Genomic DNA, 57,671 nt, shown 5'->3' with positions numbered 1-57,671 from the left:
ACATTACATGGCTAAACAACAAATGAAAATGATTGATATGTATGAAGCATTACGAGACGAAGGGTATAACATCGGCTATACAACGGTTAGAAATTATGTGAATGAAGAAACGGAGAAGAAGAGAGAAGTGTTTATTCGCAAGTATTGTGAACCAGGTGCAGAGGTTGAATTTGATTGGGGAGAAGTGAAATTAGAGATAGATGGAAAGATAGGAAGTTATTCGCTAGCTGTTTTTACGTTGCCATATAGTAATTATCGGTTTGCGAGATTATATGAATCGGAAACTCAAATATGTGTATTGGACGTACATGCGAAACTGATCGAACACTTGGATTTTATACCAGCAGTCTTTACTTACGACAACATGCGAACAGTGGTGAAATCATTTATTGGTAACGCAAAAACGATCACGGACCCAATGATCCAGATCTCGAACTATTATCAATTTCGTATCCGATTATGTGAAGCGAGAAAAGGAAATGAAAAAGGGCATGTAGAACGAAGTGTCGAGTTTATACGGCGGAAGGCATTTTCATCCATATACAAGTTCGAAAACATAACAGAAGCTAATCAACATTTAATTACTGTATTACAAACATTGAACCAGCGACTGCATCATGAATATAAGGAAAAGCATATCGACCTGTTGAAAAAAGAGAAAAAGACAGTGAAAAAGAATACAATTCACCCATTTGACGCAGCAGAATTGGTTGAATGCCGAGTAGATAAATACAGTACCATTGTGATTAAACAAAATCACTATTCTGTCCCTGAGGGACATGTGGGGAAATATATCCGTGCCAAGGTAGGGGCAGAGCATATTCGAATATTTATTGATGGTGAATTTGTGGCGGCCCATCCTCGAAATTGGGGGATTCATCAGTGGGAAATGGATATCTATCACTATTTGAAAACATTTGAAAAGAAAAAAGGTGCCCTGAATCAAAGTCAATGTATGAAGCAGGCACCAACCCATATTAAAAATATCTATCAACAGTATTATATCGGAAAAGAGAAAGATTTTCTAGAGCTACTCCATTTTATAAAGGAAAAAGATAATCTTGAGGAAGTATTAAAGGCCATTGAGCAATTGAAACAAGTCCGATTCGATTATATTTCAACAGAGCGAATTCAGTTTATATGTGAGCAATCAGACGGATCTCCAATGATCGAAGAAAATGATGATATAGCAAAACAAGCTGAATCGAATCTACGAGCTTATCAGGATCTTTTTTATACAACAGAAGGAGTAGTGTGAAATGGAACAACAAACAAAGCTAATTGAGTTATGTAAGGATTTAAGACTACCAAGCATTCGAAAAATGGTTCAGGATTCTAGCAATTTTAAACATCCAGAACGGGCATATGATGTATTACTTCAAGTATTAACACAGGAAAAAGCAGATCGATTAATTCGCGCAAAGCAAAACCGAATTAGGGCTGCGAATTTTCCACAAAAGAAATTGTTAGATGAATTAGTAGAAGAAGCATTACCAAAGCCAGCGCAACAAAAACTACCAGACCTAAAAACCCTATCCTTTATTAAAGAGGGCCGGAATGTCATTTTGACAGGCCCTCCTGGAACCGGTAAAACGCATCTAGCTATTGGGTTAGGAATGGAAGCATGTTTAGCCGGATATCGTGTTTTCTTTGCGACAGTGCCTTCTTTTATTAATCAATTGAAGGAACATCGCTCGGAACGCACATTACGATCATTTGAATTAAAATTTGAAAAGTATGATCTCGTAATATTGGATGAATTAGGATATATCTCATTTGATAAAGAAGGAGCTGAATTACTGTTTTCCCATCTATCCTTAAGGGCAGATCGAAAGTCAACGATCATCACCAGTAATTTGTCATTTTTAAAGTGGCAAGAGATCTTCCACGATGCCGTATTAACAGCAGCATTAACGGATCGTTTAACTCATAAGTCACACGTTTTAAATATGAATGGTACTTCTTATCGAATGAGAGAAACAGAAGATTGGATTAAAAATAACTAAAAAGTAAGTGGCTCAAAATTAAATTGCGATGTGGCTCAATTTTCACTTGCGAAATACAGTTGTTGAATTAGATCACTTAATCGCAACAGTTACAAGTCAACATGCAAGAAATGAATTTGATGTTGCAGTAGAATACTGGGAAGAAGCGGGCTTAGACAAACCGTCCGTTGTCAGATGCTCCAAACTAAATACTGTGCATTTTAAAGAGTTGCTATTTAAAATAGGAAAGCTACATGAACATGATTTGAAGAGAGTTTTGACAACAATACGAAACTACTTTTAAATATTGTATGTATGATGTAGAGAACGGCCCACCGGTATTTTAGGTAAAAACGAGTTTATTTTAAAACACTCGCAAATGTTGATACACATCAATATTTGTGAGTGTTATTGGTTTTTAGGACGCAGGGGCAAATGAGGAGTTGGATTTGTTTGACAAAGGGTTCCCACCTTGCTTTAACAACTTCCATGTTAACCAATATTATGCAATGGATCGCGTTTTCCTTTTCCGCTATCCGCAAATAATCAAATAGTTTCCTTCACTCATCGAAATTACCATTTACCCAAATTACTTCATATATTTACCCACCAACTTTTGCATCCCTATAAATTTCCCGCCCTACCATCGATCCCACCAAGATCCGTTTATATGGCAAGAAAATATTCTTCATGATAAATTTATAGAAGAAGATTAACGACCGGTTATACAGAAAGGAGGCTACCCCATGGAAATCAAACTTAATCAAAAAATCATCAAAGATCGGTGTGGGGCTGCCTCCTTTAAACGAGGGGAAGCCTTTTATCGTAATGGAAAAGTAACAGTAGAAGAAGTAACTCCCAATTCCTTACATGCTGCAGTCAAAGGAGCGGAGGATTTTCATGTACACCTCGAGAAACATTCTAAAGGATTCAAGGCGCATTGCAGCTGTCCGTCGCTTTCGTCTGTTCAAAAGGACTGCCAACATGTTGCTGCAGTATTGATTGCGTGGCAACATTACCAGCCAGAGAAGAACCCGGATGAGTGGGCCTTTGACCAAACGGAGGGAGAGCTGTCGGAAGGGTTGTTGCGATTATTTGAGTCGGGATCAACTCCTAGAAGTGGCCAGCAAATCCATTTTGAAAATCGAGAAGTCTTGGATACGACGTTTTTCTGTAAGGGTGTTACTGCCAGAGGGAATGAGCGGTTCGGTATCGAAATTTCCATCGCATCAAACAGAATAGCGGATATCCGTGAATTTTTGGAGAGCGTTAAGGAAGGCAGAATTCATGCCCTATCAGATGAATTCCGATACGATCCAACCAAGTATTGTTTTGACAGTGTGACGGATGACATTGTGCAGCAGCTCATTCTTGTGATGGAAGATGAAAAAATGTATCGTCGAGCAATACCCGGGAAGTCTCATTGGGACAAAGGGATGTTGCTTGTTCCAGCATCCTTCTGGAAGAGAGTCGAACCTTTATTGGCACGTGCACCAAAAGTGATCTTACAATACGCTGGGAAAAGCTATCATCATTTTCATGTATCCGATGAACCGTTACCTTTAACATTTGAATTTACTGGTACAGAGGAAAGCGGATATCAACTGATTATTAACGGGTTAAGCGAAATGATGATTTTAAAAGAATATGACACGGTTCTATCGGCTGGGAAGGTTGTTGTCGTAAAAAGCGAGGAAGCCCAGCGTCTCTATGAATTAAAGCGGATGCTGGAGCGTTCCCAATCGAATGAAATTACCATACCGGCTCATCAATTGAAATATTTTATGGAACAGCTATTGCCACATTTACGAAAAATAGGGGAGGTCCATTTATCTGGAGAGATTACCGACCAGCTGCATAAAACACCCCTTCAGGCGAAGCTTTTTGTAGATCGCGTGAACAATCGACTGCTCGCTGGACTGGAATTCCATTATGAAGGAGTGGTCATCAATCCGCTTGATTATCGGCAACCGAAAGTAGGTTCAATGATTATTCGGGATATGGAGAAGGAAGAAACGATTCTTCAGTTGATGGAAGAGAGCGAGTTTACCCAAACAGAGAGTGGCTATTACCTGCAAAATGAGGAATTAGAATATAATTTTTTGTACCATGAATTGCCGAAATTGCAGAAATTGGTTCAAGTGTATGCGACAACTGCTGTACGCCTGCGAATTTTACCAAAAACAACAATCCCGAAAATCAAGGTGAGGCATTATAAGGAGCGGACAAATTGGCTTGAGTTTACGTTTACGATGGATGGTATTCCAGAGACGGAGATCAAAGAACTGCTAGCAGCATTAGAAGAGAAGCGGAAGTATTACCGGCTGCAGGATGGTGCGTTGCTATCCTTGGAGACGAGGGAAATGGAAGAGATCAGGCGTTTCTTGCATGCTGCTCCTGTTCAAGATGAGGAGTGGGAAACGCGTTTTAAAGTCCCTGTTGTCGAAGGGCTAAGGCTCATCAATTATTTTGAGGATCGTGATGCCGTTTCAATGGAGGCATCATTCCGTGCGTTTTTAGAGAAGCTTCAACATCCAGAACGCTTACAGTTTGAAATTCCAGCACAGATAGAAGGAGTGTTGCGAAACTATCAAAAAGAGGGATATAACTGGATGAAAACCCTTGCTAGTTATGGGTTTGGAGGCATTTTAGCGGACGATATGGGACTTGGAAAAACCATTCAAAGCATTGCATTTATTTTATCCGAACTTCCTATTATTCGTGAAAAAGGACAGCCGGCATTGATTGTGTGTCCTTCATCTGTTACGTATAACTGGCAAAGTGAAATCATGAAATTCGCACCAGAGATTCAAGCAATGATCTTAGATGGAAACAAGTCAGAGCGGATGCAGTTGCAAAAGGATAAAGCAGATATGGACGTCATCATCACGAGCTATCCATTACTACGCAGTGATTTGCGCTGGTATGAGAAACAGGAATTTCATGTCGTATTTTTCGATGAAGCACAGATGTTTAAAAATGCCCTCACCCAAACTGCCCGAGCGGTGAAACAATTGCAGGCAACCCACCGTTTTGCTTTAACAGGTACACCAATGGAAAATGCGCTAGAGGAGCTCTGGTCAATCTTTCATGTCGTGTTTCCTGAATTATTCTTAGGGTTAAGAGAGTACAGTGAGTTAACGAATAAACAGATCGCCCGGAGGATTCATCCATTTATGCTGCGCAGGGTCAAGAAGGATGTGCTTGGTGAATTACCAGAGAAAAGGGAAGTAATCGAAGCGACTGAATTACTGCCAGAGCAGAAGACACTCTATGCCAGTTATTTGGCCAAGTTGCGCCATAAAACCCTCAAGCATTTGGACCAGGAAACAATACGAGAAAATCGCATTAAAATTCTAGCCGGAATAACTCGGCTGCGTCAAATATGTTGTCATCCAGGATTATTTGTCGATGGATATGAAGGGTCTTCGGCAAAATTTGAACAGCTGATGCGGATTATCGAAGAAGCGAGGCAAACTGGACGACGCGTGTTGATTTTTTCCCAATTTACCAAGATGCTGCAGCTTATTGGGCAGAAAATCGCTTTTCAAGGAATCCCATATTATTACTTGGATGGACAGACGCCGGCAGCGGAAAGAGTGGCATTATGTAACAGTTATAATGCCGGTCAACGGGATATCTTTCTAATTTCCTTAAAAGCGGGTGGGACTGGGCTTAATTTAACTGGGGCAGACACCGTTATTTTTTATGATAGCTGGTGGAATCCTGCCGTCGAAGAGCAAGCAGCTGACCGCGCCCATCGTATCGGTCAAAAGCAAGCGGTTCAGGTTATCAAGTTGGTAGCCAAAGGGACAATTGAGGAAAAGATGAATGAATTACAAGAAAGGAAGCGGCATTTGATCGAGCAAGTCATCGATCCAAAAGACGAACGACTCAACCGGTTAACGGAAGAGGATATACGGGATTTGTTGGGGTGAGGGGCAGAACTAGGAGGCAGTCCCTTTTTAGAAAAAGAGTCAGTCTCTTCCTACACTAAATGCCCCCATAATTGATGGGCTAATTGTTTAAAATAGAGAGGAGAAAAGATTAATGAAAAAGGTCATTCTTAATGCCAAGGTCATCACAAAGAATGAAATCATATCAGGTGCTGTGTGGATAGAAGATGGACAAATTCAAAAGATTGATAGTCACATGAATTCAGAGATTCCAGAAGATTATCAAGTAATAGATGCGCAAGGGCAAACGTTAATACCAGGAATGATTGATGTTCATATTCATGGTGCGCATGGTGCTGATATGATGGACGGTACTGTAGAAAGTATTCTTGAGGTCTCTAAAACCTGCGCAAAGACAGGTTGCACATCTTTTCTTGTTACATCTGTAACCTCGTCAACAGAAGATTTAATGGATATGATTCAGAACGTTAAAAAAGCGATTGGTAGTGAGTCAGGTGCCAAAATTGAAGGTATTCATCTAGAAGGCCCGTACCTAAACGTGAAACGAAAAGGGATGCAAAATGAGTTGTATCTGCGGCATCCAAATATAGAAGAAATGGAAGAGGTTCTAAAAGAGACAGGTTCACTCGTCAAGATGGTTACAATCGCGCCTGAGCTGCCAGGTGGAATGGAGATGGTCGAGTTTTTAAAAGAAAGGGGAATCATCGTTTCTATTGCCCATTCTGATGCTACATATGAAGAAGCAAAGGAAGCTTTTTCTAAAGGAGCGAGCCATGTCACCCATTGTTTTAATGGGATGCGACCAATTCATCATCGGGATCCTGGAATTGTAGTTGCTGCATTTGAAGAATCTCATGTGAGCCTCCAAGCCATTGTCGATCATATTCACTTACACCCTGCCATCGTTCGGCTCATGCATCGAATTAAGGGTGCGGAGGGAGTTGTTTTGATTACCGATGCATTACAAGCCATGTACATGGGAGATGGTGATTATGAATTTGGCGGACACCAAGTGACAGTTCGTAATGGAGAGGCCCGTTTGGCAGATGGTACACTAGCATCAAGTACAGTTACGATGAATGAGGCCTTACGAAAAGCGGTTGATAGCGGAATACCATTAGCAGAAGCAGTATATATGGCATCTACAGCGCCTGCGAATATTCTTGGGCTTCAAAGGAAAGGTAGAATATCACCTCAAGCAGATGCCGATCTAGTATTGATAGATTCTGAATGTAATGTACTGTGGACGATGATAGAGGGTCAAATCATACATTGAAATGGACAATGATACCAGGGCCTTGTACAGACTTATGAAGAAGAGCTTGCGATAGGCTCTTTTTCATAAGTAAATTAGGAACTGTATTCTACTATTGAGGTAGGGGGAGGAATCGTGAAAATCATCGGCTTAATAGGCGGAATGAGCTGGGAATCATCGGAAAAATATTATCGAATCATTAATGAAGAAGTAAAATATAGATTAGGCGGTTTGCATTCCGCAGCGTGCATTTTATATAGTGTCGACTTTGCGGAAATTGAACGATATCAATCAACGGGTGATTGGGAAAGTGCTGGAAAAATAGTGGGCGATGCTGCCGAGGCATTGGAAAGAGCTGGAGCAAGCATTATCGTAATAGGTACAAATACGATGCACAAAGTTGTTGGGCATGTAGAAAATAGGGTTGATTTACCCGTTATTCATATTGCTGATGCAGTAGCAAAACAAATTAAAAAGTCAAAAATTAGTACGGTAGGTTTCCTTGGAACTAAATATACGATGGAACAGGACTTTTATAGATCACGGTTGAAGTCCAATGGTACAAGGGTTATCGTACCCAAAAGCATTGATCGTGAAGCTATAAACAAAGTGATTTTTGATGAACTATGTTTAGGGAAAACTTTGCAAACATCAAGGAATTATTTTAAAAAGGTAATCAAAAGCTTAATAGATGACGGAGCTGAAGGTATCATTTTAGGTTGTACGGAGATTGGATTATTGGTAAAACCGGGGGATTCAGAGGTTCCGGTATTTGATACAACTATAATCCATGCGATTGAAGCGGTTAGTTTGGCGTTAGAAAGATAATTATGTTGATGGCTATAGTGTCAGTTCCAATCCATAACAAAACCAGGATTTAATCCATTACGGCCCATTTTGATTGAACGTTAATCAACAATAGACCAAGCTAAAAAATTTATGCAAGCTGAACTAAAAATATCCCGTATCATGATAAAAGTGATACGGGATATTTTTAAAACCTACATAATAGAGATAAAAGGGAACATTTTTAAAGAAGAGACTTTTATATGGTGCTTGGGACTCTTATCCACTATATATCAAAGTAAATTGGCTTTTATGAAGTTTGTAAATAGAACAAAAGCACAGTAACATTATCCTTGTTTGTATTTAGTAGAAAGAGGAGTGAAATGTTAACATTATGTTGAAGAAATTTCATTTAATTGGTTCAGTTGTTGTCGTAATGTTCTTTATTATCTTATCTGCTTGTGGAAGCGGTGCAGACAATAGTTCCACAAGCAGTGCGGATAGTAAAACAGATACTGAACTTGGCAAAAAAGAACTAACTATGCCCTATGTTTCCTGGGCTTCAGCGGTTGCCGGGGTTAATGTCGTGAAAGCTGTTCTTGAAGACGTAGGGTATAACATTGAATTAAAACAGGTATCACCTGGGGTTGTGTTCGCCAGTCTTGCTGATCAATCAGCGGATATTTCAGTTGGTACTGTCACGCTTCCAAACACACATGCTGACTATTGGAAAAAATATAAAGATCAAATTGTAGATCTCAGTACATCAATTAAAAATGAAGTTACAATCGGTTTGGCGGTTCCTTCTTATGTAAATATCGATTCAATTGAAGATCTAAAAAAGAATACGAATGATATTGGTGACAAACTTGATTGGACAATCACTGGAATTGATCCTGGGGCAGGACAAATGAAAATTACAAAGAATAACGTGATGCCCAACTATGGATTAAACAAGTGGAATCTGCAAGCCAGTTCCGGCCCGGCAATGACTGCTGCGCTAAAAAAAGCAATCGATTCTCATGATCCTATTGTTGTAACGCTTTGGGAACCGCATTGGGCCTTCTTGGAATGGGATTTAAAATATTTAAAAGACCCCAATAATCTATTCGGTGAACCGGACAGTTTACATGCTGTGGCTCGTCAAGGCTTGAAAAAGGATGCACCCGCAGCAAATAAGATTTTGAAACAGTTTCATTGGACAGCTAAAGATATGGGTGAAGTCATGGTTATGATTCAAGATGGGATGGATCCTTATGAAGCAGGGAAAAAGTGGGTCAAAAATCATCCGGATAAAGTAAGTAAATGGACGAAAGGTGTAAAATAAGCCGAGTGTTCACCGTTTGTGTAGTACACTAAAATGGCTATTACAAAGAAGGGTGACTGTACTCATTCCGATTTCCTTTTAAGGCCGCTTAAAAGGAAAAAATGTAATCCTTCCATATATTTATATAATAAAAAAATAGTTCTTTTAAATAAAGTTAGAGTTCTCATAAATGTGTATACACCAACGTTTGTGGGAACTTTTTTGAATTCCGAGAAAAAGATTGAAAAAGAGGCAGTTTCCTACTATACCAAGTAATAATTTTTTCAACGCTCATCTCTTAAAATACTGTTCAGCAACATATTGCCAGTCCTCGATAAACAGAGACCACAAATTAGGTCGCCTTCTAACTGCTAAAGGATGATATGCCACTGTTGTTTTGATACCTCTTACATCGTACATTTTGCCTCGTAATGATTTTACATCCGTTTCTTCATCTTGAAAAAGGATTGGACGGCTACATTTCCAAGACAAAGGATAAATGTAGGTTTTTTATTTTGTAGTTGTTGATTCAAGTGCATCATGCAGGTTTCTCTAGTCATTTCTTTATCGTATGCGCGGGTTGGTTTTCGTTTTAAAATATAGATCGTTAGCATTTAATCCAACGGTTGTCGTGGCTTTTTGTAATGTCTGTCTTGTACCGCAAACGAATGGATCACTATTACGATTTTCACGTGCACCTGGGTTGTCTAGGATGACCATAATCGGAGCGGTTGGATTCCCTTCTCCCCAAATCATACGTGACCCATGTTCGATTAGACCGCACTCACCGCAATTTTTAACTGTACTAGGAGTTGGTTCTTCCGGCCATATACTTGGACAAAAATCGGACATTAATCCTGTCATCTCCCTTAAAAAATAGTTGTCTTATTGTTTCACAAATCCGATTTTTTATAGCTAATAGAAAATGAAAGCAGTGCAAAAGCGTATGAGAGTTGGCGGGAAAATGATTTGTTAAACGGACTTGCCATTCGGATTAAGTTTAATTATGTACAAACAGACTCTTTAAAAGCTGTCTTTAATTGTTTGTAGGTTTCCGATTTTTATATGCTAAAATAAATATGGATTCATTTTTATGGCAGGCACCCCGTAAAATGGTAAATAGAATTACTTATATGGAAAGGAAGTTTTCTTAATTGACTACAAGAACAAACATAGGAACCATCTCGCCAACCAATGATCCGTGGGAAGCATATATGGATGTTGAGGAACATGGGGAAATGACGTTATCAAATGTTGAATTTACGACTACGACAATGTGCAATATGCGCTGTGCACATTGTGCTGTCGGTTATACCCTTCAACCAGTGGATCCCGATTCATTGCCAATGGATCTTATATTGGAAAGACTGGATGAAATACCGCATCTCCGCACCATAAGCATTACTGGTGGGGAGCCAATGATGAATAAAAAGTCCATTCGCAATCATGTGCTTCCACTATTGAAATATGCACACAGCCGTGGTGTAAAAACACAGATGAATTCAAATTTAACATTGCCTTATGATAGATATGAATCTATTATTCCATTTTTAGATGTATTACATATTTCCCATAATTGGGGAACCGTTGAAGAATTTACGGAAATCGGTTTTGCTAATATGGAGCGGAAGCCTTCTGAAGATAATCGTAAAAAGTTTTTTGACCGTATGATAGAAAATTCACAGCGGCTTGCCAAGGAGGGTGTAATGGTTTCAGCGGAAACGATGCTGAACAAACGTACTTTTCCATATTTGGAGAGCATATTCATGATCAGGTACGCGAAATGGGCTGTGCACGGCATGAGATTCATCCTATGTACCCAGTAGATTTTGCGAGCGAATTAGAAACGCTGGAATTGGATGATATTCGTATTGCGATTAACAGGCTGCTTGATCATCAACACGAAGATTTGTGGATGATGTTTGGAACGTTGCCTTTTTATCCGTGCAGTTCTTCACAGGAAGATTTAGATTTATTAAAAAGGCTATATAGTAAGGACAATGTGAGTGTGCGGAATGACCCAGATGGCCGTTCCCGATTGAATGTTAATATCTTTACAGGTGACATTATCGTAACCGATTTTGGAGACGAATCAACACTTGGAAATATACAGGATACGTCACTTCCTGATGCATATTCAAAATGGATAGATACACCAACAGCCAAAAGCCTGAATTGTCATTGTCCGGCAGTTAAGTGTCTCGGACCGAACCTGCTTGTAAAGAACACCTATTATTCGGATGTTGATTTCAAAAAAAGGAAAGCACGAATCAATATTTAATTTTATGATGGAAGGTAAGTCTTCTATCTTTATATAATAAAAATATGGTTCAATTAAGTAAAGTAGAGTTCTCACAAATGTAATGCCAACGTTTGTGGGAATTTTTACGGCTTTTGAGAAAAAATGTGAGGAACTATTTCATTCTAACGTGGCAGTTGTGTTTAAGTAAGAAGTTTTGTTTTTATGCTGAAATCTTAAATTTAAAAGAGGGGATGTATTTTTGAACTTTTGGGTTTGGGTTGCGATATTTATTGCCTTGTTTGGTGGGGTTTTAGATTCCAATTTTAAAAAGAAGAAAAAGAAAAATAGCATTAAGGAAAATGACGATAAATAATTAAAAGTAATGAAGGTTATAGTTATTACTATCTTCATTGAGACGGAGTGAAAATTATATATTACGATAAAAAACGCTCAAATTTCTGAGCGTTTCTGCTTGTTATTTACATTGTTGTTAGCATTTTCTCTGCCAAAACTGAACCCGTTACCCAAAAAGCATAACGCCGTTTGGGACAGCCTTTTTTGTTAAAAAACATTATTTAAAACGCGGCAGTCCATCCGCCATCAGCAGTAACAACAGTACCGTTTACAAAGCTTGAATCGTCTGAAGCTAGGAATAACGCTACTCGTGCGATCTCCTCGGGTTGCCCGACTCTTGGCATCACACTCTGTACTGCTTTAGTGCGCTCCATACCAAATTCACTAACATTTTTCATGGAAGATGCGATATTTGTTGCGACACCACCTGGCGCAATGGCATTACAACGGATACCTTTCTGTGCATACATATAACCGGTATTTTTCGTGAGGCCGATGACCGCATGTTTGGATGCTCCGTATATTGCCCCCGCATGAGCTCCATTCAATCCGCCAGTCGAGGCAGTATTAATGATTACGCCATTTTCTTTTTCTAAGAAAATAGGCATTGCTTTGCGCATTGCTCTCATAACGCCTTTTGTATTAACATCAAAAAGTAAGTCCCAGCGCTCGTCAAGAATATCTCCGACAGGTTCAAATCCATCCATAATTCCAGCATTATTAACCAGAATATCTAACGTTCCATATTCATTTACTGCTGTATCAATCATGTTATCAATGTCCGCTTGTTTTGCAACATTTACTTGAACAGCTTTTGCCAACCCATTATTTTCCGTGATTTCTTTAACTACTGCTTCGGCACCTTCTAGGTTAAGGTCAGCAACAATCACTTTTGCACCTTCCTTAGCATACAATTTTGCGATTTCATTGCCCATACCTGAAGCAGAACCAGTAACAATAGCCACTTTGTCTTTTAGTTTCATTATCTTCCCCTCCAAATTAATCAATAAAAATATTGAACACCTGTACATTAACTATTATAATGGACAAGAAAATTAAGCACAAACAACGGAAAACACACTTCATGTTGAGTAATCGACACTTAGTTAAAACAGTGTTCAATAAGGGGTGAAAAATGTGAAAAAAGATTTACGAATTATTAAAACACAAGAAAGTTTACGCCATGCATTATTAACCTTGCTAAAATCGAAACCTTTGGAATCAATTACAATTGCTGAGCTGTGTCGCATGGCAAAAATTAACCGTGGAACGTTCTATTTGCACTATAAAGATGTTCATGAGGTTTTAAAACATTACTTAGAAGTTATTGTGGAAGATTTAAGACGATCATATGAGGAGCCTTATTATAAAACGAACTTCATTGTTCAGAATATCGAAGCGGACATGATTAAGATATTTCATCATGTGAAAAACTATCAAGATTTTTATCAAATTATCTTTGATGAACGGATTCCGATGATGTACTATTATTTACTTTTTGACACAATACGTTCGTTTATGAAGGATTCCGTGGATGAAGGATTCTTGGAAGTTGAGCGTGACATAAATTTGGACTATCTGATTAGCTATCAGACAAATGCTATCCTAGGAATTTTGATTGAATGGCATCGGCAAGGATATGAGACGTCAACCCAAGAATTGAATCATCAGCTTATAGCAATTTTATCTATCAATAGTCCATTTCGGAAGGTGTGATAAAGCGGCTACATAAATCCATTGTATGATTGTCAACTGGGGGACCATGTGATACTTCATTATTTCGAGAAAATGTTATTGTATAATTAGATAAAATGAATAATGGTGAAATCAAATTACTCAATAAGTTATTTAATCGTTATTTTGATAATAGTAGCCCCCCTAAACCCGAATGCGAGAACCATCGGCGCCAAATATAGAACATCGTCCCGAACGTGAAGAACATCGGCGCCAAATATAGAACATCGTCCCGAACGCGAGAACCATCGGCGCCAAATATAGAATATCGTCCCGAACGCGAAGAACATCAGCGCCAAATATAGAACATCGTCCCGAATGCGAGAACCAACGGAGCCAAATATAGAACATCGTCCCGAACGCGAAGAACATCAGCGCCAAATATAGAACATCGTCCCGAATGCGAGAACCAACGGAGCCAAATATAGAACATCGTCCCGAACGTGAAGAACATCGGCGCCGGAAGAAATTTTCTGGGGAAAGGAAGGTAAGTAGAATGGAGAAAATGCAAAAGTTAAACATAGCGAACCTTAGTACACCAATACAAAAGCTAGAAAAAACGAGTCATAAACTCGGAAAGAATATTTTTATAAAACGTGATGATTTTACTGGAACCGAAATTTCCGGAAATAAAGTCAGAAAGCTGGAGTATTCCATAAAAGATGCACTTGATAAGGGCTATGATACGGTCATTACAACTGGAGGAGTTCAATCAAATCATGCTAGAGCAACTGCTGCTGTTTGTGCAATGGAGAATTTAGAATGTCATTTAGTTCTAAGAGGCGAAGTAAAGGAATTTGAAGGCAATCTATTTTTGGATCACATGCTTGGCGCCGAAGTCCACATGATTGGTGATGGCCATTCACGTGAAGCCGCGATGGAAGAACTGAAAATTGAATTAGAACGTCAAGGTAAAAAGGTATATGTCATCCCGGTAGGTGCTTCTAACGCAATTGGCTCATATGGTTATATTAATTGTTATGATGAGATAAAAAAACAAGAAGAAGACATGAACATTCATTTTGATTCCATTAATATTGCAGTTGGTTCTGGCGGGACGTATGCGGGGCTTTGGTATGGGAATAAGCAAGATGATTCAAAAAAGAAAATCCTTGGCTATTCTGTTGATGATTCAAAAGAAGTATTTACAGAAAGCATTATCCATATTTTGAGAGACATTGATAAAGATATAGATAACTTTGACGATATATTTATTAATGATGAATACGTTGGAATTGGATATGCAAAGGCCACTGATGAGGAGCTGGCATTTTATATCGATTTTGCAAAGAGCGAAGGAATTGTTTTAGATCCTGCATATACAGGGAAAGCTTTCAGAGGAATGGTGGACGAAATTAAGCAAGGGAATTATGATGATCAGAAAAATGTCCTCTTTATTCATACTGGCGGACTTCAAGGATATACGAAGGAAATGCGGGACAGAATTAATGATATAATTAGTAGTGAATAAGGCGAAAAATATGCTCCCCCTTCAGGTAAGCGAATTATACTTGTTTACCTGAAGGGGGAGTTTTGTGTTTAGAAATAAATTGTTGAAAGTGGGACAACTAACCTGTCCCCATGTCCCGCTTATGCTTCTTGTTCTACTCGTTTGATAAAGAAGGATAGGATTAAACTGATAATCCCAAAGATAAAAATAGTTAAATACGCGTCGTTAATTCCTTGGATGGAGGCTTCCATGACCATATGTGCTTGTGTTTGGCCATTTGATCCACCATGTGTCGCGAGATCTTCTAGATGTGTGTTGGTTCTGGTTGTCATGATCGTCACAAGCAGTGAAGTACCGATTGCACCTGCTACTTGTCTAGCGGTGTTCGAGATAGCCGTACCATGCGCATGAAGGCTGGATGGTAATTGGTTAAGCCCTGCAGTTTGGACCGGCATTAGAAATAACGCCATTCCGATGCGTCGTCCTGCATACAGCAAAATCAAAAACGTATAGCCGGTAGCGTCTGTCAAATCGGTAAAAGTATAAGTTGTAGCTAAGATGATCGCTGTTCCAATAATCGACAGCCATTTTGCGCCGTAGCGATCAAAGAGTTTTCCAACAGCTGGACTCAATAACCCCATTAAAAGTGCACCAGGTAACATCAATACTCCGGCCTCTAAAGCAGTAAATCCACGGGCATTTTGCAAGTAAAGCGGCAGCAAAATCATATCTGCATACATGACCATCGTAATCACACAATTAATGATCGTAGTCAAGGTAAACATGTTATATTTAAAGGCTTTAAGGTCGAGAAATGGCTGTTTAGAAATCAACTGTCGCCATGTAAACAACCCGATTGCAATGACGCCGACTGTGAGAGCGACGATTACCTCTATGTTGGACCAACCCTTATTGCCGGCCTCACTGAATCCGTAAAGAAGTCCACCAAATCCTATTGTAGAAAGAACTAAACTGATCATATCAATTTTGCTCTGGGATGTTTCCGAAACATTTTTTAGAAAAATAAAGGCACAGATAATAATAATAACGATAAAAGGAATCATGCCGTAAAACAAGACTTGCCAAGGAAAAGCATCCAAAATATAGCCAGTAAGTGTTGGTCCTATTGCAGGAGCAAAAATGATCGCAAGTCCAACAGTACCCATCGCAGTTCCCCGTTTATGTGGAGGGAAAAGCGACAAAACGACATTCATCAGTAATGGCATCATAATTCCAGTGGACGCTGCTTGAATTAGCCGTCCAGCGAGCAGTACCGAAAAGTTAGGTGCGATGGCCGATACTATCGTTCCAGTAAGGAAAACAAACATCGCGCTCAAGAATAACTGACGTGTCGTAAATCGTTTCATTAAAAAACCCGTAACCGGAATCAACACGCCATTTACCAGCATATATCCCGTTGTAAGCCATTGCCCTGTTGAAGCTTCAATGTTAAAGTACTCCATTAACTTCGGAAGGGCAACAGTCATCGTCGTTTGATTAAATATCGTAAAAAAAGCACCCAAAATCATAATGGTTAAGATAGGGATCTTTTTTATAGAGCTGCTTTCAGTTGCTGCACTTTCTGTCAATCCAAACATCCTTTCAAAACTAATTTACAATGTGTTGTATAATTAAAAACATAAGTTCAATTATAGGTTTAAGAAACAATGATTTCAAGATACAATAATTTATAGAGTGTCTATTAGTTTACATTTATTTAATTTGTGTAGTTTAATTTGGTTCGCAGAAGGGTCAATTAGTTATAGAAAGGCGGAATTATAGGATGAGTAAAAACAAGGACAAGCTAGATCCACGCATTATTCGAACACGTCAATTGCTTAGAAATGCCTTTATTGAGTTGCTTCAGGAAATGGATATTGAAAAAATATCTGTAAATAGCCTCACAAAACGTGCAGGCGTCAATCGTGTTACCTTCTATCTGCATTATCAAGACATAACCGATATGATGGAAAAGCTAGCAGATGATATGATTGTGGATATTTCCAATGTGCTGGATCAAGCAACGATTATCCAACAACCCACGGAAAAACTAGATTGGGAAAAAATGATGGCGGAGTTTCTTGAACATATAGCCGAAGATGCGAATTTTTATAAAACCATCCTTTCGACTAAAGGAATACCAATCTTTAGAAATCGCCTATTAATGTTGCTAGAAGATAGGATTATTTACGGGGTAGAGAGAAGGGGCAGTGATTCCCGCATTCATAAAGCCGGTATCCAGAAAGATATTCTAATTTGGTATGATTCCGCTGCTCTAATCGGCGTGATTATTGCTTGGCTTAGGAATGACATGCCATATACACCGCTGTATTTAGCTAAACAATTTTATTTGATTCATAACAGAAAATGAAAGTTTCAGTCACCATGTGGTTTTTATTCTGTTGGTCGCTCGTAGTTGGCAACATTTATAATGATAGTTTTGTCTTATTGTCTCACGAATCCAACTTTTTATTTCAAAAATCCCCAGAATAGTTCTCCGTTGACAAATTATTGCATTAATTTCAAAATAATAATAAACTTATTAATTTGATATGATGTCAAATAGTTACTTTATAGGTAATAAGAATAGATCACTTCTTGCTAGATGAAAAAGGATAATTTGTTACAATTAAACTAGAGTTAATAGATTGTTAGGGAGGAGTATTATGGCTTTTTCGTTTATACATGCAGCAGATATTCACTTGGATAGTCCGTTAAGAGGTCTAGAAAAGTATGAAGGTGCTCCAGTTGAAGAAATTCGTAATGCAACAAGGGAAGCGTTGATAAATTTAGTTAATAAAGCGATTGAGCAACAGGTTTCCTTTCTTATTATTGCGGGCGATCTTTATGATGGTGATTGGAAGGATTATAATACAGGATTATTTTTTGTCAGCCAAATGACGCGCTTACAAAAAGAGAATATAAAAGTGTATTTGATTCGAGGAAATCATGACGCGCAAAGTTTAATTACAAAAGAATTAAAGTTACCTGATAATGTCGTGGCATTTCCTGTGGATCAAGCAACAACGGAAGTGGATGAGGAATTAAAAGTAGCTATCCATGGACAAGGGTTTGCCTCAAGGTCGGTAACGGACAACCTAGCAAAAGAATATCCTGGGAAGCTTGATGGATACGTAAACATCGGTATTTTACACACGAGTGCGACTGGCCGGGAGGGACATGAGAATTATGCGCCATGTTCTGTCGAGGAACTCGTAGCCAAGGGTTATGACTATTGGGCATTAGGACATATTCACCTACGCGAGGTATTGCATGAGCAAAATCCTGCCATTTTATTTCCGGGTAACATTCAAGGAAGACATATTCGGGAGACTGGCGATAAAGGCTGTACAATTGTCCATGTGAAAGACGGACATATTGATTCTTATGAACATCAATCATTAGATGTACTAAGGTGGGAGGTTTGCGAAGTTGATGCATCCATGTCAGAAACGATCGATGACGTCATCGAGGCAGCAAGAACTCACTTAGAACAATTGCAACAACAGGCCGATGGGAGATTTTTGGCTGTGCGTTTTCATATCACAGGTTCTAGTCCTGCACACCAACAATTAATCGTTCAGAAGGACCATGTAATCAATAACCTCAGGTCGCTAGCTTTAGAAATGGGAGACATCTGGATCGAAAAAGTAAAGATAAAAACTACTCGTTTACTTAATATGGATGAACTACAAGAACAGCACACCCCTATTGCAACCATCTTAGAATTTCTAGAAAACGTAAAGTATGATGATGATGCGTTACAATTGCTACTAGAGGAATTGACTGACATTCACAATGCATTGCCATATGAATTGAAGAATGGTGAGGACGCATTGGATTTTTCAGACACGTCTACGGTCAAGGATCGGTTAAAAGAAGTAGAGGATTTAATTTTGTATCATATCCAAACGAAGGCAGGTGTGTAGGAAATGAGGTTTGACTATTTACACTTAGAAGCATTCGGACATTTTACGGATTATAAGTTATTGTTTGATGACAATAAGAGCTTTCATATTCTTTATGGACCAAATGAAGCAGGGAAAAGTACCATACTACGTTCAGTGTCCAACTTTTTATATGGATTTCCACAACAAACAGATGACTCGTTTCTCCATAGCAATCAGAAACTAAGGATCGGCGGTCAGTTGAAAAATAAGCAAGGGGAAACATTGCCATTCATCCGTCGTAAAGGTCGCAAAAATACGGTATTGGATATGGATGGACAGCCATTGGACGAAAATATTGTACAAATGTTTCTAAATGGGATGACGGAGTCTCAGTTCCTTAATATGTTTGCTCTTGATCATGTTCGCTTGCGTGAGGGTGGCGAAAGTTTGCTTCAAAGTGATGGAAATGTTGGGGAGAGTTTATTTTCCGCAGCATCAGGTATCAGTGTGCTTCGGAATGTGTTGGAAGAGTTAGAAAACTCGTCTCGTAGCCTTTATTTAAAAAGTGGATCAAAGCCAACAATTAATCAAGCGATAAAAGAGGAAAAAGACCTCAGTAAACAAATTTCTGAAAATCAACTGAAGGTACAAGCATGGAAAGATCTGGAACAAAGATACCTGGACGGGGAAAAGAAAATTGAAGCGTTGAGACAGGAAGTTCAAACAATAGCTACGGAAGAAATGAAGTATCGGCGCCTAAAACAAACATTGCCCAAAATAGCACTACGCCAAGAAATGATCGATAAACGTAATGAACTAGAACATGTTCCAGATCTGTCTGAACGTGCGGAAGAGACCAGGAAAGAATATCTGGAACGGTTAGAATCGGCCCAAACCAAGAAGAAAAATGCGGTGGACAACATCGAGGAGGTTGAAAAAGATCTAGAAAATCTATCAATCCCAGAGGGGCTCATCGAACAAGAGGCTAAAATTGAAGCATTAAATCGGGAAGTAGATGGCTACCAAAAGGATTGCAAGCAGCTTCCAACTTTACAAGGGGAACAGAGACAACTAGAGCAACGTGTTCTTGCTGCTTTAAAAGAAATTGATGCAACGAATGATAGCATGGATCGTATTGATCAATATCGTATTTCTGCAGTAAAAAAGAAATCGATCCAAGAGCTAAGTGATAACTATCCACTACTAGAACAAGAACGGAAAAACGTTGAGTCGGATGTTGCTACAATTAACAAAGACCTCAACAAGCAAACAACTGCATTAGCTGAACTCGGTGATGCCGTTGATGTGGATGCATTGGAACAGGCAATTAATCGCGTGAAGAATGAAGGGAAATTGGAAGAACAACTAAACGAAAAACAGATCCAACTGAAACATTTGCATCAAGAAATCAATGAATCTATTCGTCGGCTTTCTTTATGGAATGGAACAAGTGAAGAAATTACGCAATTAAAGGTTCCTAGTTTAACAAATACTGTAAAGAAATATGGGAAGAAACAACAGGAGTTAGCCCAAGATCTTAAACAATTGAAGGATAAGATCTTTGCGGAAAAACAAAAAATTAAAGTAAATGAGGCGCGGATTCGCGAACTTGAATCACTTGCAGATATTCCAACCGAAGATGTTTTGCAACAATTACGAAACCATCGTGATGCTGGGTGGTTAGTCATCCGAAACAAATTGAACGATGATACGATCGATGATGAAAAGCTCGTGGCATTTACTAACGGACTCCCACTCGATTTAGCGTTTGAAAAAAGCATGGGTGAATCAGATGATACTGCCGACATGATGCGCAGAGAAGCGGAAAAGCTTGGGGAGAAAAATAAACTCATTTCTGATATCGATGGAAGTAAGAAGACGCTAGCTACATTAGAAACGGATTATGCTCATGTTGAAGCAACATTACAGACATGGAATGAAGACTGGAAGAACGAATGGCGTCCGGCTAACATTGAACCATTAACACCAGAAGAAATGACAGAATGGCTGGAGAAACATGAGCACATCCTGTCACTCATAACTGAATTTAAAAAGGGACAGGAAGAAGTCAACAGACTAGAAGAGAAGCGAGATGAGTTAAAAGCTTCATTAAGAGCGACACTAGCCGAACTTGAAGTGGTTTCTGATGATTCAACACTTACAGAGCTTGTTAACCAGGCTGAAAAAACGAGAAAAGATTTAACAGAAAAAAAGAGTCGCAGAAGCCATTTACAAGACTCCATTAATGACTTAGAGAATAAGCTAGAATATGCAATCGACCGAAAAAATGAGGCAATCAAGCAAATCGAACAATGGGAGCAGGCATGGGAAAACGCATTACGTGGACTCACGCTTTCTGTTGATACTTCCCCAACTGTTGTAAAGGAATTATTAGAGACGTATGATGCTTGTGTTCGTAGTTTTGATGAAATGAAACGGGTTGAAAAAGAAATTAAATCAACAAAAGTGCGGATGAATCTATTTAAAGAAAAGGTAAACAGTCTCGATCATTCCCTTATACAAGCATCAGATGATATGGCAATGGATGTGATCGTAACAAACGTATACAAGGCATTGAACCAAGCCAAAGAAGATAATTTGCAGCTTAAACATTTACAACAGCAAGCACAACAACATGAACAGGATAAACAAGCAGCCGAAAACGAAATAAAAGAGGCAAATACGAAACTAAACAATTTGATGGAGCAAGCAAATTGTGACACATTAGAAGAACTGGAAAAGGTAGAAGCAGCCTTTAAACAGAAAAAGTTGTATTCGGAAAAAATCGTGCAATTAGAAGAACAATTGCTCGAAGTGGGAAACGGCCTAACGTTGGATAAATTACTAGAAGAGGCCAAGAGTGCAAATAATGACTTAATTGATAATGAGTTAGAAGAGCTTAGTCGAAAACGAGATGACTTAGACAATAATAGATCGGTTATCGAACAAGAGCATGGTGTCGTAAAAAAGGAATACGAAGATAAAATTGAAGGAGCAAACTTTGCATCAGTTCAAGCAGCTGAAGAAAAGCAAAGTGTATTAGCAAAAATTACACACTACACCGACCAATATGTAAACTATAAATTAGCCTCCTTGTTACTTAAAAAAGGTATTGAGTTTTATCGTGAACAAAATCAGAGTCCAATCATGAATCGTGCGAGTCAAATTTTTCAACGTCTTACATTACATTCATTTGACGGCATTACGGTTGATTTTGACGAAAAGGATCAACCTGTTATCATGGGGATTCGCAACGGCAATGATAAAGTGAAAGTGTCTGGTATGAGTGACGGAACGACCGATCAACTATACCTAGCACTAAGAATAGCAAGCATTGAAAAATCCGTAATAGAAAATGAACCCATTCCACTAATCGTCGATGATATACTTGTTCATTTTGATGACGAAAGGTCAAAAGAAACGTTGAAAATTTTACTAGAGCTATCGAAACAAACGCAAGTTATCTTCTTTACCCACCACGCTCGACTTATTGAGTTAATGAAAGAAGTGACGGTGGAAGATAGTTTTCAGCAAGAGGAAATAGAGAGTGCTGGGGATTATGTGATGAATTGATGTGGAGTGGTTATGATTTGGTGTCAGTTCCTACTAATTTAGGGACTGATACTTTTTGGGTTGAACGAATTTAATTCAAGCAAGCACCAGGGGAAACATTCGGTAATGATATAGGATGCATCTATGATAAAATATATAGACAAAGAAAACAAGTTGATAACCGACTTAGGAGTGGAACGAGATTGAATAAAACAGACATAGCCGATATTCGAAAACAATTCAAATTAAATAATGATCTATTAAAAATCAATGAAATCTTTAATGTGTACATCATGAAAGAGTCGAGTGAGATTTATCATCATGAAAGTTTACCTTTTGACATGCTGGAAGAGGAGCAGAAAGAGTTATTTATGAACAACTTTAAAAAAGTGCTAACAGGCCAACTGGACGAAAAATTATTTGAATTTAAATTTCAACGTGATGTAGAGGATAGCAGTCAGCTCATTCTTCATCAAGGTCTGCTAAGTAACGACACAGAAGAGTGGAAAGGTCATATGCTTCGTCTTGTAGAAAAAATGCTAAAAGATAAGCAGTATGAAATGGATATTGTCGTAACCTTTATTCGGGGAGAATATATGAAACCGATGAAGGCCCGCAATGAAGAGGCTGAGGAAAGTGAACGAGATACCGTTTATTCCCATTCTTTTATTCTTTGCAGTATGAATAAAACGCAAGATCCGAAAAAGGAATTACTGTTTGACTATGTTGAAAAGGAGTTTAAGTACAATATTGTCGTTGATCCAATTATCAATCTGAAAGCTCCAGTATCCGGATTTCTATTCCCTTGTTTCACGGAAAATGCTGCAGATGTTAACCATGTCCTTTATTCGGCGGGAAAAAAGTATGAACTGAATTATCATTTTATCGAGGAAGTATTAAATGCAGAAGAAACGATGACTGCTGCAGAGGATAAAATTGTATTTGAGGAAATTGTGAAGCATGTTGCAGGTGACCAAATCAATACATCCACCCTTTCGAATGTGTATGATGAAATTCATCGTGTCGTGGAGGAGAATGAAGAGGAAGAGGTACCGAAATTAGACTACAAAGATGTGGAAAAAGTTTTAAAAGTGAGTGGGGTAGAAGATGTCGATACAGAAAAGGTTGAATCTGCTTTTAAAACGGTGATTGATGATGAATCATATGAATTAAAAGCAAGTAACGTCGTACCGAAATATACGTCAAAGTCTATCAAAATCGAGACGAAAGCAGCGAATGTTTCCATTAGCCCACAAGACTTAAGATATGTACGCCAGGTTCATTTCAACGGAAAACGTTTCTTAATGATTGAAGTGGAAGAAAATACAGTGATTGAGGGATTCGAAATGATACCGGAAGCTTTGTTTCAAAAAGCGGAAGACGAGGAAGACTGATTGGTGTAAATAGTAGGATAGGAAGTTTGGAAAAGGAACCTGTCTCTTTGTAGTTATGGTTTGAAGCTAGTTAGTGGCTACTTATACTTGCTAAAATGCTAATCAAATGATTTGGACAAAGTAAATTTTTAGATTGGAGATAAGAATATGAATGATCCCATTATAATTGTTGGGGCTGGCTTAAGCGGCCTTCGTGCGGCATCTATGCTTATATCAAAGGGCATCGATTGTAAAGTTCTTGAGGCGCGAGGGCGAATCGGAGGTAGGGTTTTAAGTAAGACTGCAGATGAAAGACCTGACTTCGGCAAGTATGATCTGGGACCAACATGGTTCTGGCCGCAACATGAGCCTGTTATCTCTAGCCTTATTAGCGAACTCGGATTACAGACATTCGTGCAGCATACGAAAGGAGCAATGCTTCTTGAACAATCCCCAAATGCCCCCATACAGCGGCATATTCTTCCAGAAGGTGCTATGGAGAAATCGGTTCGGCTCGCCGGTGGGGTTCAGTCCCTCATCGACGCCGTATCAGCAACACTTCCTACTGGGACAGTGGAATTGGATACACGTGTAACAGCAATTCGGATGAATGAAGATGGAACGATCACCCTTGAAGCAGACATCAAGGATGGAACGAAGAAAAGTGTACTTGCTGGAACTGTTATCTTAGCACTGCCACCTCGAATAGTGGCACATCACATAGCATTTTCGCCTTCTCTTCCTTCCAAACTTATGACGAGCTTGGTAAATAAGCCCACATGGATGGCGGGACAGGCCAAGGCAGTTGCGGTTTATAATCGTCCCTTTTGGCGAGAAGATGGACTTTCTGGCCAAGTAACTAGTTGGTGTGGTCCTTTGCAAGAGATCCATGATGCATCACCAGATACAGGTAATGGTGCACTCTTTGGTTTTTTCGGAATCCCTGCAAAGATACGCCATGAGCTGGGGGAGGAAAAGGTTCTCAAACTTGTCATTGACCAATTAACTCGTCTCTTTGGTCCAACCGCTGAAAAACCGATTTCCCTTCTATACAAGGATTGGTCCTGCGATCCCGAAACTGCGGTTGACGATGATTGCAAACCACTTAACGATTTTCCAAACTATGGTCTACCGGCAAATACTGGTGCGTGGGAAAAGAAGATTATTTTTGCTGGTACAGAAACATCTTCTGGTCATGGAGGACACCTTGAAGGGGCGCTTCGGTCAGCAGAGCGCGCGGCTTTAGAAGTTATCGAACTATACAAAACACATTTATGATAGCCCGATATGACAATATACGCCTATGAAAAAACACATGTCGATGAGTGTGAAAGCATTTATCAAAATGTTAGATACAAAAAAGGGAAGTCAGCAGTTTTTAACTGGACTTCCCTTTTTTGTGATCTGTCATTCATTATTACGAGAGTTTGATGTACCCGTCTCCATGGTTCACATCAAGACTCTGTATTTCTTGCATTAGATTTTCCCTTGTTTCTTCTGTGTTCATCGGATCTTTTAGCCTTATTATTCTTTTTCTTTGGAGCATATGAATCTTTAACCACATTATTCCCTCCAGTATACATTTTGACACATTAAATTGTTGCTAAATAGATTAAAGTAAGGATATTGGGTAAACATAAGTTAAATACCTTTTTCCCATACAACAATTTCATTTTTTAAAGTAACCATAATGCGTTAAATTATTCATAATGCTGGAGGGCTAGTCCTAACATGTTATCTTTGACTTACTTTACTGCTGTGCCTGCTTCCGCTGGGTGCACTCGATGACGGTAGTAATCCATATACTCCGGCTTCATCGGTTTTTGTTCACGGATGATGTCTGCTGCTTTTTCTGCCAGCATCAATACCGGTGCATGGATATTTCCATTGGTCGTATGTGGCATAGCAGAAGCATCAACTACCCGTACGTTGTCTAGTCCATGAACCTTCATGGTTAGCGGATCTACGACAGCCATTGGATCTGAAGCAGGGCCCATTTTTGCCGTGCAGGACGGATGGAGTGCAGTTTCAGCATCATTCGCTACCCACTCCAAAATTTCCTCATCCGTTTGAACAGAAGGACCAGGTGAAATTTCGCCTGTGCTGTAGGGCGCTAACGCCGACTGCGAAAGGATTTTTCTGGAAACGTGTATTGCTTCAATCCACTCCTGGCGATCTTTCTCGGTAGACAGATAGTTAAATACGATACTTGGGTGCTGAAAAGGATCACGTGAACGAATCTTCAGGCTTCCTCTAGAGTTGGAATACATTGGTCCAACGTGCACCTGAAATCCATGTTCCGTGTCCGCCTTTTGTCCGTCATATCGAACCGCAAGCGGAAGGAAATGGAACATCAGATTCGGATAATCAACATCATCATTCGAACGGGCAAAACCGCCACCTTCAAAATGGTTAGATGCTGCTGGGCCAGTACGTCCGAGTAGCCATTGTAAGCCGATCCAAGGCATTTTTGCTTTATTTAGGCTAGGCTGTTCTGAAACAGGCTGCGGACAAGCGTGCTGAATATATACTTCAAGATGATCCTCGAGATTTTCACCTACACCAGGAAGGTCAACGACTGGTTCGATGCCAAGAGAGCGCAGATGGTCAGCGTCTCCCACACCCGACAACTGAAGGAGTTGTGGCGTGTTGAACGCACCACCAGAAAGGATAACTTCTCCTGCTCGAACATGATATGTTTTCCCATTTTTTTGGTATGTCACACCATTTGCTCGGGTGCCATCAAAGTCGATACTGGTAACAGAAGCACGTGTTTCCACTGTAAGGTTTTTGCGTCGCATTGCAGGACGCAAATATGCACGTGAAGCGGAGACTCGTCTGCCATTATGCACTTGACTATCAAATGGTCCGAATCCTTCTTGACGAAAACCATTCACATCGGGTGTTCTTGAGTAACCAGCCTCTACAGCAGCATCAAAAAAGGCTTGAAATAGAGGGTTCGTGGCAGGTCCGCGCTTTAGTTTAATTGGACCGTGGTGACCACGATACTCATCAGATGAATCTGCTCCAAAAGTGGATTCTAGTCGTTTAAAATATGGCAGGCAATGGGCATAGTCCCACGTTTCCATACCTGGAACAGATCCCCATCGTTCATAGTCCATTGGGTTACCGCGCTGGTAAATCATCCCGTTAATGGAACTCGATCCTCCGAGTACTTTCCCCCGAGCATGAGCGACACGTCGTCCATTCATGTAAGGTTCAGGATCACTAGCGTAAATCCAGTCATAGAAACGATTGCCTGACGGGAACATCAAAGCTGCTGGCATTTGAATAAACAGATCCCATGGATAATCACTGCGCCCTGCTTCCAAGACAAGAACACTGCTCGATTTATCTGCACTTAGACGGTTGCCGAGTACAGACCCTGCACTACCGCCACCAACGATTACATAATCATATGTTTGTTTCATCTGTAATACCTCCTTGAAAATCTATGTTTATATTAAAAAAAGTCATTAAAAGAAATTAATTGGCTCTGGTTTCAGATTATGGAAGACATGTTTCGTTTCCTGGTATTCTTCCAGCCCGGTTTTTCCTAATTCGCGGCCAATGCCGGATTGTTTAAAACCACCCCAAGGTGCATGCGGGAAGTACAGGTTAAAATCATTGATCCAGACCGTGCCCATTCGCATCTTGGCCACACAGCGTTCTGCTTTGGCTATGTCTTTTGTCCAAACCCCGCCGGACAACCCGTAAATCGAGTCATTTGCTAGATTGATAGCTTCATCTTCTGTCGTAAATTTCTCTACCGTAATGACAGGACCAAACCCTTCATTCTGAACAACGCTCATGTCAGTTGTACAGTTGGTTAGAATGGTAGGCAAGTAGAAAAAGCCATTTTGCAATGCTGGATCATTCGGACGCTTGGCACCAACGGCAACAGTTGCACCTTCCTTGATGCCTGCTTCCACATAATTGGTTACTTTGTTTAAATGTTCCTGAGAAATAAGCGGTCCCATTTGGGTTGTTTCATCAAAACCATTGCCAAGTTTGATGTTTTTGACCCGCTCTACTAATTGCTGAACAAATTCATCATGGATGCTTTCTTCCACAATCAATCGAGTGCCAGCTGAACAAATTTGCCCGGCGTGGAAAAAGACCGCATTCATTGCTTGGTCAATGGCTGTTTCCAAATCAGCATCGGCGAAGACAACATTGGGATTTTTTCCGCCAAGTTCTAATGCAAGTTTTTTCACATTAACACTTGCAGCCTGCATGATCTTTTTCCCGGTTTGAATCCCGCCAGTGAATGAGATAAGATCGACATCAACATGATTGGAAAGTTCGGCACCAACTGTATTTCCCGCTCCGAGAACTAGATTTGCAACGCCTGCTGGTACGCCCGCTTCTTCAATTAATTCAAACACTTTCACATGGGTAAGCGGTGTGATTTCACTTGGCTTGATCACTAACGTGTTGCCGGTAACCAGTGCTGGTGCAAGTTTCCAGGACGCTTGCAGTAATGGATAATTCCATGGTGTGATTTGTCCGCATACACCAACCGGTTCTTTAACCACCTTACTAACGGAATTCGGTATTGGGGAATCAATAATTTCTCCACCATCTTTATCTGCTATTTCGGCATAATAGCGGAAGACGCCAGCAATATCTTCCATGTCCCCACGGCTTTCCTCGACTGTTTTTCCGGTATCTAGGGACTCGAGCTCTGCTAATTCCTCTTTATCGCGTTCAATGAAATCAGCAATTTTGCCAACGATCCTGCCACGTTCAGTAGCTGGCGTTGTCGGCCAAGGACCGAGATCGAACGCTTTTCTGGCAGCGGCGATTGCCATTTGTGCATCCGCTATATCTCCTTCTGCTGCAACTGCAATAACTTCTTGATTAAATGGATTGATAATCTCTCTTGTTTTTTTTGAGATGGAATCGACCCATTGACCATTAATATATTGTTGCTTCATGGTCAAAGTAACCCCTCCTAAATCTCTATATTAATTTTGTTAAGAAAAAATTTAACGTTTTGAACAAAATAAAATGTAACATGATAATTTTTATTTGTCAAAAAGAAAAATCCTAAAATTCTCTTGAATCCTATCATCACGTAGAATGTGAATGTATCTATTGCAGGTCAAGATTTGACAATAATTTTTAAAACGTTAATATTAAGTTCGTAAAGAAAAAATTTAACAATTTTAATTTATTTAACGATATGGGGGTGAAGAAATGCTGGATGAGCAAGAAGAGCATGACGAACAAGTACGACAAAAACTTGAACAAGCAAAAGATCAAGTGATTGGTGCCATCTCTGAAACAATGGACTTATATGGAGTGACGCCATCCGCTGGGAAATTGTATGCGATGATGTATTTTAAAGAGCAAATGAATCTGGATGAAATGCGCCAAGAGCTCGGGATGAGTAAACCAAGCATGAGTACAAGCGTCCGTAAACTTCAGGATAATGGGATGGTGAAAAAAACATTTCAGCGGGGTTCTAGAAAACATACGTACGTAGCAGAGAAGGACTTTTTCCGCTCGTTTATGTCATTCTATTGTCAGATGTGGGAGCGAGAGGTAAATATGAACATGGAAGCGATCAGTCATGCTGAGGCAGATCTTCAGGAAATTTTGGACGATGATACCGTTACAGGAGATATACGAGAAGAAGTAAAAGCGGATTATGAATTGCTTGAATCGTCAAAGGTGTATTATCGCTGGCTGGAACGATTAACGTCCAGCATACGTACAGGGGATATTTTTGAATTTTTACCGAAAAATCCGGAAAAAGAAGACAAATAACCAACATGAAAAGAGGTATGAATTTAATGTTTTTTAAAAAGCTGAACGTGGGTATTCTGTTTATTTTGTTAGTGGTGCTCACGGCATGTGGAAGTACAAGTAATGGAGAGGAAAAGGATTCAAGTGAAACAGATGAAGTGCAAACGATTAAAATGGGACAAATCAATTGGGCAGAGAATGTCGCTGTTACAAACATGTGGAAGGTCATTTTAGAAGATGAAGGCTACGATTTGGAGTTAAAATTATTGGACATGGGAGCACAGATGGCAGGTGTTGCGAATGGTGACCTTGATGTCAGTCCTGAGGTATGGTTGCCAATACAGGATGCCAGTTATTTAGAGCGCTATCAAGATGAAGCCAACTTCTCTGAAGAATCCTGGTATGATAATGCTAAAGTCGGTTTGGTTGTGCCTGAATACATGGAAGATATTAATAGTATTGAGGATTTAAATGCCCATAAGGATGAATTTGAAGGCGAAATAACAGGATTTGAACCTGGAGCTGGAACAATGGTAGTAACCGGTGAAATGATAGATGAGTATGATCTTGACTTTGAATTGATCCAAAGTTCTGAATCGGCGATGATTGCGTCAATCGGCAAGGCAATAGATAATAACAAGCCTATTGTTGCACCGCTTTGGAGTCCGCACCGCGTATTTTCGGAAATGGATTTGAAGTATTTGGATGATCCGAAAAAAACGTATGGCGAGGCAGAAAAGATCTATCATGCTACCCGCCATGGATTTGCTGACGATTTTCCTAAGGTGGACAAATGGCTGAAAAACTGGAAACTGAATGATGACCAAATTGGCGAGCTGATGAGTATGGTCAACGAAGCAAACGACCCAGCAGATGGTGCAGCCAAATGGGTGGAGAAAAATCAGGAATTGGTTGATGAGTGGCTAGAAAAATAAAGACTAAAAAAAGGCGCCTTGAACAAGGTGCCTTTTTTGGTCACTTGTAAATTTTTGTCGCTATTTAACCTCGTAGTTGATAGAAAAATGCGACACAGTGAAAATTCCTGTTGTGACGCTTTCTTTCACTTTAATGTGGGTTGAGTGGTTGAACCCAAGCTAGGCAACATCGGCGCGAGCGAGAAAACATCGGCGCGAGAGCGAGAACATCGGCGCGAGAGCGAGAATATCGGCGCGAAACATCGGCGCGAATCCGAGAACATCGGCGCGAGCGCGAGAACATCGGCGCGAGCGGGAAAACATCGGCACGAAATCGAGAATATCGGCGCGAGCGAGAAAACATCGTCCCGAGCGCGAGAACATCGGCGCGAGCGGGAAAACATCGGCGCGAGCGGGAAAACATCGGCGCGAAACGCGAAACATCGGCGCGAACGCGAGAACATCGGCGCGAGCGGGAAAACATCGGCGCGAGCGAGAACATCGGCGCGAGCGGGAAAACATCGGCGCGAGCGGGAAAACATCGGCGCGAGCGCGAGAACATCGGCGCGAGCGAGAAAACATCGTCCCGAGATCGAGAATATCGGCGCGAAACGCGAAACATCGGCGCGAACGCGAGAACATCGGCGCGAGCGGGAAAACATCGGCGCGAGAGCGAGAACATCGGCCCGAAACGCGAGAACATCGGCGCGAGAGCGAGAACATCGGCGCGAGCGCGAGAACATCGGCGCGAGATCGAGAATATCGGCGCGAAACGCGAAACATCGGCGCGAATCCGAGAACATCGGCGCGAGATCGAGAACATCGGCGCGAGCGAGAAAACATCGTCCCGAGCGCGAGAACATCGGCGCGAGCGAGAAAACATCGTCCCGAACGCGAGAACATCAACCCGAAACGCGAAACATCAACCTGATCAAGAGTTCGGCGGAGAGCGATTCTATAGTTACGTCGCAGTTTATAGATTTTGTGCCAAAACAAATAATCTTTTAGAAAGTAAAACTTTGTCCATGTTTCTTACTAACTCCCTATATTGCTAGCATATTCAAAAAGCTTTGATTCCTCATAGTCGGATAACACACGTTTTGGAATAATGGTTTGGTTGGATGGATCTGTTCCTCGAACCTCTGCAACCAGCATTTCACCTTGATAAATGTTGTAGGCGGTTCGATCATCACTCGGCTCTATTTGCTTTTTGTTGAACAATTCATTTGAGTTGCTTTCCTCCACAAAATCACTCCTAACTTATTTTCTCAAGCTTCCCTCACTGGAGATGTTTTATACATCTATAAGTCCGTGGGCAACCTTTCCATCCTCTGTCCCTTCAAAACATTCTATATATTATGGTAAACTAAGGAATAAACCGTTTTTTCTGGAGAGGAGTCCGGTAATTTGGATTTACATAAAAAAGTTTCGAAGCTTACAAAAGCAGAATTGGTTGAATTAGTCATGGATTTGATCGATGGGGATGAGAATGTGGAGAAGAAAGTGGAATTTAAACTAATCAGCCCTAACGATGAAGTGAAGGCTAGTAAACAATTAATTCGACAGTACATAAATGAGAATAAGAGACGAGGGTTCATCTCCTGGCGAAATGTTCATGCTGCACTTCAGGGAGCGGAAATGGTGCTTGATAAAGGCCGGGATAAGCTTGTCAATGGGGAAGAGGAGACTGCGATTCGTCTGGGCATTGCGGTAGTTTCTATTGCGATTGACATGTTTCAATATGCGGATGACTCCGGTGGGGATATCGGTTATATCATTAATCAAAGCATTACCCTTCTAAAAGACGCATCTTCTATGGCACTTCTATCTACAAATCACCGTGTACAAGATAATATGTTTAAACTGATCTTAAAGGAAGCAACACACAAGCGATATGACGGCTGGGACGATACGCGTTATGAACTACTGGATGTGTGTACGATTTATTCTGCCCGGTCCACCGCCAGACAGAAGCTGGAGGAGACACTGGATAAGCTTTTAAGGGAAATTTCAACGAGCTCATCTTGGTCATCGGATGACGATCAACAGTCAATTAAAGAACTGCAATTGAAAATCTTGGAGCGAAATGGCGAGTCAGAGAAGGCGGAACAGCTTATTAGGGACAATATGGATTTTGATGAGTTTAGGGAAAAGGCGATTGAAAAAGAAATGGCCAATGGAAATTATGCATCTGCATTAAAAATTTGTGAGGATGGAGAGGAAAACGACAGCAACTTCCCTGGCCTCATTAAAAAGTGGAAAGAATATCGGTTGCAGGTATATGAAGCGCTAGAAGATGTTGACAAACAAAAAGAAGTCCTAATCGAGTTTGTTTATGATAATCAATATGAAGCATATGGTAAGTTGAAAGATTTATATTCTCCAGACGAATGGAAGCCTGTCATTGAGGGAATATTTGCTGAGTTTGAAAATAAATCCGGCTACTTGCCACATGTATATGAATACATCGCAAAAGCTGAAAATCAGAGCGATAAAATTCTTAAATATTGCGAACAATCACCATCTACTATTCTAGAACTTTATCCGTACTTGTTGGACGATTATAAGGATAAGGTTGAGGATATGTTTACAGGGTATATTAAATGGGAAGCGGAGGAAGCGTCGGAAAGGAAGGAGTACCGTCACGTGTGCCGCAAATTGAAAGCATATGAAGAGGCGTGTGGGGAATCAAAATTTTGTGACATGGTTCATGAACTAAAGCAAACCTATCAGCGGAAGCCAGCATTTGTGAGTGAATTGGAGAAGGTGGAGAAGTAGGAATAGGTTGGTTGCTTAGGAAAATAATTGCTACAATAGAAGGTATAGTTAGGCTAAAGAATCGATCATATTTAGAAAGGGTGGAGCAAAAATGAAAATTCTCGTAGTAGGGGCAAATGGCCAAATTGGAAAACATCTTGTATCACTTATTCAGGATAGTGATAGCTTGGAAGCGAGGGCACTGATTCGGAAGCAGGAGCAAGCGTCCTTCTTTGAAAATTTAGGTGCGGAAACTGTAATGGCGGATCTGGAACAGGACATCGAGCCGATTGCAAAGGCTGCTGAGGGAGTCGATGCGATCGTATTCACGGCAGGTTCTGGCGGACACACGGGGAAAGACAAAACCATTATGGTGGATTTGGATGGTGCTGTAAAAACAATTGAGGCTGCCAAGGTTGCTGGTGTGAAGCGGTTCATTATGATTAGTTCGTTTGACACCACACGTGAAGCAATTCAGGCTGCACCTTCATCATTTGCACCATATGTTGCAGCAAAGCATTATGCAGATGAATGGTTGCGACGGGCAAATTTGGATTATACGATTATCCATCCCGGCCTGTTAACAAATAATAAAGGAACCGGTCAAGTCACGGCAGCAGTCGAAGTGGATAGAGATGAGGTTCCTAGAGAAGACGTGGCAAGCGTTATCGTTGCTAGCTTAGAAAATGAGAAAGCGATTGGGAAGGAATTTCAGGTTGTGACTGGGGCGACACCGATTAAGGAAGCTGTTGATTCAATCTAAGCTGAAAAGAAACTTTTTAATGGAAGGCAATTCGCCAATTGAGGTGAATTGTCCTTTTTTAGAAAGAACAATATTCATTTAATACAGTTTGGTAATGAAAAATCACCTTTTTCAGCGGAAAGGTGATTTTTAAATTTTTGGCTATGGATAATTTATTCAAAATAAATAATACCAGGATCTCCGGTATTGTGTTGTTTTTGAAAAAGGAGTCCCTCTGTATATGGTGAAGCTACGTCCATCTTAAGATACATATATGCTGTGCGTGCTAGAAATATTTTTGCTTGTTCTACATCACAACGCCCCATAACAATATCGTTTAGCACATTCAGCGATAATAGATTCATTGCTTCCATATCGCACATTGCTGAGATTTCTCCTTTTGTGCGATAGATGGTAGTACTTCCATCAAATGCGGCTATATCATCATATAAGTGGAGTGGTACCCGATAGTCAATCACTTGCTCTAAAAAATCGGGATGCGGGTGAGGAAAATTATGTGGGATCGTCTCTCGGTAAATGATTGTCCGCTTCCATGGCCCATTATGATACCAAATAAGTCTGTTCATTGTTATTTCTTGGGGATGTCCGTACTTTTTAATTAGCTTTTTTGCGCTCTCTAAAGGTTTGCCTTTCCAATTGGTTAGGATTTGATTAATGTATTCAACCATATAAACACCTCCAAACAGTTGCCTAGAAGCATTGTATGTGGGATGGGGTTTTGTGTTACTAAAAAGGACAGGTTCGTTTGTCTATAGTTTAATTTTTGTGGTTATAAGTGTTAGGAACTGCTTAAGAGATGGTATAGATCTAGATTGTTTCAACACCTTAAACATAATTTATCAATAATTGGACCTGGCTACATTAAAAGAGCAGAATAGCGGAAAAAGCATAAAGAAGTATTAGGGACATTTGTTGTTCATAATGAATAATAATAAAAAGGATTGATTATATGTTTTGGTTAATAATTGGTATCTTCTTGTTACCAATGGTACTTATTGGTGCATTCACAGATTCAAAACGCAGAAAAAGAGCTAATTCAAATCCTGACCAACATAAATCATCTAATACAGATACGGAACCTAGAAAACATCATTCGATGGGAGAAAATATTAGGGGAGGTTAACCTACTTCAATTTGTTATTACATTATTGCGTGCTAAATTCAAAAGAGCAACGTTAATAAATCTGCGTTGCTCTTCATTATTCTAGAAATGCAGCAGTGGGGACTGGCACCATATCTAATTTAATTAGTTACTAATTCTTTTTCCTTACGTTTTTGATCTAAGAGCTCTTTTCCTGCAATACCTGGATGTGTCATTTCGATTGGTTGCAGGATTGTATCAAGTTCCTCGGCTGTTAGTATGCCTTTTTCAAATACGATTTCACGAACTGGTCGTTTCGTACGGATGGCATCTCTTGCAATAACTGCAGCTGTTTCATAACCAACATGCGGGTTAATCGCAGTAATAATACCAACACTATTATTCACATAATCTTGCATTCGATCACTATTCGCTGTAATGCCACGTAAACAATATTCGCGGAATACGTTAAATACGTTTGTCATAACTTTAATGGATTGCAGTAAGTTGAAGACAATAACTGGCTCCATGACATTTAATTCAAATTGTCCTGCTTCACAAGCTGAAGTAATTGTTAAATCATTACCATTTACTTGGAAGGCACTTTGGTTTACCACTTCTGCCATTACTGGATTTACTTTACCTGGCATGATGGATGACCCTGGTTGAACTGCAGGTAAGTTGATTTCTCCTAAGCCAGCACGTGGACCGGAAGCCATCATTCGTAAGTCATTTGCAACTTTCGACATATTCATCATACAGTTTTTCAGTGCAGATGATACTTCCATATAGCAATCTGTATTTTGTGTGCCATCAACTAGATTTTCTGCGCCTTTGATTGGTTGTCCGCTAAACTGTGCAAGGTAATCGACGACTTTTTCGATATAATCTGGATCGGCATTTAAGCCTGTACCTACTGCTGTTGCACCCATGTTCACTTCATATAGATTTTCGCGAGTTTTACTAATGCGGTTAATATCACGGCGAAGCACACGTGCATAGGCTTTGAATTCCTGACCTAATCGAATTGGTACAGCATCCTGTAAATGCGTGCGACCCATTTTGATGATTTCGTCAAATTCTGTTGCTTTTCTAAGAAACTCTGCATGCAAGTCTTCCATTACTAGCAGCAATTGGTCTAATTTTGCTAGTGTGGAAAGATGAATCGCTGTTGGAAATGAATCATTGGTTGATTGCGCCATATTGACGTGTGAGTTTGGACTTATGAATGTATAATTGCCTTTTTGATCACCGATTAATTCCAATGCACGGTTTGCGATGACCTCATTTGTATTCATATTAATGGATGTACCCGCGCCGCCTTGAATTGGGTCAACAATGAATTGATCATGTAATTTGCCTTCGATAATTTCATCTGATGCTTTTACAATTACATCGGCAATTTTTCTATCCAATTGTCCGACTTCATTGTTCGCTAATGCTGCACTTTTTTTAACGATGGCAAACGCTTTAATTAAAGCCTCGTCCATTGGATATCCTGTTATTGGGAAATTATCAACAGCCCGCATTGTTTGAATACCATAATAAGCATTCATTGGTATTTCCTTTTCCCCTAAAAAATCCTTTTCTACACGGTGTTCATTGTTGTTCATAAGAGGTCCTCTCCCTTAATGTAATGTTGAATAATAAAAAATAATAATTAGTATAATGAAAGCCTTTACTGCCATTGTACTACTTTTGATTACTAATGCTAGTTAAAATTATTGTTGAAAATTTTCTGTTTTTAGCGACCGTTCTGAGTATGCTTATTTCACTGGAACGACGCCTGTTAAGCAAGCAATAGAAAAGGGAATTTGTATCTTTTTTGTGCTAAGGCCGATATATTTTCGTTTAATGTTGATCTGCCGTGAAAAATTCGTATGCCAAGATGCCGTAATGGTTAAAAAAACAATTTTTATGGTAAGCTTTAATGAGAAATAAATTATTTAGAGCGAGGAATTATATGAACACAACAAAAAAGCGCAGATCCAATAGACTGAAAATGATTTTACGAGGATTAATAATTATCATTGGGGGATTTATAGCAGCTTACGGACTTGAAGCGGTATTAATCCCAAACAATGTGTCTGACGGGGGTGTGACGGGACTTAGTATCGTTGGGTCACAATTATTTGGATTACCATTAGGCGTTCTAATTGTAGTCATTAACATCCCTTTTATTTGGTTAGGATATCAACAAATTGGTAAAAGTTTCGCTATTTATTCGATTCTCGGCATAGCTTCACTAGCCTTTGGTACAAGCATCATGCACCATATCCCGGCGATTGTTGAAGGAGATACCATGTTAGTTACCGTTGTTGGCGGTATTATCCTTGGTTTTGGGATGGGGTTAGCCTTGCGTAATGGTGGGGCATTAGATGGAATTGATATGCTAGCCGTATTGCTTTCCCGAAAATTACCGTTTGGGACAAGTGATTTTATTCTTTTTTTAAACGCATTTGTGTTTATTTTCGTTTCAACCGTTTTCGGCCTTCAAGGGGCAATTCTCTCGGCAATTGCTTACTATATTGCATCTAAAGTGATTCATATCGTTGAAGAAGGTTTAAGCGGCTCGAAAACGTTTAAAATTATCACGGATCAACCCTTATTAATGGTAGAGACCATACGCGATCGCTTAGGTAGAAGTGCAACGTATAAAGAAGCTTACGGTGGTTATTCCGAAGAAAAATTTATAGAAATCACGTGTGTTATTAACCGCTTGGAAGATAGCAAAATAAAAGAAATCATCCAAGAAATTGATGAAACTGCCTTTGTGACGGTATATGATGTATCAGAAGTGAGGGGCGGTAATTTTAGGAAGCAGAATATTCATTAGGTACATAAAACAAAAGCACCCCCTTCATCTACGAAAGGGGGTGCTTTTCTAATTGCATTAATATCCTACAAAATCCTACAAATGATCTTTTCTTAATTCTTCTGGTGAACGCGGTGAAATAAGACCTGGTGCGACATCATACACCGTTTTTGCACCGAACTGCTTTTCTTGACTTAATCGGTGTGCTGCTCTTGCATATGCGACTAAAACACTAGCAGTAAATTCAGGATTGCTGTCTAAATTAAGAGAGAACTCGTAAATTTGTTTGTTGTTATCGCCAGTATTTCCGCCTCGTATAACAAATCCGCCATGTGGTGCTTTGGAGTGATCACGTTCTAATTCTTCTGCTGTAATGAAGTTCACTTCTGTTTCATAATCAGCGAAGTAGTTTGGCATGGTTTTGATTTCATTTTCGATTGCGGCTTGGTCTGCCCCTTCTTCTGCAACAATATAACATACGCGACGATGTTTTTCAGAAGTTGTTAATTCTGGATTTTCACCACTGCGGACCTTTTCAATTGCCGGTTCAGATGGGATTGTGTATTGAACCCCATTTTTTACGCCATTAACTCTTCTTACAGCATCAGAGTGTCCTTGGCTTAAGCCTTTGCCCCAGAATGTATAGTTTTCACCATTAGGTAAAACCGCATCAGCCATCACACGGTTGATAGAGAATAAACCCGGATCCCAACCTACTGAGATAATAGAAGTTGTATTGTGTTTGGTTGCTACTTCATTTACAGATTGATAAAATTCAGGGATTTTAGCGTGTGTGTCGTAACTATCTACCGTGTTGAACATGCTGGCAAAGTGTGGGGTTTGTTCAGGTAAGTCTGTTGCTGATCCTCCACAAAGCAACATAACATCAATTTCATTTTGATAATTACTTGCCTCTGATATATGTAAAGCTTTCACACCAGTTACATTTAGATCAAGCGTATTAGGCTCTCTCCTAGTGAAAACTGCGACTAATTCTAGATCAGGAGTTTGTTTTATTGCTTCTACTGCACCTCTACCTAAGTTTCCGTAGCCAACGATTCCTAGCCTAATCTTATTGTTCATATACATTACTCCTTATTTTTTGAAGATTTTTATTTACTTCTATTACTTTAAAGAATTTTAAGGGAGAATTCAAATTTGGAATACTGCCATTTTACCAGCGAAAACAGCCTTTAACAAACTGCATTAAAATCAAATAGTAAGCTATTCTCACAAACCGCTTTTTATCCAGTCAAATCTTAGGTAAACTTTATATAACAGTTGATAAAAAATATAAATCAAGCTGTGGGGAGTTAAAAAATGGATATTCAACATCTTACATATTTTGCAGAAGTAGCGAAACAAAAAAATTTTACGAAGGCATCTCAAGTATTGCATGTATCTCAGCCTTCGATCAGCAAAATGATAAAAAGCTTGGAGGAGGAACTGCAGGTAACGCTGTTGGATCGTTCAGAACGAATTGTGGAACTGACAGATGCTGGGAAGGTGGTATTTGCACGGACATTGAAGATCTTGGACATGGTAGAGGATTTACATTCATCTGTTAACGAGCTGGTTCATGTGCGAACAGGAACCATCAAAATGGGACTAATGCCGACTTTGGGTGTGATGTTGTTTCCTTATGTGCTTGCTGGCTTCAGGAAGAACTATCCGCAAATTGATCTGCAAATGGTCGAATATAGTGGAAAACTATTAGAACAGAAGGTAGAACAAGGAGAAGTTGAGTTGGGGATTACCGTATTGCCGGTTCACTCCGAATTGTTTGGTTCCATCCCTTTATTATCGGAAAAACTCGTTGTTATTGCAGATAGAGAACATTGGCTGTCAGGAAGAAAATCTGTGCCATTATCCGATTTAAAGAAGGAATCTTTTATCATTTTTACTGAAGATTATGTTCTTCATGATGTGGTCAAGCAGGCCTGTATGCAATCCGGATTTGAACCAAATGTGGTCTATAAAAGTTCTTTATGGGACATCGTTGGTGAGATGGTAGTTGCACAATTTGGGATATCTGTTGTTCCGATGTCGGTCGCCAATCGGTTTAAGGATCGAATTTCAGTTGTTTCCATCACCTCGCCGCAAATTGATTGGGAACTGGGATTAATTTACAAAAAGAATAAGTATCTTTCTTTTGCGGCCCGGGAGTTTATTACATATGTTCAGAAGGAAAAACCTTAACTATAACTTTATGGAATAGTTTTGATTACATTTATGTATTTTATGAATCGTTATAGTCCGAGTAAAATGAAGAATATATTATACATTTATCTCGGAGGTGTTGCTGCTTGAAAAAGTGGCTAACGATTTTACTGAATATCAGTTTAATTATTGCTTTTACCTGGATTGGCAAAGGGATCGTAGCAATTACCCATATCCCTATTCCAGGAAGCATTATCGGTATGGTTTTATTATTTTTCGGTCTTCAATCAGGCTGGATTAAACTAAGTTGGGTTGAAGCAGGTGCAGCGCTTCTCATTTCAGAGATGTTGTTATTCTTTATTCCGGCAGTAGTGGGATTTATGCAATATTCATGGATGTTTGGCATCAAAGGGCTCGTTATCCTATTTATTGTTGTTAGTGGCACGGCTCTTATGATGATATCGACAGGTGTTATCTCAGAAAAGATACTAGCAAGAAAGAGCGGTGAAGTAAGACGATGGTTCCCAAGATATTTTATTTAATCATCACCGTTCTTTTTTACTTTTTAGCGAAAAAAATCAACCGGAAGAAGCCAGGCTTGTTATTTTCACCAATTATCCTCACTCCTGTCATGTTGATTGTTCTCCTTTTAGTGTTGGATTTGCCTTATGAAGACTATGCGAATGGCACATTTCCGCTAAATGAATTGTTAGATGTTGTTACGGTTGCGTTGGCTATTCCGTTATATCGCAATTGGTCTTTTATTGCTAAGAATTGGCGTGTTATTTTATTTAGTCTTTCAGCTGGTTCATTGATTGCGGTTGTTTCTGGTGTTTTAACTACTTATTGGCTAGAAATGGGGCAAGATTATGTTATCAGTATCATCCCGCGCATCGTGACTATCCCGGTTGCTGTCAGTTTGTCCGAATCAATTGGCGGCATTCCTACCATAACGGTCCTCTTTAGTATGATGACATGTTTTGTTGGCGTGTTCCTGGGGCCACACATTATCAAACGCTTTTCGATTAAGCATCCATTATCTATTGGCATGATGTACGGCTTAGGTGCACAGGCACTTGGAACCGCAAAAGCTTTTAAAACAGGGGAGTTAGAGGGGACCGCCTCGAGTGTATCCTATATTTTGACTGCTATCATTACAGTTGTTTGGGCATTAATCCTGACACCGGTTATAAATGCGTTCTTGGTATAGGGATTTTCATAGTAGACCATAAAAAATAGACCTCCCTGAGTTTACCAGGCTAGTGAGGTCTATTCCTTACTCGTGCTGACCCCTCTTGAAGGGGAGCGATTCATTGCTGACCGGGGATATTAGCGTATCTTCGGTCTTTATTAGTTTATGACTAATTTCTTGTCTCTATGTTTATTATAACACGAAAGACAGTTTGCAAACAAAAAATAGATGAAATTTTTTGTAAGCTTTCCCGTATCATGAGGTGGGACAAGGGACGCCCCATGTCCCACTTTAATTTGCTTTTGATGCCATGGAATCAATGGTTGTAACGGAGCTTTCCTTTTTTCCATGCATAAAGTAATAAAGGATAGTTGTTACGAGTACTACCACTCCCATTATGATATATAAATTACGGTATCCAGTTAATGGGATGATGAAGCCGAGAACATATGGCCCGAATCCAAGTCCAGCATCGAGTGCGATATAGTATGTTGACGTTGCAAGTCCAATTCGCTGCGGTGGTGTGACCTTAACCGCAATTGCTTGGGTGGTTGATTGCATATTACCAAAGCCAAAACCAATCAGAACACCAGCTAATAATAGGACTATACTATTTTCTGCTGTACTTAAAAGCAGTAACCCCGCTGTAAATAGAACAAATGCAGGATACATGACCGAGTTTGCGCCCTTCATGTCCATTAAGCGACCTGTGAACGGGCGTGATACCAATATTGCCACTGCATAGACAACGAAGAATAGACTTGCCACATCGACTAGATCAATTTCAATGGCATAGAAATTAATAAATGATAGGACGCTAGAGTAACCTAGGGATATGATAAGGACAACGATTGCGATTGGCAATGCTTTTGGTTCAATAAAGTCAGAAAGCTTCAACTTATTTGGTTTATCGCTTTTTGCTGGCTTTTCCATTACTGGTATTTTTGCAAAAATGGAGATGATGAAACTAATGATTCCGAGTGCTAGACAAAAAATGAAAATTGCTTGATAACTGGTCTGTTGACTCATATATAATCCAATGAAAGGACCAATTGCGGTTGCCAGTGTAATGCTCATGCTGTAAAAACCGATTCCTTCACCTTTTCGTTCTTCAGGTATAACTTCGGCAATAATGGTTCCTGTTGCTGTACTTGCCATACCTAAGGCAATTCCATGTAGTAAGCGGGTAATAAGTAGAAAAGTGATTCCGCCATTTATAAAATACAAAAGCGAAGTTAAAATAAAAAAGATTAGGCCAAAGTATAACATTTTCTTATTACCGACTGATGTAATCATCCGTCCAATAAAAAGCCGTCCGATTAACGTTCCAATAATAAAAATCCCGGTTACAAGCCCAGCTTGGCTTTCGGAAACATTAAATTCTTCTACCGCGTAGACAGCCATGGTTACTAATAACAAATAAAAAACTAAGTATAAGAAAAAATTTGCAGATGAGACGATGATAAAGTCTTTTGTCCATAATTTAGATTTTGCTTGATTCACGAAACTAGCTCCTTACTTCATAATATTATTTCTGATTTCTTCCATAATCCGGATAATCTCTAATTGTTCCTCTTCTGATATTCCTTCCAAAATTTCTTGTTCAAATTGATCGATGGTAACACGGACATTCTCATAAACGGTTTTACCATGTTCTGTAAGCCGCATTCGTTTTTCGCGCCTATCCTTACTTGGTGATTTTTCGACATAACCTAATTCTTCTAAACGAGTAAAGGTCCTAGTTATGGTGGGCTTCTCTACACCTTGGTAATGGGAAATCTCTACATGTGTTGCAGGGCCATAATTGTGTAAGTAGTACAAGATGGTCCACTGTGCCCGATGCAGGTTATGTTTGCTTAGTTGCACATTAAGTCGATTTTCAAAAGGGCGATACAACATGATCAGTTGATGGAAAAACTGTTGCGTAGACTTTATGAGAAACACCTCCTAAAATAGTTATCATAGGTAACAGTTATCTTGGGTAACTTTAATAGGTTAACAATATTTTTGGTGGATGTCTAGTGTTTTTTAGCAAAAGGGTCGGAAACATTTGGAATAAGTTAAGGACACAATTCTCAAAATTATAAGGAGCTCAAATTCTGAGCTCCTTATTTCGATTATTTATATTGTTGCCCGCTTTTTTTCTTTCTGACAGCTTCTTGTAAAGGATCTCCAGCCAATGCTTTTTCTGCATCATCTAAAGAATTTAAAAAGGCTTGATTGCTTTTAGCCGAAATGGATTGTTTGTTTTGTTGTTTGTTATTAGAGAAATCCATGCTAATACCTCCAATTTTATTGTTATGCCGCTATACCGACATCTATCATATTATTTCCTTCCTCTTGTAGATAAATGCGGATTACGCAATAACAAATTTCACCATATTCCGGTGCTTAGTTGTGAAATGATCATTAATCTTTTAACACTTTTATTGACATATTTTTATTAGATCTCACCTGTATATATATTTAAATTACTTACATAATAAAAACGCAAGGGGAGGATTTCAAATTCCCTTTTCTTGAGAGGTCTAAATTGTTGGTAAGATGGAAACCCGTAAATAAATTTATGGAGGGATAGCTATGTCAGTATTAGACAATTTTGACGGATGGAAGGAATTTCTTGGTAGCCGCCTTCAAGACGCACAAAATAAAGGCATGGATGGAGAATCGATGAATAGTATTGCTACTGAGGTTGGAGACTATTTGGCAGCTAATGTTGATCCAAAAAATGATGAGCAACGATTATTGAGTGATCTTTGGAATTCAGCTGATGAAAATCAAAAGCAAGCTTTGGCAAGTACAATGATAAACTTAGTCAAAAATTCCAAATAACACAGGAAGGGATGTCGCTTTTTTGCTTCATCCCTTCTTCATTTATATATCTTTTTTTGCTTAAAATGAAAAATATTTATTCTTACAAAAAACTAACCTGATCCACTATTTGATCTACAGCTTGTTCACCATTTTCTTCCCATTCATTTTTATCTTTTATACGTCCGTCTTGGTCCAATGGATCTTGAAATTGGCTAAACCCGGAAACGGTAGCCAAAGCGTTGACATCCTTATCTAATCCGGTATTGACTACATGCTTGATGACATACGGTTTTTCAAATTCAATTAAGGCATTAGGGCGATCCAATTCTCCTTCTAATACTTTAAAAGGGAGTCTTAGATAAATTGTTTCTCCCGCTTCACGCCACAAAATCGAATCTAAGCATCCCTTATGGTAATCCCAGCACCCACCTAAAGTATAATCAAGACGTTTCGAATGCTTCAGCACGTTACGGTAATAGGTTTTCTTTCCTTCAAGTTCTGTTTGTAATTCGATCAACAACATTCACTCCTTTTAACTATGGTTATTGGTATTATTTACTTATCAATCAATAAAATACCAAGATATTTCCATCAATGAACAAGATTGGATTTTCACATGATGTTCATACTAGTTCCTGAAGGGGAGTGATATTGTGAGGGTTTTATTGGTTGCCGGAAGTATTGCAACACCTATTATTATGTTCTATTTACAAAAGCGCTGGATAAAGTTTCGATTCGTTTTTAATTTAGCTGCAATCATATCTGCGCTTATATTTGGAAATATTGCCTCTCTATCCATTCATCAAATCATTAAAGATAATATGGTTTTTATGACTACCATTCACGCTATTTTCTTAAATCCCTTTTTTCTAATTACTGGTTCTTATATAGGAATATATATCCTTTATCGACTGTTACGAATAACCTTAGAAGAATCAACGGGTGTAGATCTTTAGTATTTTATATATCCATTTACGTGTTGTTTTATTTAGTTATTTGCTGTTAAATCACTTCATGTGAAGGTAAATACTAGAGCGTTCTGGCCTTGCCTTTTTAAACATTTCATGAACCCCCAAATTATATTTCCATCATCAGTATTAATAAATTAGCAATAGCAAAAGATAAGATTGACTCTATCCTGTAACTCCAGAAGTGGGATAGGTCCCTTAAAAGGGTTTGGAGGTGAAAAAATATGGATGTCTTAAAGCGAATCGCGCTAGCCTTAGTAATCATTGGTGCAATTAATTGGGGGCTAATTGGTTTTTTTCAATTTGATTTGGTTGCCGCAATTTTTGGTGGTCAGGCTGCTCCTTTATCAAGGGTTGTCTATGCACTTGTTGGCATAAGTGGTTTATTTTGTATAGGCTTATTGTTTAATCCAGTTGAAAATGAAAGTACAATTAGAGGTAGCTCTATCCAGACAAACAGAATAAATTATGGTACTGAGTTTGGTGAAGAGAGAAACTTCTCAAATGAAGATGACCCAAGAAATAAGGAATGAACAGAAAAAAAGCCATACAGCTTGTATGGCTTTTTTTATTTGTTAGGCTGTTTTCTAAAGGATTGGGACTGCGATTACTCGTCCCATGTTTAGTGCAAAGTAAAAGTCGAGAGTATTGCAAGGGGGTTAAGCCGTTGCGACTTTATACGGAGAAGTGAGTATGATACCATGATCAACTTAGCCAAGCCTTATTACAGCTGGCTTCTTGGCTAATCACTCATGCTCACAGAGGCTCCGTGTCAAGTTGCAACATTCTCGATTTGTGATTGCAATTTTCTAAGAACTCGCATTGCAAAATACATCCCACCGAAAACATTTGTTGTTTATGACACATAAGCTATATAATGCGCAGTAATGAAGCTCTCTTTGGTGACACTTTCTTCCCGTTCCAATGGTATATGAGTGCTTGGATTCGCTCCGTCAGAATACTTCGCTTTCCATGGGCACGGCCTCAGCCTCCTCGGAAGCAAAGAGCGCTTCCTGCGGGGTCTTCGGACTCGTGCTGTTCCCATAGGACAAGGGATGCTTCGGCAGCGTTACATCGCACGCAGAAAATCGAACTGTATTTTCAAGGAGTCTACGTATTCTGACTCCGCTAGTAGAAGTTCCCTAATTTTTGTGTAGATATAGCATGTATATCAAGTAATAGCACCTACTAGCGAAGGGAAAACACGTAGACTCCTGCGGGAACAATGGTTTTCGGTGGGGCGAGTTAGCGCAGCCCCAGCACGTGTCTGAAGACCTCGAAGCGGCGGTTTTCCGCTTCGGAGGCTGAAGCCGTGCCCGCGGAAAGCGTAGTGTTTTCCCGTAGCGGTTGTCAAAGCTCCGAACTTGATTTCTAGTTATTGCACATAATCCTTCATATACGAAGTTAAAAAGCAACAAAGTTTACGAAGACAGCCCGTTAAAAGAATTAACCATCCAAGCGACGGTTTCATATCGTAACTGAGGGGGGATAATCATGGGTTCTGCAAGTGCATTTTTTCAGGAAATGTTGGTTCTATACGGCATTGCATTGCTGGGATTTGTCGTGAGGAAAATAGGGGTTTTAAAGGAGAATGCCAACGATGTTCTAACCCAACTTATACTGTATATTACGTTACCTGCACTTATTTTATTTTCATTGGACATTTCTTTTTCTAGTGCCATGGTAAAAGAGTTTATATGGCTCGTCTCCATGTCTGTTTATGTGCTCATAGCTTCCATTTTTTTAGCTATATGGATGAAAAGAGGATCACAACTTCCAAAAAAACAAAAAAGTGTATATGAAGGATTGATTATTTTTGGTAACCAGGGATTTATTGGTTACGCGGTAAGTTTTATTCTTTTAGGGGAACAAGGAATTGTCTATTTAACCATGTTTAATTTGTGTTACCTGATTCTAATATGGACTTATGGAATTTACCTTTTTAGCAGGGATATGGATACAATTAATTGGAAAATTATTTTATTGAATCCAGGAATCCTTTCCACATTAACTGGCTTGGTCATTTTTCTGCTTCCGATAAGCTTGCCGGACATGATTTCAGAAGGACTTGAAAGCATTGGAAAAATGACCATCCCTCTGTCAATGATGCTGATAGGATGTTTAATAGCGGACGTAAAATATAAAGATCTCTTTTTATTGTTCAAAAATACGTACCTTTGGAAATTAGCAATAGTAAGGCTGATTCTAATTCCTCTATTATTTCTCCCATTTGTTGCTTTGCCTGTATCATTTCCAATCCTTGTAATTGCCGTTATAGTTTCTGGAATGCCTTCCGCTCCAACGATCTCACTTTATTCACAAAAATATGGAGCTGATACACTCTTTGCATCGTTAGGCGTACTATTAACTACATTGTTATGTATCTTTACCATTCCATTCCTTTATTTTGTTGTGAATTTATTGATGAATTGATGGAATCAGGTGTTGGTTCCAATTACGCTAAAGTGATTGAATAATAGGAACACGATCCTTTTTTCGCCCCAATTATTTTCATCCGGGTATACAGAAGACTTCCTTAGTTCCCTAATATGTGAAATAGCCCATCTCATGACAGTGTAATAATCCCGATAATTGTTTACAAACGAGCCCAGAGTTAAACTTCCATAAAAATACGTGTCTTGTCGCACGGTCAGTTGTGGGGATAGTTTTCCATTTGATAACGGAAAGAGGAATTCAGACAATCAATGTTGATAAAAATAATGGATTAAAACATGTCACTATCATGTCACTTTTGATGTCCTAAAATCGTTTATTCTAGTAGTATAGAAACTTTATCCTCTCTTGAAAGGCACTCACTACGGATCGTGTGGGTGTTTTATTATTTGGATAGCGTTTGCGGGAATATTGCATGTAGGTGGGGACTGTGATGATATTTAAATGTCAACAATGCAAAGAATATACAGGAACACTACACAGGAAACAGGATAAGTTAGTTTGTGATAGGTGCAGGGGACCGGTTAGATATGTTTCTAATAAAGAATACAAATAACTTGAAACTTTATCCATCCTTTATCGTATACTTATATTAAATACATATGATGGAGAGTGCAATGATGAAACGAATATTAGGTGTTGGGATTATGTTTTTGGTTGTGTTAGTGGTTACATTGGCTGGTTGTGGCGACACAAAAGTAGAACCGGATTACACAGCCGAGGAATTTGAAGCTGCTTTAAACGAGGGCGAGAACCTAGAAGGAAAGATTGTCTCTGTAAAGGTTAATAAATTTGTGCCAGACAGCGCTTTTGGTTACAACATACAAGCGGGTGAACATTTGAACTTCATATCAAGTGACAACCCAGATGTAAAAGCAGGTGATGAGATCATCGTTGAGGTGGAAAGTGTTAAAAGCGCATTAGGTTCTTACATGGTCTCATACAAGAAAAAATAGATTAAACACTCAAGGCATCCTAACGGGTGTCTTTTTTATTATATACGAAAGGTGAGATGACCCTTAGATAAACGTTATCAAGATACAATCGACGTAATACTTCTCAAAAGTTTGTGAAAGCCCACCCTCTGTTAACAGAACGCACAAAGCAAACGCTGCATTGTTGAACATTGAAAAATCATTCAGTTTTACAGTTGATCACGAAGAAGAACAAAAGCGCTCAGCTAACGATTTAAAATTCAATCTCCGTTCGTTCATTCTCATTATCAAAGGGAGTGAATCATGCTGCCGATAAAAACCTTGTTGATGTTGTCGTTAATATAACAGTTATTTGCGCAGTATCTTCTTTAATCTTAAGTTATTAATACTGTTTGCTTGTCGGAAACAGCGATATCAGCAGATAAGATTTCTTCATCCTTATGTTCAATAGAGACGTTTTGGCTTTTTCGTTAGGCTAGTTGATTTACCTTTTTTAATGGATCCGGTTGCATAATCTGTAACTCATCTACGGTTGATTTAGAAATTAAAAATGAACACGGGGATTTCCTTTTCCTGCTTTCTAATGTAAAATACGTCGATGTTAATTATAAATATCAAATATAAGGAAATAATTGGTAGCGTTATGGTATTGCATTATTTATCTACTTTGTGCTAAATTATATATCTACCGCAAACAACTGACTGAAGGAAATCTAGGGAATTTAAAAAATGGTTGACTTTAAGTTCAATAACGTGGTAAGATATTTCTTGTCGCTTAAAGAAGTGATTTTGATCGAAAATAAATCAGTAAAAAAGTTATTGACGCAGACGAAATAGTTTGCTATAATAAATAACTGTCGCTGAAAGACGGCGATGACTTGATCTTTGAAAACTGAACAAAACAATCATTATGTCAAGAACGAAATGCTAGTCAAGTTTAGAGCAAGAAAGCTCATCTATTTTTTGGAGAGTTTGATCTTGGCTCAGGACGAACGCTGGCGGCGTGCCTAATACATGCAAGTCGAGCGCGTGAAACTTGCTGAAGCTCTTCTGAGTGGATGCTTGTGGATCGAGCGGCGGACGGGTGAGTAACACGTGGGCAACCTGCCTGTAAGATCGGGATAACTTCGGGAAACCGAGGCTAATACCGGATGATACTTTTTCTCGCATGAGGAGAAGTTGAAAGATGGCTTCTGCTATCACTTACAGATGGGCCCGCGGCGCATTAGCTAGTTGGTAAGGTAATGGCTTACCAAGGCAACGATGCGTAGCCGACCTGAGAGGGTGATCGGCCACACTGGGACTGAGACACGGCCCAGACTCCTACGGGAGGCAGCAGTAGGGAATCTTCCGCAATGGACGAAAGTCTGACGGAGCAACGCCGCGTGAGTGATGAAGGTTTTCGGATCGTAAAACTCTGTTGTTAGGGAAGAACAAGTATCGTTCGAATAGGGCGGTACCTTGACGGTACCTAACCAGAAAGCCCCGGCTAACTACGTGCCAGCAGCCGCGGTAATACGTAGGGGGCAAGCGTTGTCCGGAATTATTGGGCGTAAAGCGCGCGCAGGCGGTCTTTTAAGTCTGATGTGAAATCTCGTGGCTTAACCACGAGCGGTCATTGGAAACTGGAGGGCTTGAGTGCAGAAGAGGAGAGTGGAATTCCACGTGTAGCGGTGAAATGCGTAGAGATGTGGAGGAACACCAGTGGCGAAGGCGACTCTCTGGTCTGTAACTGACGCTGAGGCGCGAAAGCGTGGGTAGCGAACAGGATTAGATACCCTGGTAGTCCACGCCGTAAACGATGAGTGCTAGGTGTTAGGGGGTTTCCGCCCCTTAGTGCTGAAGTTAACGCATTAAGCACTCCGCCTGGGGAGTACGGCCGCAAGGCTGAAACTCAAAAGAATTGACGGGGGCCCGCACAAGCGGTGGAGCATGTGGTTTAATTCGAAGCAACGCGAAGAACCTTACCAGGTCTTGACATCTTCTGCAAACTCTAGAGAGAGAGGGTTCCCTTCGGGGACAGAGTGACAGGTGGTGCATGGTTGTCGTCAGCTCGTGTCGTGAGATGTTGGGTTAAGTCCCGCAACGAGCGCAACCCTTGATCTTAGTTGCCAGCATTAAGTTGGGCACTCTAAGGTGACTGCCGGTGACAAACCGGAGGAAGGTGGGGATGACGTCAAATCATCATGCCCCTTATGACCTGGGCTACACACGTGTTACAATGGATGGAACAAAGGGCAGCGAAGCCGCAAGGTCAAGCAAATCCCATAAAACCATTCTCAGTTCGGATTGCAGGCTGCAACTCGCCTGCATGAAGCCGGAATCGCTAGTAATCGCGGATCAGCATGCCGCGGTGAATACGTTCCCGGGCCTTGTACACACCGCCCGTCACACCACGAGAGTTGGCAACACCCGAAGTCGGTGAGGTAACCTTTAGGAGCCAGCCGCCGAAGGTGGGGCCAATGATTGGGGTGAAGTCGTAACAAGGTAGCCGTATCGGAAGGTGCGGCTGGATCACCTCCTTTCTAAGGATTATTAGAAGGAACGCGGAGTGAGGTCATTTCAGATGATCTCCTCGGTAAGGGCGTACTTGGTTGTTTGGTTCAGTTTTGAGAGAGTGAATCTCTCGCTTTGTACCTTGAAAACTAAATAAGAGTAAGACATTCAACGACATCAAATTTAAGTTCTTAATCTTAATATAATAGTTAAGTGAATAAGGGCGCACGGTGGATGCCTTGGCACTAGGAGCCGATGAAGGACGGGACTAACACCGATATGCCTCGGGGAGTCGTAAGTAGACTTCGATCCGAGGATTTCCGAATGGGGGAACCCACTGTTCGTAATGGAGCAGTATTTGTATCTGAATACATAGGATACAAGAGGCAGACCCGGGGAACTGAAACATCTCAGTACCCGGAGGAAGAGAAAGCAAACGCGATTTCCCAAGTAGCGGCGAGCGAAACGGAATCAGCCCAAACCAGAAAGCTTGCTTTCTGGGGTTGTAGGACACTCCTTTGGAGTTACCAAGAAATTCTTTAGATGAATCGATCTGGAACGATCAGCCATAGCGGGTAAGAGCCCTGTAATCGAAAAGGAATTTCCTCCGGAGTGGATCCTGAGTACGGCGGAACACGAGGAATTCCGTCGGAATCTGGGAGGACCATCTCCCAAGGCTAAATACTCCCTAGTGACCGATAGTGAACCAGTACCGTGAGGGAAAGGTGAAAAGCACCCCGGAAGGGGAGTGAAAGAGAACCTGAAACCGTGCGCTTACAAGTAGTCGAAGCCCGTTAATGGGTGACGGCGTACCTTTTGTAGAATGGACCGGCGAGTTACGATCGTATGCAAGGTTAAGTGGAAGACACGGAGCCGAAGCGAAAGCGAGTCTGAACAGGGCGAATATAGTATGCGGTCGTAGACCCGAAACCGTGTGATCTACCCATGTCCAGGGTGAAGGTCAGGTAACACTGACAGGAGGCCCGAACCCACGTATGTTGAAAAATGCGGGGATGAGGTGTGGGTAGGGGTGAAATGCCAATCGAACACGGAGATAGCTGGTTCTCTCCGAAATAGCTTTAGGGCTAGCCTCAAGCAAAGAGTACTGGAGGTAGAGCACTGATTGAACTAGGGGCCCTCATCGGGTTACCGAATTCAGTCAAACTCCGAATGCCAGCTACTTAGACTTGGGAGTCAGACTATGGGTGATAAGGTTCATAGTCGAAAGGGAAACAGCCCAGACCGCCAGCTAAGGTCCCAAAGTATACGTTAAGTGGAAAAGGATGTGGAGTTGCCCAGACAACCAGGATGTTGGCTTAGAAGCAGCCATCATTTAAAGAGTGCGTAATAGCTCACTGGTCGAGTGACTCTGCGCCGAAAATATACCGGGGCTAAACGTATCACCGAAGCTGCGGATTGTTCTTTGAACAATGGTAGGAGAGCGTTCTAAGCGCTGTGAAGTCAGACCGTGAGGACTGGTGGAGCGCTTAGAAGTGAGAATGCCGGTATGAGTAGCGAAAAAAGAGTGAGAATCTCTTTCACCGAATGCCTAAGGTTTCCTGAGGAAGGCTCGTCCTCTCAGGGTTAGTCGGGACCTAAGCCGAGGCCGAAAGGCGTAGGCGATGGACAACAGGTAGATATTCCTGTACCACCTCATGACCGCTATTAGCGATGGGGGGACGCAGAAGGATATGGAAAGCGCACCGATGGATGTGTGCGCCCAAGCAGTTAGAAAGTTGGATAGGCAAATCCGTCCAACAATTTCAAGCTGTGATGGGGAGGGAACTAGAGTACCGAAGTTCCAGATTCCACACTGCCAAGAAAATCCTCTAGCAAGGTCACAGGTGCCCGTACCGCAAACCGACACAGGTAGGCGAGGAGAGAATCCTAAGGTGATCGGGAGAACTCTCGTTAAGGAACTCGGCAAAATGACCCCGTAACTTCGGGAGAAGGGGTGCTTCATTTACATGGAGCCGCAGTGAATAGGCCCAAGCGACTGTTTAGCAAAAACACAGGTCTCTGCGAAGCCGAAAGGCGAAGTATAGGGGCTGACACCTGCCCGGTGCTGGAAGGTTAAGGGGAAGCGTTAGCGCCATTGGCGCGAAGCGTAGAACCGAAGCCCCAGTAAACGGCGGCCGTAACTATAACGGTCCTAAGGTAGCGAAATTCCTTGTCGGGTAAGTTCCGACCCGCACGAAAGGTGCAACGACTTGGGCACTGTCTCAACGAGAGACCCGGTGAAATTATACTATGCGTGAAGATGCGCATTACCCGCGACAGGACGGAAAGACCCCGTGGAGCTTTACTGTAGCCTGATATTGAATGTTGGTACAGCTTGTACAGGATAGGTGGGAGCCTTGGAAACCGGAGCGCTAGCTTCGGTGGAGGCACCCGTGGGATACCACCCTGGCTGTACGGACATTCTAACCCAGGACCGTGATCCGGTTCGGAGACAGTGTCAGGCGGGCAGTTTGACTGGGGCGGTCGCCTCCTAAAAGGTAACGGAGGCGCCCAAAGGTTCCCTCAGAATGGTTGGAAATCATTCGCAGAGTGTAAAGGCAGAAGGGAGCTTGACTGCGAGACCTACAAGTCGAGCAGGGACGAAAGTCGGGCTTAGTGATCCGGTGGTTCCGCATGGAAGGGCCATCGCTCAACGGATAAAAGCTACCCCGGGGATAACAGGCTTATCTCCCCCAAGAGTTCACATCGACGGGGAGGTTTGGCACCTCGATGTCGGCTCATCGCATCCTGGGGCTGTAGTCGGTCCCAAGGGTTGGGCTGTTCGCCCATTAAAGCGGTACGCGAGCTGGGTTCAGAACGTCGTGAGACAGTTCGGTCCCTATCCGTCGTGGGCGTTGGAAGTCTGAGAGGAGCTGTCCTTAGTACGAGAGGACCGGGATGGACACACCGCTGGTGTACCAGTTGTTCCGCCAGGAGCATAGCTGGGTAGCTACGTGTGGCAAGGATAAGTGCTGAAAGCATCTAAGCATGAAGCCCCCCTCAAGATGAGACTTCCCATCACTTCGAGTGAGTAAGATCCCTCAGAGACGATGAGGTTGATAGGTCCGAGGTGGAAGCGTGGTGACACGTGGAGCTGACGGATACTAATAGATCGAGGACTTATCTATACAATTATGTTTATGTCTTAGGTAAATCTTATCTAGTTTTGAAGGTACATAGGTTACCTCATAAAGGCCTAGTAGCAATAGCGGAGAGGTCACACCTGTTTCCATGCCGAACACAGCAGTTAAGCTCTCCAACGCCGATGGTAGTTGGGGCATTGCCCCTGCAAGAGTAGGACGCCGCTAGGCAATCAATTTAATTTTAAATCGCTCCACAGTACCTTGATGGCCAAACATTTGGCTATTAGCGGTCATAGACACGGAGTCTATCTGTGGAGCTATTTATTTGTGAAAAATCAATTGGCCCGTTGGTCAAGTGGTTAAGACACCGCCCTTTCACGGCGGTAACACGGGTTCGAATCCCGTACGGGTCACCACTAAATGGAGGATTAGCTCAGCTGGGAGAGCACCTGCCTTACAAGCAGGGGGTCGCAGGTTCGAGCCCTGCATCCTCCACCATTAAATTAAAAATAAATATCCTTATATCGCGGGGCGGAGCAAGCCGTTAGCATCTTTGATTAAGCTGCTATGTGCAGGCTTGCGAGGAGTGCAACATCACCGAAACAGCTTGCAACACGACGAGCATTCACGGTGGAAGTTATTTAAAGAGCAGGGGAAATTTTAATATTTTAATTATATCGCGGGGTGGAGCAGTCTGGTAGCTCGTTGGGCTCATAACCCAGAGGTCGTAGGTTCAAATCCTGCCCCCGCAACCAAAATGGTCTGGTAGTTCAGCTGGTTAGAATGCCTGCCTGTCACGCAGGAGGTCGCGGGTTCGAGTCCCGTCCAGACCGCCATCAAATGCCGGTTTAGCTCAATTGGTAGAGCAACGAGCAATTCTTCTGCCGAATAAGCTGCGAGTAACCCCGATGCATTGACATCTGCGAATAAACTTGCAACATGACGAGCACACTTGATGAACATACATGTAAGATAAAAAAGCCTAAAATTAATATGCCGGCCTAGCTCAATTGGTAGAGCAACTGACTTGTAATCAGTAGGTTGGGGGTTCAAGTCCTCTGGCCGGCACTGACTTTTATCAATGAATTTATCAAAAGACCCATCATGCGGGTGTGGCGGAATTGGCAGACGCGCTAGACTTAGGATCTAGTATCTTCGGATGTGGGGGTTCGACTCCCTTCACCCGCACCATTCATAGAAGGGGACTATGGGGTCGCAGTACAAATTCTGTTTTCTCAAACATTACATGGGGCCTTAGCTCAGCTGGGAGAGCGCCTGCCTTGCACGCAGGAGGTCAGCGGTTCGATCCCGCTAGGCTCCACCATTTAATTACGTACGGAGGTATACCCAAGTCTGGCTGAAGGGATCGGTCTTGAAAACCGACAGGCGGGTCAAACCGCGCGGGGGTTCGAATCCCTCTACCTCCTCCATACATAATATCAGGAAATAAAATTTTCGAAACATATCCTAGAATATGCTTCGAAACCAACATGAAATACGAGAACAATACTACTTTTAAAAACTTACATGGCTCGGTAGCTCAGTCGGTAGAGCAACGGACTGAAAATCCGTGTGTCGGCGGTTCGATTCCGTCCCGAGCCACCATTCTTTAAAATAGTGGAGGGATAGCGAAGTTGGCCAAACGCGGCGGACTGTAAATCCGCTCCCATTGGGTTCGTAGGTTCGAGTCCTACTCCCTCCATCAGATTAATTAGATTACTCACATGACAAATTAATTGCGGGTGTAGTTTAGTGGTAAAACCTCAGCCACGAGCGTTACTTCTACCGAATAAGCTACGAGTTGCCTCGAAGCATATACATCCCTGAGTACGCTAGCAGATGTAGAGGCATGCCTTTCGCGAGAGTCATCATTTTTAAACGCAATTTATTATATGCGGGTGTAGTTTAGTGGTAAAACCTCAGCCTTCCAAGCTGATGTCGAGGGTTCAATTCCCTTCACCCGCTCCATTACCATATATGGGCCTGTAGCTCAGCTGGTTAGAGCGCACGCCTGATAAGCGTGAGGTCGGTGGTTCGAGTCCACTCAGGCCCATTACTGCGAGATGTTTTATCAGATTTTTAGTTTGTTAAATATAATATAAAAGCCTTCGTTTAGCAAAGGCTCTGAAAAAAAGATTACAATATAGTATATTGTAATCTTTTTTTGTTCCTTTTATAATATAAACTTAAAAGCAGCAGCTTCTTAAAAAATCTAGTTCATTTGTGTAGATTTCTTGTTCATTGTTTTATACCCCGTTTAACTTTACCGCTATCAAGCACCAGTAATATCGATGTATCAGGGAAGAAACTTTTTGGTTCTTATTCGTTATCTATTTTCGGATACACATGAAACTTCCTCAACTCTCTAACCACCCGCGAAATTGGCAATCCCATGACAGTGTAGTAATCGCCAATAATTTGTTTTACAAACATAGACCCAAGACTTTGAATTCCATATGCGCCTGCTTTATCGTACGGTTCATCCGTAGATATATACCAATCTATTTCATCTTTTGATAGCTGCCAAAATTCCACCTTTGTTTTTTCTACGAATATAATCTCATGATCAAAAGAGCGAATCATGACACCGGTAAAAACCTCATGTACGTTGCCGCTTAATGTAGTTATCATTTGTAAGGCGTCAACCTTGCTCTTCGGTTTCTCGAATATATTTTGCTCGAAGGAAACAACGGTGTCAGCAGAAAGGATAACTTCACCCTTGTGTTCAATAGGAACGTTTTGACCTTTTCGTAATGCCAACTGTTTCACTTTTTCTAAAGGATCACGGCTTTTGATTTGGGATTCATCTACGTTTGGTTTTTGAATAGTAAAGGGAATTTTAACCTGATTTAAAATTTCCTGCCTTCTTGGTGATGATGATGCTAAGATAAGGTTTTTAATCATTGTTAGTCCTCCTGCAGGGATGGTGCGAATTTTATGTCGGGGGGGATTAGAGCTTCAAGATCTGAACGTGGCATGCGGTAGACATAGACATTGTAAGAATTCTAGCCATTATACTTTTCCCATAAAAAATGGACCATTCTTAGTTTACCAGCCTGATAAAGTCTATTCTTGCCAGCGTTTCCTCTTCTAGAAAGGGAGTGACCCATTGCTGACGAAGATATTGGCGTATCTTCGGTCTTTATTAGTTATGCCTTTTGTATATGGCAATCGAAAAATGAGCCACATGACAACTCAATATTGAGCCACTATAAGTTTGTGAATTTTATTTACCGCAAAACTTAATTGGATTTATATGGAGAGGCGGGCATGATACCCTGATTATGGGTGCGAAATCTTTTCCACCGCACGCTTTCGCAATGTAATCATGCCCTTAGAGGCTCCAAGTCAATCGTACGCAGTTATAAAATATATTATCTAAGTTTGTGAATTCCTCTAATTTCAAGTGGCTCAAATTTAAATTGCAAAATACATCTTTTTCTTTTTTTATATTTATTGTAACACGAAGAAATGGTTTGCAGATAAAATATAGGTGGGTCGGTTTGGAAACCCAACAAATGATGGAACCACCTTTGATTAAACTTTTCCTTTTTGGCTAAAATTACAGGAATGATGTTTACAGAATACATTGACTACATCTATGTATGTAACGCTAGTATCGCTTAAATTATATCTTTATT

At 40.6% G+C, this 57,671-nt stretch carries 45 protein-coding genes, 12 tRNA genes, 3 rRNA genes and 1 pseudogene (1 of these 61 running past the window's edge); 46 read left to right on the top strand and 15 right to left on the bottom strand.

The window, feature by feature from the left end; genetic code table 11:
- The 7 genes from istA to C8270_RS19425 form a co-directional block, all read left to right on the top strand.
- On the top strand, positions 1-1,258 hold the 3' portion of the coding sequence (istA, locus tag C8270_RS19455; protein ID WP_442785818.1) for an IS21 family transposase. 272 nt of this gene lie to the left of the window's left edge; the window shows 1,258 of its 1,530 coding nt (coding positions 273-1,530); the start codon falls outside the window, past its left edge; the stop codon is at positions 1,256-1,258.
- Between the two features lies 1 nt (position 1,259).
- Positions 1,260-2,006: an IS21-like element helper ATPase IstB gene (gene istB, locus C8270_RS19450; protein WP_106494727.1), complete on the top strand. Its 747-nt coding sequence runs from the start codon at positions 1,260-1,262 to the stop codon at positions 2,004-2,006.
- A 46-nt stretch (positions 2,007-2,052) separates the two neighbouring features.
- The gene (locus C8270_RS19445; protein ID WP_234028608.1) at positions 2,053-2,289 is read left to right on the top strand and encodes a type II toxin-antitoxin system PemK/MazF family toxin; all 237 of its coding nucleotides are present in this window, start codon (positions 2,053-2,055) and stop codon (positions 2,287-2,289) included.
- Positions 2,290-2,731: 442 nt separating this feature from the next.
- Positions 2,732-5,923, top strand: coding sequence for a DEAD/DEAH box helicase (locus C8270_RS19440; protein WP_106498406.1), 3,192 nt, complete (start codon positions 2,732-2,734; stop codon positions 5,921-5,923).
- 112 nt (positions 5,924-6,035) lie between these two features.
- Entirely contained in the window at positions 6,036-7,178 is a 1,143-nt protein-coding gene (gene nagA / locus C8270_RS19435) for an N-acetylglucosamine-6-phosphate deacetylase (protein ID WP_106498405.1), read from the top strand.
- A gap of 114 nt (positions 7,179-7,292) precedes the next feature.
- The gene (locus C8270_RS19430; protein WP_106498404.1) at positions 7,293-7,985 is read left to right on the top strand and encodes an aspartate/glutamate racemase family protein; all 693 of its coding nucleotides are present in this window, start codon (positions 7,293-7,295) and stop codon (positions 7,983-7,985) included.
- A gap of 352 nt (positions 7,986-8,337) precedes the next feature.
- On the top strand, positions 8,338-9,270 hold the full coding sequence (locus tag C8270_RS19425) for a glycine betaine ABC transporter substrate-binding protein (RefSeq protein WP_106498403.1): 933 nt from the start codon (positions 8,338-8,340) through the stop codon (positions 9,268-9,270).
- Between the two features lie 270 nt (positions 9,271-9,540).
- Here the strand turns inward: C8270_RS19425 and C8270_RS20545 are convergent, their stop codons facing one another.
- A complete protein-coding gene (locus tag C8270_RS20545) occupies positions 9,541-9,741 on the bottom strand; it encodes a hypothetical protein (RefSeq protein ID WP_234028607.1) in 201 nt (66 codons plus the stop codon).
- Positions 9,742-9,813: 72 nt separating this feature from the next.
- Complete coding sequence (locus C8270_RS20540) at positions 9,814-10,101, bottom strand: uracil-DNA glycosylase family protein (protein ID WP_234028606.1); 288 nt, start codon at positions 10,099-10,101, stop codon at positions 9,814-9,816.
- Positions 10,102-10,463: 362 nt separating this feature from the next.
- On the opposite strand from C8270_RS20540, the pseudogene yfkAB reads away from it, so the two are divergent.
- Positions 10,464-11,530: pseudogene (gene yfkAB, locus C8270_RS19415) on the top strand (radical SAM/CxCxxxxC motif protein YfkAB).
- Between the two features lie 536 nt (positions 11,531-12,066).
- Here yfkAB and C8270_RS19410 read toward each other — a convergent pair.
- Positions 12,067-12,828: an SDR family oxidoreductase gene (locus C8270_RS19410; RefSeq protein WP_106498402.1), complete on the bottom strand. Its 762-nt coding sequence runs from the start codon at positions 12,826-12,828 to the stop codon at positions 12,067-12,069.
- Between the two features lie 154 nt (positions 12,829-12,982).
- Here C8270_RS19410 and C8270_RS19405 point away from each other — a divergent pair, with 154 nt between their 5' ends.
- Both C8270_RS19405 and C8270_RS19400 read left to right on the top strand, forming a co-directional pair.
- Complete coding sequence (locus tag C8270_RS19405) at positions 12,983-13,561, top strand: TetR/AcrR family transcriptional regulator (protein WP_106498401.1); 579 nt, start codon at positions 12,983-12,985, stop codon at positions 13,559-13,561.
- A gap of 418 nt (positions 13,562-13,979) precedes the next feature.
- Positions 13,980-15,050, top strand: a complete 1,071-nt coding sequence (locus C8270_RS19400; RefSeq protein WP_325034794.1) for a D-cysteine desulfhydrase family protein — start codon at positions 13,980-13,982, stop codon at positions 15,048-15,050.
- Between the two features lie 119 nt (positions 15,051-15,169).
- Here C8270_RS19400 and C8270_RS19395 read toward each other — a convergent pair whose 3' ends face one another.
- Positions 15,170-16,618, bottom strand: a complete 1,449-nt coding sequence (locus C8270_RS19395; protein ID WP_234028605.1) for a DHA2 family efflux MFS transporter permease subunit — start codon at positions 16,616-16,618, stop codon at positions 15,170-15,172.
- Between the two features lie 194 nt (positions 16,619-16,812).
- Between C8270_RS19395 and C8270_RS19390 the strand changes: the two genes are divergently transcribed.
- The 6 genes from C8270_RS19390 to C8270_RS20190 all read left to right on the top strand — a co-directional run bounded on the left by C8270_RS19390 (position 16,813) and on the right by C8270_RS20190 (position 25,324).
- Positions 16,813-17,400: a TetR/AcrR family transcriptional regulator gene (locus C8270_RS19390; RefSeq protein ID WP_106498398.1), complete on the top strand. Its 588-nt coding sequence runs from the start codon at positions 16,813-16,815 to the stop codon at positions 17,398-17,400.
- Between the two features lie 295 nt (positions 17,401-17,695).
- A complete protein-coding gene (locus C8270_RS19385) occupies positions 17,696-18,958 on the top strand; it encodes a metallophosphoesterase family protein (protein WP_106498397.1) in 1,263 nt (420 codons plus the stop codon).
- 3 nt (positions 18,959-18,961) lie between these two features.
- On the top strand, positions 18,962-22,492 hold the full coding sequence (locus C8270_RS19380; protein WP_106498396.1) for a YhaN family protein: 3,531 nt from the start codon (positions 18,962-18,964) through the stop codon (positions 22,490-22,492).
- A gap of 182 nt (positions 22,493-22,674) precedes the next feature.
- Complete coding sequence (locus C8270_RS19375; protein ID WP_106498395.1) at positions 22,675-23,865, top strand: DUF4317 domain-containing protein; 1,191 nt, start codon at positions 22,675-22,677, stop codon at positions 23,863-23,865.
- A 147-nt stretch (positions 23,866-24,012) separates the two neighbouring features.
- Positions 24,013-25,122 (top strand): flavin monoamine oxidase family protein, encoded by a 1,110-nt coding sequence (locus C8270_RS19370; RefSeq protein WP_106498394.1) that lies wholly within the window; start codon positions 24,013-24,015, stop codon positions 25,120-25,122.
- Between the two features lie 25 nt (positions 25,123-25,147).
- A complete protein-coding gene (locus C8270_RS20190) occupies positions 25,148-25,324 on the top strand; it encodes a hypothetical protein (protein WP_158701792.1) in 177 nt (58 codons plus the stop codon).
- Positions 25,325-25,589: 265 nt separating this feature from the next.
- Here C8270_RS20190 and betA read toward each other — a convergent pair whose 3' ends face one another.
- On the bottom strand, positions 25,590-27,275 hold the full coding sequence (gene betA / locus C8270_RS19365) for a choline dehydrogenase (RefSeq protein WP_106498393.1): 1,686 nt from the start codon (positions 27,273-27,275) through the stop codon (positions 25,590-25,592).
- A gap of 45 nt (positions 27,276-27,320) precedes the next feature.
- Positions 27,321-28,784, bottom strand: a complete 1,464-nt coding sequence (betB, locus tag C8270_RS19360) for a betaine-aldehyde dehydrogenase (protein WP_442785817.1) — start codon at positions 28,782-28,784, stop codon at positions 27,321-27,323.
- Between the two features lie 262 nt (positions 28,785-29,046).
- Here betB and cudC point away from each other — a divergent pair, with 262 nt between their 5' ends.
- The 3 genes from cudC (at position 29,047) to C8270_RS19345 (ending at position 31,520) form a co-directional block, all read left to right on the top strand.
- A complete protein-coding gene (gene cudC / locus C8270_RS19355; protein WP_106498391.1) occupies positions 29,047-29,619 on the top strand; it encodes a choline uptake/conversion transcriptional regulator CudC in 573 nt (190 codons plus the stop codon).
- Between the two features lie 26 nt (positions 29,620-29,645).
- Positions 29,646-30,533 carry a glycine betaine ABC transporter substrate-binding protein gene (locus tag C8270_RS19350; RefSeq protein WP_234028604.1) on the top strand — a complete coding sequence of 296 codons (888 nt, stop codon included), beginning with the start codon at positions 29,646-29,648 and terminating at the stop codon, positions 30,531-30,533.
- Between the two features lie 144 nt (positions 30,534-30,677).
- Positions 30,678-31,520, top strand: coding sequence for a hypothetical protein (locus tag C8270_RS19345; RefSeq protein WP_106498390.1), 843 nt, complete (start codon positions 30,678-30,680; stop codon positions 31,518-31,520).
- A 27-nt stretch (positions 31,521-31,547) separates the two neighbouring features.
- Here C8270_RS19345 and C8270_RS19340 read toward each other — a convergent pair whose 3' ends face one another.
- Entirely contained in the window at positions 31,548-31,757 is a 210-nt protein-coding gene (locus tag C8270_RS19340; protein WP_106498389.1) for a hypothetical protein, read from the bottom strand.
- A gap of 162 nt (positions 31,758-31,919) precedes the next feature.
- Between C8270_RS19340 and C8270_RS19335 the strand changes: the two genes are divergently transcribed.
- Both C8270_RS19335 and C8270_RS19330 read left to right on the top strand, forming a co-directional pair.
- Positions 31,920-33,290 carry a DUF6880 family protein gene (locus C8270_RS19335; protein WP_106498388.1) on the top strand — a complete coding sequence of 457 codons (1,371 nt, stop codon included), beginning with the start codon at positions 31,920-31,922 and terminating at the stop codon, positions 33,288-33,290.
- Positions 33,291-33,381: 91 nt separating this feature from the next.
- On the top strand, positions 33,382-34,032 hold the full coding sequence (locus C8270_RS19330; protein WP_106498387.1) for an SDR family oxidoreductase: 651 nt from the start codon (positions 33,382-33,384) through the stop codon (positions 34,030-34,032).
- Positions 34,033-34,184: 152 nt separating this feature from the next.
- On the opposite strand, the gene C8270_RS19325 is transcribed toward C8270_RS19330, so the two are convergent.
- Positions 34,185-34,700 carry a hypothetical protein gene (locus tag C8270_RS19325; protein WP_106498386.1) on the bottom strand — a complete coding sequence of 172 codons (516 nt, stop codon included), beginning with the start codon at positions 34,698-34,700 and terminating at the stop codon, positions 34,185-34,187.
- Positions 34,701-34,981: 281 nt separating this feature from the next.
- On the opposite strand from C8270_RS19325, the gene C8270_RS20185 reads away from it, so the two are divergent.
- Complete coding sequence (locus C8270_RS20185) at positions 34,982-35,155, top strand: hypothetical protein (protein ID WP_158701791.1); 174 nt, start codon at positions 34,982-34,984, stop codon at positions 35,153-35,155.
- Between the two features lie 119 nt (positions 35,156-35,274).
- Here the strand turns inward: C8270_RS20185 and aspA are convergent, their stop codons facing one another.
- Positions 35,275-36,726, bottom strand: coding sequence for an aspartate ammonia-lyase (gene aspA / locus C8270_RS19320; RefSeq protein WP_106498385.1), 1,452 nt, complete (start codon positions 36,724-36,726; stop codon positions 35,275-35,277).
- A gap of 350 nt (positions 36,727-37,076) precedes the next feature.
- On the opposite strand from aspA, the gene C8270_RS19315 reads away from it, so the two are divergent.
- Positions 37,077-37,949, top strand: coding sequence for a YitT family protein (locus C8270_RS19315; RefSeq protein ID WP_106498384.1), 873 nt, complete (start codon positions 37,077-37,079; stop codon positions 37,947-37,949).
- 75 nt (positions 37,950-38,024) lie between these two features.
- Here C8270_RS19315 and C8270_RS19310 read toward each other — a convergent pair whose 3' ends face one another.
- On the bottom strand, positions 38,025-39,011 hold the full coding sequence (locus C8270_RS19310) for a diaminopimelate dehydrogenase (RefSeq protein ID WP_106498383.1): 987 nt from the start codon (positions 39,009-39,011) through the stop codon (positions 38,025-38,027).
- A 237-nt stretch (positions 39,012-39,248) separates the two neighbouring features.
- Between C8270_RS19310 and C8270_RS19305 the strand changes: the two genes are divergently transcribed.
- The 3 genes from C8270_RS19305 to C8270_RS19295 all read left to right on the top strand — a co-directional run bounded on the left by C8270_RS19305 (position 39,249) and on the right by C8270_RS19295 (position 41,298).
- Entirely contained in the window at positions 39,249-40,127 is an 879-nt protein-coding gene (locus C8270_RS19305) for a LysR family transcriptional regulator (RefSeq protein WP_106498382.1), read from the top strand.
- Between the two features lie 107 nt (positions 40,128-40,234).
- Positions 40,235-40,630: a CidA/LrgA family protein gene (locus C8270_RS19300; protein ID WP_106498381.1), complete on the top strand. Its 396-nt coding sequence runs from the start codon at positions 40,235-40,237 to the stop codon at positions 40,628-40,630.
- Positions 40,606-41,298 carry an LrgB family protein gene (locus tag C8270_RS19295; RefSeq protein ID WP_106498380.1) on the top strand — a complete coding sequence of 231 codons (693 nt, stop codon included), beginning with the start codon at positions 40,606-40,608 and terminating at the stop codon, positions 41,296-41,298. The genes C8270_RS19300 and C8270_RS19295 overlap by 25 nt, the downstream gene beginning before the upstream one ends.
- 273 nt (positions 41,299-41,571) lie before the next feature.
- On the opposite strand, the gene C8270_RS19290 is transcribed toward C8270_RS19295, so the two are convergent.
- The 3 genes from C8270_RS19290 to sspJ all read right to left on the bottom strand — a co-directional run bounded on the left by C8270_RS19290 (position 41,572) and on the right by sspJ (position 43,556).
- Positions 41,572-42,783, bottom strand: a complete 1,212-nt coding sequence (locus C8270_RS19290) for an MFS transporter (RefSeq protein ID WP_106498379.1) — start codon at positions 42,781-42,783, stop codon at positions 41,572-41,574.
- Positions 42,784-42,795: 12 nt separating this feature from the next.
- Complete coding sequence (locus tag C8270_RS19285; RefSeq protein WP_442785816.1) at positions 42,796-43,146, bottom strand: MarR family winged helix-turn-helix transcriptional regulator; 351 nt, start codon at positions 43,144-43,146, stop codon at positions 42,796-42,798.
- 251 nt (positions 43,147-43,397) lie between these two features.
- Complete coding sequence (gene sspJ, locus C8270_RS19280; RefSeq protein WP_106498377.1) at positions 43,398-43,556, bottom strand: small acid-soluble spore protein SspJ; 159 nt, start codon at positions 43,554-43,556, stop codon at positions 43,398-43,400.
- 304 nt (positions 43,557-43,860) lie between these two features.
- On the opposite strand from sspJ, the gene C8270_RS19275 reads away from it, so the two are divergent.
- Positions 43,861-44,112 (top strand): DUF3243 domain-containing protein, encoded by a 252-nt coding sequence (locus C8270_RS19275; protein WP_106498376.1) that lies wholly within the window; start codon positions 43,861-43,863, stop codon positions 44,110-44,112.
- A gap of 82 nt (positions 44,113-44,194) precedes the next feature.
- Here the strand turns inward: C8270_RS19275 and C8270_RS19270 are convergent, their stop codons facing one another.
- Positions 44,195-44,611: a YugN family protein gene (locus tag C8270_RS19270; protein WP_106498375.1), complete on the bottom strand. Its 417-nt coding sequence runs from the start codon at positions 44,609-44,611 to the stop codon at positions 44,195-44,197.
- Positions 44,612-44,747: 136 nt separating this feature from the next.
- Here C8270_RS19270 and C8270_RS19265 point away from each other — a divergent pair, with 136 nt between their 5' ends.
- The 19 genes from C8270_RS19265 (at position 44,748) to C8270_RS19175 (ending at position 56,083) form a co-directional block, all read left to right on the top strand.
- A complete protein-coding gene (locus tag C8270_RS19265; protein ID WP_106498374.1) occupies positions 44,748-45,050 on the top strand; it encodes a transposase in 303 nt (100 codons plus the stop codon).
- A 236-nt stretch (positions 45,051-45,286) separates the two neighbouring features.
- A complete protein-coding gene (locus C8270_RS19260; RefSeq protein ID WP_106498373.1) occupies positions 45,287-45,595 on the top strand; it encodes a DUF378 domain-containing protein in 309 nt (102 codons plus the stop codon).
- Between the two features lie 961 nt (positions 45,596-46,556).
- Entirely contained in the window at positions 46,557-47,495 is a 939-nt protein-coding gene (locus C8270_RS19255) for an AEC family transporter (protein ID WP_106498372.1), read from the top strand.
- A 641-nt stretch (positions 47,496-48,136) separates the two neighbouring features.
- Positions 48,137-48,472, top strand: a complete 336-nt coding sequence (locus tag C8270_RS19250) for a hypothetical protein (RefSeq protein WP_106498371.1) — start codon at positions 48,137-48,139, stop codon at positions 48,470-48,472.
- A gap of 939 nt (positions 48,473-49,411) precedes the next feature.
- Positions 49,412-50,976: ribosomal RNA gene (locus C8270_RS19245) — 16S ribosomal RNA — on the top strand.
- A 178-nt stretch (positions 50,977-51,154) separates the two neighbouring features.
- A 23S ribosomal RNA gene (locus tag C8270_RS19240) occupies positions 51,155-54,075 on the top strand.
- A gap of 67 nt (positions 54,076-54,142) precedes the next feature.
- Positions 54,143-54,258, top strand: a 5S ribosomal RNA gene (rrf, locus tag C8270_RS19235).
- The 16S, 23S and 5S rRNA genes sit together here with 12 tRNA genes alongside, the layout of an rRNA operon.
- 113 nt (positions 54,259-54,371) lie before the next feature.
- Positions 54,372-54,446 (top strand) — tRNA-Glu (locus tag C8270_RS19230).
- A gap of 6 nt (positions 54,447-54,452) precedes the next feature.
- Positions 54,453-54,528, top strand: a tRNA-Val gene (locus C8270_RS19225).
- Between the two features lie 180 nt (positions 54,529-54,708).
- Positions 54,709-54,785 (top strand) — tRNA-Met (locus C8270_RS19220).
- Positions 54,786-54,789: 4 nt separating this feature from the next.
- Positions 54,790-54,866, top strand: a tRNA-Asp gene (locus C8270_RS19215).
- A gap of 159 nt (positions 54,867-55,025) precedes the next feature.
- A tRNA-Thr gene (locus C8270_RS19210) sits at positions 55,026-55,098 on the top strand.
- A 38-nt stretch (positions 55,099-55,136) separates the two neighbouring features.
- Positions 55,137-55,221 (top strand) — tRNA-Leu (locus tag C8270_RS19205).
- 57 nt (positions 55,222-55,278) lie between these two features.
- Positions 55,279-55,354 (top strand) — tRNA-Ala (locus tag C8270_RS19200).
- Positions 55,355-55,367: 13 nt separating this feature from the next.
- Positions 55,368-55,460 (top strand) — tRNA-Ser (locus tag C8270_RS19195).
- A gap of 99 nt (positions 55,461-55,559) precedes the next feature.
- Positions 55,560-55,635 (top strand) — tRNA-Phe (locus C8270_RS19190).
- A gap of 14 nt (positions 55,636-55,649) precedes the next feature.
- Positions 55,650-55,732, top strand: a tRNA-Tyr gene (locus C8270_RS19185).
- Positions 55,733-55,924: 192 nt separating this feature from the next.
- Positions 55,925-55,998, top strand: a tRNA-Gly gene (locus C8270_RS19180).
- Positions 55,999-56,009: 11 nt separating this feature from the next.
- Positions 56,010-56,083: transfer RNA gene (locus C8270_RS19175), tRNA-Ile, on the top strand.
- A gap of 266 nt (positions 56,084-56,349) precedes the next feature.
- On the opposite strand, the gene C8270_RS19170 is transcribed toward C8270_RS19175, so the two are convergent.
- Positions 56,350-56,934, bottom strand: a complete 585-nt coding sequence (locus C8270_RS19170) for a Maf family protein (protein ID WP_106498370.1) — start codon at positions 56,932-56,934, stop codon at positions 56,350-56,352.
- Between the last annotated feature and the right edge of the window lie 737 nt (positions 56,935-57,671).

This window comes from Lentibacillus sp. Marseille-P4043, assembly GCF_900258515.1.
Classification (GTDB): domain Bacteria; phylum Bacillota; class Bacilli; order Bacillales; family Amphibacillaceae; genus Lentibacillus_C.
Note: the sequence above shows the minus strand (reverse complement) of the source record. Positions and strands in the feature narration are given on the sequence as shown.

Excerpts from the sequence above, each read along its gene's own strand:
- betB (WP_442785817.1), bottom strand. The coding sequence starts at position 28,784 with ATGAAGCAACAATATATTAATGGTCAATGGGTCGATTCCATCTCAAAA.
- C8270_RS20540 (WP_234028606.1), bottom strand. The coding sequence starts at position 10,101 with ATGTCCGATTTTTGTCCAAGTATATGGCCGGAAGAACCAACTCCTAGT.
- C8270_RS19250 (WP_106498371.1), top strand. The coding sequence starts at position 48,137 with ATGAAACGAATATTAGGTGTTGGGATTATGTTTTTGGTTGTGTTAGTG.
- cudC (WP_106498391.1), top strand. The coding sequence starts at position 29,047 with ATGCTGGATGAGCAAGAAGAGCATGACGAACAAGTACGACAAAAACTT.
- C8270_RS19170 (WP_106498370.1), bottom strand. The coding sequence starts at position 56,934 with ATGATTAAAAACCTTATCTTAGCATCATCATCACCAAGAAGGCAGGAA.
- sspJ (WP_106498377.1), bottom strand. The coding sequence starts at position 43,556 with ATGGATTTCTCTAATAACAAACAACAAAACAAACAATCCATTTCGGCT.
- C8270_RS19310 (WP_106498383.1), bottom strand. The coding sequence starts at position 39,011 with ATGAACAATAAGATTAGGCTAGGAATCGTTGGCTACGGAAACTTAGGT.
- C8270_RS19295 (WP_106498380.1), top strand. The coding sequence starts at position 40,606 with ATGGTTCCCAAGATATTTTATTTAATCATCACCGTTCTTTTTTACTTT.
- C8270_RS20190 (WP_158701792.1), top strand. The coding sequence starts at position 25,148 with ATGAAAAAACACATGTCGATGAGTGTGAAAGCATTTATCAAAATGTTA.
- C8270_RS19305 (WP_106498382.1), top strand. The coding sequence starts at position 39,249 with ATGGATATTCAACATCTTACATATTTTGCAGAAGTAGCGAAACAAAAA.
- C8270_RS19255 (WP_106498372.1), top strand. The coding sequence starts at position 46,557 with ATGGGTTCTGCAAGTGCATTTTTTCAGGAAATGTTGGTTCTATACGGC.
- C8270_RS19275 (WP_106498376.1), top strand. The coding sequence starts at position 43,861 with ATGTCAGTATTAGACAATTTTGACGGATGGAAGGAATTTCTTGGTAGC.
- betA (WP_106498393.1), bottom strand. The coding sequence starts at position 27,275 with ATGAAACAAACATATGATTATGTAATCGTTGGTGGCGGTAGTGCAGGG.
- C8270_RS19410 (WP_106498402.1), bottom strand. The coding sequence starts at position 12,828 with ATGAAACTAAAAGACAAAGTGGCTATTGTTACTGGTTCTGCTTCAGGT.
- C8270_RS19380 (WP_106498396.1), top strand. The coding sequence starts at position 18,962 with ATGAGGTTTGACTATTTACACTTAGAAGCATTCGGACATTTTACGGAT.
- C8270_RS19440 (WP_106498406.1), top strand. The coding sequence starts at position 2,732 with ATGGAAATCAAACTTAATCAAAAAATCATCAAAGATCGGTGTGGGGCT.
- istB (WP_106494727.1), top strand. The coding sequence starts at position 1,260 with ATGGAACAACAAACAAAGCTAATTGAGTTATGTAAGGATTTAAGACTA.
- C8270_RS19260 (WP_106498373.1), top strand. The coding sequence starts at position 45,287 with ATGGATGTCTTAAAGCGAATCGCGCTAGCCTTAGTAATCATTGGTGCA.
- C8270_RS19400 (WP_325034794.1), top strand. The coding sequence starts at position 13,980 with ATGCGAGAACCAACGGAGCCAAATATAGAACATCGTCCCGAACGTGAA.
- C8270_RS19370 (WP_106498394.1), top strand. The coding sequence starts at position 24,013 with ATGAATGATCCCATTATAATTGTTGGGGCTGGCTTAAGCGGCCTTCGT.
- C8270_RS19390 (WP_106498398.1), top strand. The coding sequence starts at position 16,813 with ATGAGTAAAAACAAGGACAAGCTAGATCCACGCATTATTCGAACACGT.
- C8270_RS19350 (WP_234028604.1), top strand. The coding sequence starts at position 29,646 with ATGTTTTTTAAAAAGCTGAACGTGGGTATTCTGTTTATTTTGTTAGTG.
- aspA (WP_106498385.1), bottom strand. The coding sequence starts at position 36,726 with ATGAACAACAATGAACACCGTGTAGAAAAGGATTTTTTAGGGGAAAAG.
- C8270_RS19385 (WP_106498397.1), top strand. The coding sequence starts at position 17,696 with ATGGCTTTTTCGTTTATACATGCAGCAGATATTCACTTGGATAGTCCG.
- C8270_RS19315 (WP_106498384.1), top strand. The coding sequence starts at position 37,077 with ATGAACACAACAAAAAAGCGCAGATCCAATAGACTGAAAATGATTTTA.
- C8270_RS19325 (WP_106498386.1), bottom strand. The coding sequence starts at position 34,700 with ATGGTTGAATACATTAATCAAATCCTAACCAATTGGAAAGGCAAACCT.
- C8270_RS19330 (WP_106498387.1), top strand. The coding sequence starts at position 33,382 with ATGAAAATTCTCGTAGTAGGGGCAAATGGCCAAATTGGAAAACATCTT.
- C8270_RS19425 (WP_106498403.1), top strand. The coding sequence starts at position 8,338 with ATGTTGAAGAAATTTCATTTAATTGGTTCAGTTGTTGTCGTAATGTTC.
- nagA (WP_106498405.1), top strand. The coding sequence starts at position 6,036 with ATGAAAAAGGTCATTCTTAATGCCAAGGTCATCACAAAGAATGAAATC.
- C8270_RS20185 (WP_158701791.1), top strand. The coding sequence starts at position 34,982 with ATGTTTTGGTTAATAATTGGTATCTTCTTGTTACCAATGGTACTTATT.